Origin of the sequence: Haloarchaeobius pelagicus (genome assembly GCF_051207375.1) — an archaeon.
Lineage (GTDB): Archaea > Halobacteriota > Halobacteria > Halobacteriales > Natrialbaceae > Haloarchaeobius.
Genome location: NZ_JBPJZD010000003.1, coordinates 569,197 through 622,067, shown reverse-complemented (window position 1 = coordinate 622,067; position 52,871 = coordinate 569,197). Strand labels below are relative to the sequence as shown.

Below are 52,871 nucleotides of genomic sequence, written 5' to 3'. Positions count from 1 at the left end.
GAAGAAGGGGAAGAGCGCGAGAAGGGGAAGAAGGGGAAGAGCGCGAGAAGGGGAAGAAGGGGAAGAGCGCGAGAAGGGGAAGAAGGGGAAGAGCGCGAGAAGGGGAAGAAGGGGAAGAGGACCACTTTCACTTTCACCCTGTATGGCGAGCGTTGGTATCCGTGGAACTGGTCTCTCGACATATGCAGTCGCCGCTCGAAATCCGAGATGAAGAGACGTACTGGCTCCGAAGTCGGGACGTGAGTGACGACCCGAGAATCGGTGGCGACCAGTACTTCACAGAGCACGAGGTCCCTCGCCCAGAGGAAGTGACAGCAGACGACCTTCCACCGACTGACGACGACGCAGTCCGGGAGATCGACCGCGAGGCACTGGCAGAGACGAAGTTCATCGGGAAGTGGCAGGTTACGGGGTCCCCGGAGCGAATCGAAGAATTGTGGCCGGAACTCGTCGCCGACGCCGAGGACGGCACCATCTGGGCGGTCAAGGCAATGACCACGTTCGGGTACCAGAACCTCCCGATGTACGACGACTACATCCTGACCGTCTACACGCCCAACTACTTCGTGAGACACGACGTGACCCGGGTGCGGGAACACCTCCGAGACGAGTATGGCGTCGACCACGAACTGTACTACAAACCGGACATCTACACGGTGAAGGGCATCGTGGCCGACACTGCCGAGGAGTTCGGCCTCTCGGTCCCGGCCAGGTACATCGACTAACGGGTCGCGTTCGTGCTGGCGACACTGACGTGATAGCGGCCGTGAGATTGTATCCGCCCGTGGTTTCGATTCGACGCATTGACAGGGACACCGCCGAACTCTCGGTCCTGCTCGGCTCGGTCGTCCTGTTCACCGAGTACGTGCTTGGTCCAGCACTCGCAGGAATTCACCCCGCGTTCGGCGTCCCGATCATCTCGGAGTGGTATCTGGGACGGTTCTTCTCCGTCAACTGGAACTCGGGCCGCCTCTACCTGCTCTTCCTCCTCGAACGCGTCGTGCTGTTCGCGTGGGCATGGGTTCGACAGGACGAACTGTGGAAGAACATCGACGCGACCCACGGCATCGACAGGGACGAGCTCGAACGGGAGTCACCGTGTCTCAGCTCAGTCCAGGAACCGCTCTTTCACGTCTGGTGACGGCACCATGCACTGCTCTTTCTTCCCGAACCAGCCATACCGGTGGTCCGCCACGAAATCGTAGAGTGCATCGCGAACGAACCGCGGGACGAATCTGCCGACGGAGGCCAGCCGATACAGCCCCCCGAGGTGCTCGCCGATGCGAATCACGGCCGCCGATTTTGTGTAGTACTCGTCCCCTTCGACCAGTACGACCGTCTCCAGCTGGTCCGGTGGGAGGCCTGCGCGTTCCTGTAGCCGTGCCCCAGCGTCGGACTGGAGCGGCGCGAACCGGATGTTAGCGTCGGGGTCACGCGGGATGACGAACTGGACGACGCCGTTGCAGAGGTTGCAGACGCCGTCGAACAGGAGTACGGGCCCGTCGATTCCCTCCAGTTCTGTGGTCGCCTGCTCACTCGATTCATCGGGTTGCACCGACTCGTCGCGCATCGTCAGGGCCTCCCGGTCTCCCAGCGCTTGCTCCTGGTTGCGGTCACGTCCACGCCCGGGCTGTAGTACAGGACCGGCTCCGTGTCGGGGTGCTCGAACCCGCTCGCCGCGAACAGTGAGTCGCGGTCGACCGTCGCCTCGGCGGGGTACAGCGTCCAGGGCTCGTGGTCGACGTTCGCGTACCTGACCGACTCATCCCTGCCCTGCGTGTAGAGCCGGTATCGTTCCACGAGAAACCGCGCCAGTGGATCCTCGGTCGACTGGAACGGCTCGCCACTGGGGCCGTAGGTAGCCGTGTAGTGGGCTGGTCGGTCGCCAGGGTGGAGGCGGCGGCTGTCGAACCGGACCTTGCCGTCCTCGCCCTCCAGACTGATGCGGGCATAGAAGTACGGGAGGTGCTGGAACACCCGCGCACCGAGGACCCCGAGCACGCCCTGAGCGTCGAGGCTGAAGAAGTACACGCCGGGTTCGCCGTCGCAGGTGACGTAGGTCCGCAGATTGAGTTCGGGGAGGTCGAAGCCGAGTCGCGCGGGAAGCCCCTTCGGCCGGACGTCGACGTTCGTGAACGGGACGACGGAGAGCCAGCCATCACCGTCGAACGTGTCCACGTCGAGCGCGTCGGGGAGGTGCGCGTCGAGCACGGCCGGGTCGACCGGGTAGTTCTCGAACAGGAGGTGTCGCCAGCCCATCGCGAGGGGAACCACCATGATAGTATCTTGGTAGCGCAACGTCAAAAACAGGGAGATTACGGCGACCGGTTGGGGTGCTGTGCGTCAGACGTAGCCCAGGTCCCTGCGGCGGTCCTCGACCGCGGCGTCGACACCGGGGCCACACCGCCCACAGACGTCCCGGTCGTACCCGAGCAGGCTCGTCCTTGCGGCTCTCACGCTGTCCAGCGCGACGAGCAGGACGTTCTGGCTCACGGTCGCTCGTCGATGGTGGCCTGGATATACGCCAGATAGGGCCGAAATGCTCCGGTTCCGGCACTCTTGGACAGGAGGAGAGTTTGAGCAGCATGTATTCATATCTAGAAAGACATCTCCGGAAACCCGCCCAACTGTTGATAACGACGACACGTGTAGCCCTTCGTATGGACCTTCCCAGAGGGCTACTCGAAGGTGCTCTGGAAGGCCTTCCAGCACAACTCGCCATCCTCGACGGAGCGGGAACCATCGTCTACACCAACGAGCGCTGGCGCTCGTTCGGCGTGGCGAACGATATCGACGGGGACCCGACCTCCATCGGGAAGAACTACATCACCATCTGTGACGCCGCCGCGGACGACGACGAGTTCGCAGCCAGCACGGCAGACGGCCTCCGTTCACTCCTCGCGGGCGAACGTGAGGAGTTCTCGCTCGAATACCCCTGCCACTCGCAGAACGAGAAGCGCTGGTTCCTGCTGTATGCCCGCGCATACGAGTTCGAGGAGGACCGGTACGCACTGGTCGAACATCTCGACGTGACCGACCGCAAGCTGACCGAACTCGAACTGTCGGAGTCGAATGCGCACCTCCAGACCGTCGCAGGCGTGCTCTCGCACGACCTCCGCAACCCGATTAGCGTCGCAGTAGGCTACATCGCCGAACTCGAAGACCGACAGGGGACCCCGTCCACACTCGTCTCGGGGCTTCGCTCCTGTCTGGAACGCATGCAGCGTATCATCGACGACGCCCTCGTCCTCGCGAGGGAGGCCGACATCGACGAACTCGAGCCGGTCCACCTGGACGTCGCGGCAATGAAGGCGTGGCGCTACGTCGAGGTCGACGGCGCGACCCTCGAAGTGGCCAACTCGATGCAGTTCATGGCCGACCCGAGCCTCCTCGACAACCTGTTCGAGAACCTGTTCCGCAATAGTGTAGAACACGGAAGCCAGTCGACCGTGGCGGCGAACAGCTGCGGGTGCGAATCGAGCGAGACCATGACGATTCGCGTCGGGGCGCTACCGGACGGGACCGGGTTCTACGTCGAAGACGACGGCCCGGGCATCCCCGAAACACAGAGGGAGGAAGTGTTCGAGACGGGTTTCACCACGGGTGGATCGGACAACACCGGCCTGGGCCTGACAATCGTCTCGAACGTGGCCGACGCTCACGGCTGGACGGTCGATGTGGCAGACGCAAGCCCCGGTGCGCGATTCGAGTTCCGCGGCGTCGGCACAGCAGGGTAGCCAGCGCCGAGGCAGAGCCACTCTACGAATCCAGGCAGAACTCCCGGAGCAGACGCACCATCGTCTCCGGGTCCTCTCTCGGTGGCCAGTGAGCACACTCGTCGAGTATCGTCAGTCTGGCCTCCGGTGCCGCGTCTGCGGCGCGACGGGCCCACCCGACCGGAACGACCTCGTCGTGTTGGCCGTGGACGAACAGGGTTGGTACCGACAAATCGCCGAGTCGCGGCGTGAAGTTCGTCCGATAGCCCTGCTTCGTTATCTCGTGCTTGCGGAAATCCCGGAAGGCAACGCAGGCACTCGGTTTCTTCGCGTACTCCCACACCCGGTCGACCGCATCCTCGGAGAGTTCGTCGGGGTCGTTGGCGACACCGGCCAGGCTGGCCTTGGTGAAGCTTCGACTTCGTCGGAACAGCGCGACGGCGATCTTGTTCAGAATCGGCAGTCGCGAGAAGAGGTAGGAGAGTTTCCCGCGTGGGAGTTCGGTTCCGAGGCCGAAGCAGTCAACGAGTACCAGTCGTTTCACCGGAACCGCGGTGTCCAGCGCGAGGCCAAGGGCGACTGCGCCGCCCATCGAGAGCCCGCAGACGTGGATTTCGTCGTCATTCGTGCCAAGACCGAGTTCGTCGACGAATCCCGCCATCGTCTCGACGTGGCGCTCGATGGTGTAGTCCACGTCGGGCACGTCGCTGTCGCCGTACCCGAGCAGGTCCGGCGCGTAGACGGTGAAGTCCTCGGCGAGTGGCTCGATGACCTCGCCCCACGACACCGGGCCGGCGTCGATGATTCCGCCGTGGAGCAGGAGGAGCGGTGGGCCGTCCCCCGCGGTGACGTACTGGATGGTGTGCCCGTCGACGGAGACTGTTGGCATACTTGGTGAGTCGGTGCTCTGACGGGATAAACGTGGGTTGCAGTTCGGGTAACATGCCATCGGCATCCGGGACCGATTCGGCCTCCACTCTACGAATCGGACCACAACACTTGATTCACCCACTCCCCTACCGCCATTCATGCCCCACGTCTCACGGCTCCTCGTCCACCCTGTCAAGTCGCTCGACCCGCATCCGGTCGACGAAGTCGACATCAACAACGGCGCGTTGCGCCACGACCGCGAGTACGCCATCGTCGACGGTAATCGCGAGTTCGTCAACGGGAAACGCGAACCCGCCATCCACCGGATTCGAAGCGAGTACGACCACGAGACCCGCACCCTCAGCGTTCGCGAGCACGGCGACGATGAGTGGGCCGAGTTCCGCATGGACGCCGATCGCGGGGAACTGAACGCGTGGCTCTCCGACTTCTTCGACTACCCTGTCAGCGTCGTGCGGGACGCCAGCGGCGGGATGCCCGACGACACCACGGTCGACGGCCCGACCGTCATCGCCTGGGAGACCGTCGAGGCGGCCGCGGCCTGGTTCGACGACATCGGACCGGAGGAACTGCTGCGCCGACTCCGACCCAACGTCGTGGTCGAGGCGGGCGAGGCGTTCTGGGAGGACCGGCTGTACGCGGACCGCGATGGGGTTCGCGAGTTCACCATCGGCGACGTGTCCCTTCGGGGACACAACCCCTGTCAGCGGTGTGTCGTGCCGACGCGAGACCCCGACACCGGCGACGAGACCGAGGGTTTCCGCGAGCGGTTCGTCACGAAGCGCGAGGAGACCCTGCCCGACTGGGCGAACCGCGAGTGGTTCGACCACTACTTCCGGCTGATGGTCAACACCTCGATTCCGGAGTCAGAGTGGGGGAAGACGGTCGCGGTCGGCGACGAACTCGCACTCGGCGACGTGACCGCGGTCTGAGGCCCGGGCGTCGGTCCAGCAGCTCGACGTAGAGACGTCCTGTGACCACACGATGCGGTCCCACGAAAATCCGGTAAAAACACGTGTCGCTGCCGTCACAGAGACGGCGTTGCCACCATCCGGCCAGTCAGCGTACTGGCTCCTCCACCGTCAGGCCGGTCGGAGCCGGCGCTTCGACTGTTTCGCGTCTGCCACCAGTTGCGACATCCGTTCGACGAATTCGCGTTTCTCGCCGAGGTACGCGTCAGCCTCCTCGTACTCCGCGACCTCATCGGTTATCTCGTGCATCAGGGCTTCGGCTGCCTTCGCCGCCTCCTCCCCGTCCACGTAGGTGAGCGGCTCGAACACGTTCTTGTGGGTCCGGCCGTTCTGCTCGACCGTCATCACAAGGACCTCGTGACGCTCGGTGCCGTCGTGCTCCCAGCGGAGCACCTCGACCTGCACCTTCGCGTCCTCCGCCACCTCGTAGGTGTATCTTACTCCCATGCTGTTCGCCGTCTCCGTATGGTCGCTCTCCCATCCCCCGGGTGCGACTGCACTCCGAACGAGCATGAGTGTCATTACCACACCCATCTATATAACTTGCCGCCCGCGCTGGTAAAGCCCATTGAATAGGGGTGGGGTCCTATAGCGGGACAGATGACCGACACGAAACCCACCGACGACAGCGAGGCGGGAGACGCCATCGTTCCGGCAGCCCCGACCGAATTCGGGCTCGTCCAGGTGTTCTGGGGCGACGGCAAGGGAAAAACGACAGCCGCGATGGGGATGGGCCTCCGGGCCGCAGGTCGTGGCTTTCGCGTCCACATGCTCCAGTTCATGAAAGGTGGTGCCGACAGCATCGACGACGCGCCTGGCGAGTACCGCGCAATCGACGCGCTCCCCGGCTTCTCCTACGAGAACACCGGCCACTACGGCTGGCACGGCTTTCGCGACGGCTCCGACGAGGACGACCACGCCGCACAGGCGCGGGCCGGCCTCGACCGTGCCCAGAACATCGTCGACGCCTGCGCAGCTGCCGACCTCTCCGCGCCGATTCCGCTCGACGCCGAGCCCGAGACCGGCGTCCACATGCTCATCCTCGACGAGATCGTGTACGCGGGGAACCGTGGGCTCATCGACACCGACGCGATTCTCGACCTCCTCGATTCGGCACCCGACTCCCTCGAACTCGTCCTCACCGGTGGCCACGAGGACCCCAGCTGGCTCGTCGATGCTGCGGACCTGGTGACCAACGTCCGCAAGGTGAAACACCCCATCGAGGCCGGCCAGTCCGCCCGGAAGGGCACCGAGTACTGAGAGAAACCATTGGAAATCATGCACAGTAATTAACCCTGTATTCGCTGTAGCTACTGGTGCCCCGATTCCGGGCACTCCGGCACCCGGTGCAGACCCACCACGAAGGGGGAGGGTTCCGCCCGGGTACGACACTGAGCAGCGAGTGGACACTGGTCCCCGATGGCCGACCGAGACCGGTTGGCTCTCGCCTGCTCACTCCGTCGATTCGACCGGACCGATGTAGCGATTCTTCCAGCTGTCGCCGTCTCGCCACTGCCAGTAGTAGTACCGGTATCCCGGCTTCGTCTCCTTGATTGTGATGTACGCGCCCTGCGTCGGGACCGCATCGTAGTCGGCCGGGTCGGTCGAGATGCCGCGCTCGGCCAGGGCAGTCACGTCCGCCTCGTCGACCGATTCCGACTCCCTTCGCTCGGCTGCATCGCTGTCCTGCGCCTGTCGTTTCCACCCAGCCAGGGCTCTCGCGTAGGACGCGATCGCCTCCAGACGCTCCGGGGACTGGTTCTCCAGTGGGTCCAGAACGTACGCCGGGAGCGCGGGTACATCGGGACGGTCTGCAGGCGGTTCGGACGGGTCGTCGGCCATAGTTACCCCACGAGCCGGACGTATTTCAATCGTGGGGTAACTACTGTCGCGGATACCGGTGCGCCGTCCCAGCCCAGCAACCCAGCTCGTCAGCATCGGCTTCAGCCACCTGGCGACGACGGTGTCGTCTCGTCTCCCTGTGGAGCATCCAGGTGACCGATTCGCCGCCCTGGCGTCCGCTGTCGCATCGGCACGGTGAGTGGTGCTCGTTCAGAAAATCGTCGGTCGGCGGGAGGTCAGACCGCCGGCCCGGAGATGTCCTCTGGTTCGGGGCGCTGCGGGAGCCCCTCCGAGAGACCGATACCGCGACCGTAGATGTACCAGGTGACCACGTTCAGGTAGAACGCGAGCGCTGCGGCCAGGAAGAAGCCGAGCAGCGGGACGATTGCGACCGCGCCGAGGACGGCACCACCGACGATGTTCACCGCGACGGCGAGCAGCCACGCGATGGCGTACGTCGAGTTCGTCGCGGCCGACTTGAACTGGCCGAACTTGAACGCATCACCGATGCGGCCCGTCTCGGCGAAGTGCGCGATTCCGATGGGCAAGACGTACGCGACGGCCAGCGAGATGACGGCAGAGAGCGTCAACGTCGCGATCGAGAGCGCGGTGAAACTCTGGAAGGTAGCCGCACCCGTCTCCGGGTCGATGGTGATCGACGCGGTTCCGATGCCGACGAGTAAGAGCAGTATCGGAATCAGCGTGTACGCGAGCGCTATCGCGAACATCTTCACCCCGTCGACGGTCAGTTCCTTCCAGTCTTCCCAGACCGGCGGTTCGTCGTCCGTCTGGGCAGCCCGGACGACCCTGACGGCGAATCCGAGGACCATGAACAACGGGACGATGAGGAACCCGAGCATGGTGAGTAAGGTCCCGATGAGGACGGTGCGTGTCGGGTTTTCGGTGCGACGGATGTACGTGAGTGCCTCTGTTAACATGGTGGGCTCCGCTGGCCAGGTTGTGGCGGTGTTACCGTCACGAAACCGACGACCAACGTGTAGTATAGGTCGGCTGTGTATATCTCTCTCAACGACGAGATATTGATGTTTCAGGCCCACAGTCACCTGTTTCTGAGACACCGGTCGGGCAGCTGTACTTCAAGCTTCGCGACTCGTGTGTCACCCTCGCCAGAGCCCTGAATCCGTAATCCCACGTTCGCCTCACCCTGTCGCATGAGTCTCGAAACGGACGACATCGAACTGCACAACGCCGGTGAGGGTGCCGACCGCCCGACCCCGGACGAGCTTCTCGACGCGCTCGAATCATCTCGAACCCGGCAACCAGGTAGGGTTTCTGCCAGTAACCTACTTACAATACGAACTCGAATAGGAGGTTATGGAGGAATCAGAAGCAGGGAAACTCGAGGTCTGGTGTGCCGGCGAGGACTGGTGTCCCGTCACGACGACGGCCTCGCTCATCGGCAAGAAGTGGCATCCCGTCATCATCCACCGACTCCTGAACGACGGCCCGCTCGGGTTCAACGCCCTGAAAGAGGACGTCGACGGTATCTCGAGCAAGGTGCTCTCTGACAGCCTCGACGACCTCGAAGACAAGACGCTCGTCTCGCGCGAGGTCATCAGTGAGAAACCGTTCCGTGTCCATTACTCCCTCACGGAACGTGGTCACTCGATGGAAGCCATCATCATGGAGATGGCGGAGTGGGGGAATGAACACCTGGTCGAACCCGAGGACTGACCGGGACTCCCGCGGCAGGCGTCAGACGGGCACCACAGGCCGCACAGCCCACCCCGAGCCGCCACAGAGACTGCCACACGCTCAGAGGCCCGCCATACGCTACAGAAGCCGCCACACGCTGCAGAGGCCGCCACACGCTGTCACGGCTCATCACATCCACAGCCAGTAGTGGCCTTCTCTGGCCCCCTGTTCGGCGCTAGTCGTCGGCCCTGTTCTTGATGGCCTGGGCGAGAATCGGGTGCAGTTTCGGGTTGCCCTCCCCGTCACGAGTGATAAGCGGCTCGCCGCCGAGTCGGTCCTCAAGCGTTCCGAGGCGTTTCTCCACCGTCCGGTCTGTGTACCCCGTCTCCTCGACCAGTTCCTCGAGCGTGAGCGGCGAGCCCGCCTGCGCCAGGGCGCGGGCGATCTCGTACTCGGACTGCACGTACTCGGATGCCATCTTCGCGGCTAACTTCTGGACTTCGGCCGGAACGTCGTCGGTCATACCGCGACTCTACACACCCCCCCTTGGTAAAAGTCCCGAGCCAGTCCCGGCATGTCGATTCCTCCCAACCGGACCACTAGCACGCAGGATATCCTCACGCACGACGTATCTACGAGTATGAACGTCGTTCCAGACACGAGCGTGGTCGTCGACGGTCGAGTCTCCGACCGCGTCGAAACTGGTGCCTTCGCAGACGTCGCCGTGTTCGTTCCCGGCATCGTCGTCGACGAACTCGAATCGCAAGCAAACCGGGGGAAAGACACCGGCTGGGACGGCCTCGACGAGCTCGACCGGCTGGCCGAACTTGCCGACCAGGGCCGCATCGAGTTCCAGTACGTCGATTCGCCACCGGCCGAAAGCGGTCGTGGCAGCAGCTACAGCGGAACGAACGACGCGATCATCAGGAAGGTCGCGGCCGACTACGACGCGCTCCTGTTCACCAGCGACCGCGTCCAGGCCAGGGTCGCCGAAGCCCGGGGAATCACCGTCGAGTACGTCCAGCCGTACGTCCCGACGTTCGCGCTCCCGATCACCCAGTTCTTCGACGACCAGACGATGAGCGTCCACCTCAAGGCCGGTGTCTGCCCGATGGCGAAACGCGGCCACGTGGGCGAGATGCACTACGGCCCCATCGGCGACGACGAACTGACCGCCGAGGCGGTCCGGGAGTACGCCCACGACATCCTCGATGGCGCTCGCCGCAGCGACGACGCGTTCGTCGAGATAGACGAGCCGGGGATGCAGATCGTCCAGTTCGGGCCGTACCGCATCGCCATCGCCCGTCCGCCGTTCAGTGACGACTGGGAGATAACCGCGGTTCGCGCGCTGGTCAAGACCTCCCTCGACGAGTACGAACACGCCGAGGAGCTGGAAGCCCGGCTGCTGGAGCGCCAGCGGGGAGTCCTCGTCGCTGGCTCGCCCGGTGCGGGGAAGTCCACGCTCGCACAGGCCATCGCGACGTTCCTCGCGGAGAACGACTTCGTCGTAAAGACGATGGAGAAACCCCGCGACCTCCAGGTCGGGCCGGAAATCACGCAGTACACCGCCCTCGGCGGCAGCATGGACAAGACCGCCGACTCCCTGCTGTTGGTCCGCCCGGACTACACCGTCTTCGACGAGGTCAGGAAGACCAGTGACTTCCGGGTGTTCGCGGACATGCGCCTCGCCGGCGTCGGCATGGTCGGCGTCGTCCACGCCTCCCGGGCCATCGACGCCCTCCAGCGCCTCGTCGGCCGAATCGAGTTCGGGATGATTCCACAGATCGTCGATACCGTCGTCTACGTCGAGGACGGGCGCATCGAGACCGTCTACGACATCGAAACCGAGGTCAAACTGCCCGAAGGCATGACCTCGGCGGACCTCACCCGTCCCGTCATCACGGTCCGTGACTTCGAGACCGAAGCACTGGCGTACGAGCTCTACCTGTTCAGCCGCCAGGTCGTCACGGTCCCGATCGCCGGCGAACCCGAGCCAGAGACGGGTGTCTCTCGACTCGCCAGGCGCGAGATAGAACGCGAGATACGGTCGATGGCCCGTGGCCACGTCGTGGTCGACCTCCCGTCCGACGACCGCGCCGTCGTCTACGTCGATTCGAGCGACATCGCCGCCGTCATCGGCACCGGTGGAGACCGGATCAGGGCCGTCGAGGACCGCCTCGGCATCGACATCGACGTCCGGACCCACGAGGAGTGGCCAGGCCCGAAAGACGCCGTCGAGGCCGACGAGAGCGAGACCCAGACGGCCGTCTCGCCCGAGTTCACCCCCCATCACGTCATCCTCCCGACGCCGGTCCCCACCGGTGAGACCGCCAGCGTCTTCGTCGACGACACCTACCTGCTGACCGCGACCGCGGGTCGTGAGGGCGAGATTCGTGTTTCACGCGGGAGCGACGTTGGCGAACGCCTTGAAACCGCCATCGACGATGGTCGGCATATCAGCGTCCGGTGGTGAGAGTCGGTCGAGAGCCGGTCGAGAGTCTTCTGAGCGTCCGTCGAGAGCGGGTCAGGGCTTGTTCGACTCCCTGCGGAGAGAGAACACCGGACAGGGAGCCCGCCGCAAGACGCGCTCGGTGACCGTTGCCGTGAGGAACCGGTCCAGCCCCCGTCTGTTGTGTGTTCCCATCGTGATGAGGTCGATGTCCTTCGCTTCGGCGTACGTCGTGATACAGCGGTCTGGTTCGCCCCGCCAGACCCGGGTGACCACGTCGGCACCGGCCTGTTTGCCCCGTGCTTTCATCTCCGACACCGCCTGCTCCGATTCGGATTCGAGTGACGCGAGCAACTCCTGTGACTGGATGAGTGAACTGTCGATGACCGAGAACACGTGGACCGTGGCATCGTAGTGCGCGGCGATGTCGAAGGTGTGCTCCGCCACGCGGGCGGCCTGCGCACTGCCGTCCGTCGGGAGGAGGATGTCGTCGTACACCGGGTCGACCGGCGTCACCGTCGCCCTGGAGGTCAGGACGGGGTGGGTCGACCGACTGATGACGGATTCAGCAACACTCCCCATCACGTGTCTCGCGAGCCCTTTCCGCCCGCGCGTCCCCATCACGATAAGGTCAACGTCGTGCTCGTCAGCATACCTGAGTATCTGTCTGGCTGGCCTGCCCGCGGCGACAGCGGGGACGACATCCAGACCACGGTCCGTCGCCTGCCGCTCGATATCTTCGACAGCACGGTTGCTTCGCTGTCGAAGGACATCGGTCGCGTGACCGTCGTCGTATCCGTCATCGTCGAGTGCGAGGGCGCTTGTGTCGACGACGGATAGGGCGTGGACGGTCGCCCCGTACGTGTCAGCCAGACCCAGTCCGTGAGCGATTGCGCTTCGCGTTCCGTCAGCGCCATCAGTCCCGATGAGGATACTGTCGAACATCTCTAGGTACCATCTCCCACAGGCAACTTAACTGGAGGGTCGAACCCCACCAGCAGCACGTTCTTTCCGTCTCGCCCCCTACGTCCCTCATGGTATTCGCAGACGTGTGGCAGGAGCTTTCGAAGACCTGTGAGGGACTCGACCCGGATACCGTCCTCGTAACACCGAACTCGGAGCGGCCGTTCACGATCGAATCCGTCGATTCGACGCGCCTCGTCGTGTCGTTCCTCGACTCCGACGACCGGCAATCCCTCACCAGGGACCAGTTCTCGGTGCTCTACGACCGACTCGGTACCGAGGACGCGGCCATCGCGTTGGCCGACCTCCCGCGAGGTGTCGAACCGTACGTCGCCGTGTTGAGCCTCTCGCCCAAATACGTGTACGACGAGCAGGCCGACGCCCTCCGCGAGTCCGAGGAAGGCGAACACACCGACACACCGTTCCTGCGCCCGCGCTGGGAGGTCCGGATCCCCATCGAACGTGTCCACGACGACACCCTCTTGCTCGCAGATATGCTCGACCGGTTCGAGGACGCAGAGTTCCAGACGATTCCGGACAACGACCTCGTCGACCTCTACGTCCTCCTCTCGGACGTCCAGCACGGGGCGAACGACCTCCGAAAGGCGGTCGGAGAGACCCTGCTCGGCCACATCGGGCCAGAAGACCGGCTCCACGGACCGTTCGGGACGGTCACACGGGTGCGCCGCAAGGCACGCTCCCTCAAGAGAGAGGACAGGATCCTCTCCGAACTGGATAAACACGACGTGCCCCGGAAGTGGGTACTCGGGGTCGTTCCAGACAAGCTCGACGTCGTCGTCGCGGCAACCGATATCGAGGAGGAAGACGTCTACGATATCGAGCCGCTCGAATACGTCCAGAAGACCGTCACGGAATCCGCGAAGAAACAGACCCGGTTACAGGGTATCGAAGATAGGATCGCCGTCCTGCAGTCCGCAGAGGCAGACGCGCTTCGTGAGGAGATCGCCGAACTGGAGTCCCGGCTGGACGAACTACTCGCCGCCGGCTGACAGCGTCACGAAAACCGTGGTCACACGCCTCTTCCTCACGCGTTTGGCCGCTATTAATCACGTTCTGTCGGACACCCCGTTCGCCCAGGCACTCACGTACTCGCCGTCTCGAGTCCTCGGGGGTTACTCACGTTCGTCTTTCTGGGCTTCGAGCAATCGCGCCAGCGCTCCCTCGTTCACGCCGGCCTTCCTGACGTAGGTCGTCCGCTCGACTTCGAACACCTCGGAGGGGTCGATGTCGGCTGATTCGACCACTTCCTCGACCTTCTCGGAATCGACCCCCATGACCTCCTGTGGCGAGACGCCGGCGGTCGCAAGCGCGGTCAGCACGGTTTCTTCGTCGCGGAGTGTTCGGCGTTCTCGGGTCGAGCGGGCGACCTCGCCACACTCACTCGAGAGCGTTCCGTCCGCAGGGACCTGCGGGAGGAGGGCGTCGCGGACCTGCTTTCTGGCAGTTCCCGCAGCTCCTTCGAGTTCCGAGAAAAGCGCGTACAGGTCGACGAGGTCACGACCGCTCGCGTCATCCAGTGTCGTGAGGTCCCGACGCTCCAGGAGTTCCGCCAGTGCCCTGGCGACCGCAACGAATTCATCGTCCAGTTCCGCGGGCTCTTCGTCACGACCGTGGCCAGCTGGACCGCTATCATCACCTCGTCCACCTACCTCACGTTCCGAGCCGACTGCCTCACGTTCCGTCCCGCCTGCCTCGCCAGTCTCGGCTTCGGCCGACCTGTCCGCCTCGATGAACTCCCTCGCGCCGTCGTAGGGGAGGACCGCCCAGTCGTGGTCCCCGTCGTGAGTACTGGAGACGTGCGTCGCCACCAGTGCCGGCGCATCACTGTACGAGCACTCTTCGACCGGACACTCGACCTCCTGGGACGCATCCATGCTCGGTGGAACCCTCGCGACCCACCGACAAAGACCCGTCGACGACGGCCGGGGGACACCGGGTTTCCGGTGGAATCGCACCCGGTACCAGGAGGGCTGGGGGTTCCGTCGTGTGAAGCGGTACCGACCGGTGTACACACCGCGTTTCCGGTGGAACCGTGACTACGGCCTCGCTGGTCCGTAGACACCGTGTTTCCGGTGGAATCCCGGGTCGGCTATTGCGGAAACTGTCTCGAAAAGGAAAGACCTCCCGGCCACACCTCGTTTCCGGTGAAACGGCCACGGAAACCCCAAGGCGGCGGTTCGAATCGAGAGAGCGAGGTGAGCGCTCAGAAACGCGACCCGGACGTCTTGTCGTGTAGTCGTATCCTTCTGATTCGCCTGATGTCCCCCGCGGCCCGCACACCTCGTTTCCGGTGAAACAACCTCCCGAAAACGACCTCCCGAAAACGACCTCCCGAAAACGACCTCCCGCATGTGACCCGGATTCGGTCACTGTCGAACGGCTGCCGTGCCGTCGAAGAACATCCCGAAGGACGACCGGGAGACGAACGAAAGTTCAGCCGCAGGGACGAGTGGAAGACGAACAGATTGGCGAGTGGCTACTCTTCTTCGGTCTCGGTCAGCACCTTGCGCAGGACCTCCGGGTCCTCGAGTAGCTGGTGCTCGGTGTAGCTCCCCTCCGCACTACCCCCGCTGTGGCGGGACTGTTCGATGATGTCGAGGAACGCGTGCTCCTTCAGAAGGTCGCGAACGCGCCGGAGCGAGAGCGCAGAGGTCCCGGCCTGTCGGCAGATCTGCTCGTACATGTCGTAGATACGTGTGGTCCGGAAGCCACCCTCGTCGGGTTCGTTCAGTGAGAGCACGGTCAGCGCCTGGAGTGTGTACCGCGAGTGCGGCGTCGACCCCCGGATGAGCTCACGGAACCGGTCGGTCTCGGCGCGTTCGCGAGCCTCCGTCACATACCCCTCCTGAACGGTCTCCGCACCCTTCGACTGGGCGATTTCGCCAGCGTACCGGAGCATGTCGATGGCCTTGCGGGCGTCACCGTGTTCGCGTGCCGCGAGGGCGGCAGCCCGGGGGATGACCCCGTCGGCGAGCACGCCTTTCTTGAACGCGTCGCGACGCGCGTTCATGATCTCGCGGAGCTGGGAGGCGTCGTACGGTGGGAACACGTACTCGCGCTCGCAGAGGCTGGATTTGACGCGCTCGTCCATCCGGTCCTTGTACTTGATCTTGTTACTGATGCCGATGACGCCGATCTTGCAGTTGGTAATCTTGCCCGCCTCACCGGCGCGAGAGAGCTGCATCAGGATGTCGTCGTTGTCGAGTTTGTCGATCTCGTCGAGGATGACGAGGGAGACGTCGTAGAGCTGGTCCAGGATGACCCAGAGTCGCTTGTAGTACGTCGAGGTGCTGATTCCCTTGTCGGGGATGGTGATGTCGGTCTCGTCGGGCTCGTTCAGCGACTTCGCGATGGTCTGGACTGCCTGGGTCTCGGTCGAGTCCTGCGCGCAGTCGACGTAGGCGTACTCCGCGTTGACTCCCTCCTCACCCGCGGTCTCGGTGAGCCGGTTCGAGACGTACTTGGCACACAGCGACTTCCCGGTCCCGGTCTTCCCGAAGATGAGCACGTTACTCGGGCTCTGGCCGAAGATAGCCGGGTTGACCGCGTTGGCGAGGTTCGAGATCTCCTCGTCCCTGCCGACGATGCGACCCTCGTCCGGCAGGTGATTGATCTCGAGGAGTTCCTTGTTGGCGAATATGGCGTCCTCCCGGACGAATAGGTCATCCGCGTTCGTCATCTTGCTTGGACACCACGTTTCCGGTGAAACGACTTGGCTGTTTCCCAATGCCCGTCGCGAGATTCAGGGCAGTCGAGGGTGGGTGGTGAGCGGTGAGACACACACACCGGGTTTCCGGTGAAATGGGTCGAGAGGGTGGGGAGGGGTGCAGTGGAAACGGTGGTTGTGTGATGTTACCCGGGTGCGGCGCCGGGGTCGGTGTGCAGAGACACACACCACGTTTCCGGTGAAATCCCGTGAAAGGGTATGGGGTAGAGTTCGTTCGTCACAGAACTCGGGCCAGAGGCCGCTCGTGTCGGAGATCATCCTCGTGGTGGAGACCATCTCCTCGTTGTGGAGACCTTCTGGGTGAACGACAACAGGGAGCGGACTAACACGGGGAAGGAGAGATGAAACAGGAAGAGTGGGCCCGAATCGAGACGAGAAGACTGTTTCAAACTGCTCAACTGAACTACCCGGTTGCAGTAGATTACTCGGTTGCAGTAGAACCCCCGTTTCGATTGTCGTCGCCCTCCGACCCGGCGAGCATAGCTCACCTATCTAGTTTGCGAGTCAATCAGTGGACTTTTCGATAGCATACTATATAAATCTATCCTAGTAAAGCAACTAAAAGACGACAGTTTGAGAGCCGGCCCTAGCCCCCCAGCCCCCCTCTCAAACACTGTTTCACCGGAAACGTGGTGTGTGTGTGCCGGCTCAAACTACCCCGCCAACACACCTGTCCACTCACCACCCTCTCGGTCATTCTCCGAGTCGTCCGCCACCGGCGTCAGCATCACTGGGGTTGAACTGTGGGACGACCCAGTCGACCGTTTCGAACAGACCGCTGAACAGCTTCTCCGTGACCGATTTCACCGGAAACGAGGTGTGTGACTCCATCGCTATTCGGCCCAGTGCGTTGTGGGTTTGCTGTTGCTATCGACCGCCCTAACGAACGATCCACGCACCGTCACCTTCGGGCGGCCTCTTTCGCACCGCGTTTCACCGGAAACGTGGTGTCTGTCTCCCGTGTCTAGCAGCGGTTAGCAGGCGAGGACATCCACAACCTCATCTCCGACCCTTGCTCCGGTTCTAACTCCGACTCCAGCTCCGATTTCGAGTCCAAGTGATTCCCTAGCCTCCTCACACGATGACGACCGACGTCCTGGACCGTCGTCTCGATTCTTTCTTCTGTCTCGACCCGGCAGCATTCGCAAATTTCACCGGAAACCCGGTGTGTGCCTCGGCGACCGAGCAGTCCGCAGTTTCACCGGAAACCCGGTGTGCACCGAGACCATGTGTGTGTGACACCCAGCGTTGCAGGACAGCGTTCCAGGAACGTGACCCAACCCCCACGACTCCGGTGACTCGATCTTGCGAGATTCACCGGAAACGTGGTGTCTCTATCCACGACCATCCTGCAGCCAATCCACCGTCGAAGCGCGGGCCGTTTTCACCGGAAACGAGGTGTGCCCACACGACAGAACTCGTGGACTGCGTGTCTGGAAAGATAGTCAGTTTAGCGAGAATGCTTATTATCTCAGGTTCCAGACGATATTCCATGAGTCTCCTCGAGTTCATTCACGACCTTGGCGAGACAGACCGAACGCTGACCGTCGTGAACCGGACCGAGGTCGACCTGGTGCAGGGTATGCTCGAGGACCTCTTCGAGGGCCAACCGGTGAGCGTCACGGAGTCAACCGACGAAACGGACCTCACCTCCGATAGAGTTCTCGTGGACGGTGGGCAGGTCGATAGAGACCGTGTCGGAGAGGACGGTGAACAGGTCGAATCCGGCGATAGTGGGTTCTCCTCACTGGATTCCATCGGAAACGCGGTGTTGTTCGTGAACTCGGATACGTACATCTCCGGGTCGCGGGCCATCGACGAGGTCGAGACACCCGATGCGCTGGTCGCACTCGCCGACACCCCGTTCTCCGTGGTCGGGTACCCCGACACCCGCAAGCAGAAGTTCCTCCTCATCGAGATGTCGCGGTACATCGAGGCACGCGCCTGGCGGGCCGGTGCCGGAACCGTCCACTCCGGATTCCAGAAACTCTCGCGCATCAACGACGAGCGCGGGACCCGTGACGTGTACGACCAGCTCGCCTCGACGGGGCTCGACGTCCACATCTACGGGATTCCGAACTGGTCGCCCGCCGCCGGGTCTTCGATTCGCGCACACGGCACGGCGGGAGACGAAGAACTCCTTCGGTCGTGGTTCGTCATCTACGAACACGCGGCGGACCCATCCGAGAACGCCGCCCTCGTCTGCTACGAGACGGGGCGGAACGAGTGGGAGGGTTTCTGGACCTTCGATTCCGACCGCGTGGCCGACGTGTCCGACTACGTCGCGACGCGATTCCAGCCCGATACCCGAACCGCGGGATAGCGACCGCATCGACAGCCATCGCTGGAGTTGCGGGTGTTGTCGCTATCACTGGAGTTGGGAGTGTTGTCGCTATCACTGGAGTTGGGAGTGTTGTGGCTCTCGCTGGAGTTGGGAGTGTTGTGGCTCTCGCTGGAGTTGCGAGTGTTGTGGCTCTCGCTGGAGTTGCGAGTGTTGTGTCTCTCGCTGGAGTTGTTGGTGTGACAGCTACCACAAGCATTGCTGGTGTGTTTTATCCCCAGGGCCCGTAGGTCAACACGACTCCGAGATGAGCGACGACCATCCACTGTTCGCCGCGGTCTACGACCCCCTGACGAAGCCAGCGGAGGCGTCGTTCGCCCCGCACCGCGAATGGCTGGCGAGTGACCTCCACGGCCACGTCCTCGACGTCGGAACCGGGACCGGAGCGATGTTTCCGTACTACGCCTCGGCACAGACCGACGGGAGCACTGCCAAGACCTTCTCCGCCATCGAGCCGGATCGCCACATGCGCCGGCGGGCCGCATCACGCGCCAGGGACTGCGGGCTGAACGTGACCATCTACGATGCCGGCGCGGAATCGCTGCCCTTCGAGGACGACTCCGTCGACGTGGCCGTCGTCTCGCTGGTGCTGTGTACGGTCGGCGACCTCGATGCGAGCATCGACGAACTGGCGCGCGTACTGAAACCCGGTGGTGAGCTACGCATCCTCGAACACGTCCACGCGTCGGGCGCGAAAGGCTCGCTGCAGTCGGCCGCGACGCCGGTGTGGAAACGGGTCGCCGCGGGGTGTCACCTCGACCGAGACAGTGGTGACCGACTGCTCGCGGACGACCGGTTCGAGACCGTCGAGTTCGAGCGCCTGGACTCCTCACTCCCGCTGGTGACACCGTTCGTCCGTGGCCGGTTCGTCCGCAGACCCACCGGCGAGAAACCGCGGGGCGCACTCGACTCGCTTTCCGCTCGATTCCGGACCGCCGTCGATACCCTCTTGCCGACGGCGTGACGACTGTCGCACATGCCGCGTGCCGACCCGGCCCGGGTGCTGGCGCTCCCGCCGCGATTCGTCGCCGACGCTCCCGACGACGCCCTGCGGGACCCCTTCGAGCACTTCGACCCCGATGCGGTGTTCCTCACCGGCGAGTCGCCGGACCGGCGCGCACAGGCGGCACTGGTCGTTACTGCTGACGACCGGCCGCTGTTGATTCCGGGTGACCCCTCTCACGAGGGAGGCCCCTGCGTGGTCGGCGGTGTCGACCTCTTCGTTGCCCCCGACCACGAGACGCTTGCGACGCTTCCGGAGCGCGAGCGCGCAGGCGACATCGACCCCACGACGGAGACCTACGTCGTGAGCAACCTGCTCGACGTGTCGGTCGATACGACCACGCTCTCGGCCACCCTGGAGGGCCGCGAGGCGTACGAAGCCGCCCTTGCCGGTGTCTCTGGCTCGTACACCCACATCTCCGGGGGGCTCCCCAGTGACTACCGACGAGAGTGGGAGGGGGCGGGTTCAGGCGGAGAGGACCTGACCGTCCACGGCGCGGGGACTGCAGACGACGACGCGGTCGCCTGTCTTGACCTGTACCCCGACGGGACCGTCTCGGTCAAGACGCTCTCGACCAGCCGACTGGGGCTGCGCGCACTTTCGGGCGTCGGCGAGACCCGGGCGAAGGCGCTCCGCCGAGCCGGCTATCGAACCCGCGAGGAGGTGGCGGCGGCCGCGCCGGACGACCTCGCGGAACTCGATGGGTTCGGGCAATCGGTCGCCGGAAGCGTCGTCGACACGGCCACCGCGATGGTCGACGGTCACGTCGTGCGAACTGGCGATGCGTCGCTCCCCGACGGCGAGCCGGTGTTCATCGACGTGGAGACCGACGGCCTCGCACCCAGCGTCATCTGGCTCATCGGGGTCCTCGACCCGACCACGGGGAACTACATGAGCTTCCGCCAGCGCGACCCTGACGCCCCGGGCGAACCCATCGAGGCGTTCATGTCCTGGCTGGCCGCGAACGCCCGGGGCCGGCCGGTCGTGGCCTACAACGGCTGGAACTTCGACTTCGGGGCCATCCACGACCAGGTCGTCGAACACTGCCCGGGATACCGCGACGTCTGGACCTCGACCTACCGCTTCGACCCGTACCGGTGGGCAGTCAAAGACGGGAACGCGGTCCTCCCGGGTCTGACGAACCGGCTGGAAGACGTGGCAGCGGCGCTCGGCTGGCCCGGGGACGAAACCGGGCTGACCGGGGCGACGGTCGCCCGGCGCTACCGCGAGTGGGTGGCGGCCCCCGACGAGTCTGTACCCGAGTGGGAGTCGTTCGAAGCCTACTGCGAGGACGACGTCCGGGCACTCGCGCACATCTACGACGCGCTCGCTGACGCGAACCGACTCGCTGGAACCGGTCGCTCCGAGTCTCGTGACACTGGCACTCAAGGGTCGCTCTCGGACTGGTAGACGACGTGTGACTCACCGGCCCTACCCAGCGTGCGAGCGTTGAAGGCACAGCGCGGCCAAGACCCGACAACCACTCCCGATGAGTTCCGACACGCCACAGCGCGACCTGCCCATCACCGGCCGAACCCTGGCGGACTCCTTCCCACGATACGACGACCAGATCGTCCACGTCGCGACCCAGGATGCCCGGGAGGCCCAGCGCGTCCCTGCCGGCGAGGTGCTCCGCCCACAGCTCGCCCGGCGACTCCCCTTCGACCCGTACACCCACCAGGCTGAGGCGCTGGACCGGCTCGCCGACGGGGAGAACGTCTGCGTGGCGACCTCCACTTCCTCCGGAAAGACGTGGGTGTACGCCCTGCAGATAGCCCGGAACTACCTTGACGACCCAGATTCTACCGCTCTGCTCGTCTACCCCACCAAGGCGCTCTCTCGCGACCAGGAACAGCAGCTCTCGGACCTGTTCGACGACCTCGGGCTCGACCTGACCGTCGCGGTGTACGACGGGGACACGCCACAGGACCGGCGCAAGCACATCCGCGAGAACGCCGACGTCGTAATCACGAACTTCGCCGGCGTGAACGTCTACCTCGGTCACCACCGGCGCTGGCACGACTTCTATTCCGACTGCTCGCTCCTCGTCGTCGACGAGTCCCACACCTACACCGGTGTCCACGGGATGCACGTCGCCTGGACCATCAGACGGCTCCGGCGCGTGCTCGACCACACCGACAGTGACCCGCAACTCGTCTGCACGAGCGCGACCATCGGGAACCCGGCCGAGCACTCCGAGCGCCTCACCGGCGCACCGTTCTCGGTCGTCGCCGAGGACGGCAGCCCGCACGGCCGCCGAGACATCGTGTTCTGGAACCCGCCGCTGGACACCGATTCCTTGCCTGAAGACGCCGACCTGGAGGAGTACAAGCAGGCCCGGGCCAGTGCCGGCGACCAGGCAGCGTCGCTCACGGCCCACCTCGGCCTGCACGGCATCCAGACCCTGACGTTCACACGCTCACGGCAGGGGACCGAAATCGGCGCGAAGCAGGCCGTCAACGCGGCCCGAAAGCACCCGCTGTCGGGCTACCTCTCGGTCGAACCGTACCACGCCGGCCATGGCAAGCAGACCCGGCGCGGCACCGAGTACGAACTCAAGTCCGGCAGCCTCGACGCGGTCATCTCGACAAACGCCCTGGAACTCGGCATCGACATCGGGAGCGTCGACGCGACCGTCCTGACCGGCTACCCGGGAACCAGGCAGTCGTTCTGGCAGCAACTCGGGCGCTCCGGCCGGGGTGATTCCGACGCGCTCTCCGTACTCGTCGCCCGGGCCGACGCCATCGACCAGTACATCCTCGACGAACCGGCGTACCTGCTGGGCGACAACGTCGAGGACGCCGTGGTCGGCCTCGAGAACAACCCGGTGTACGCCCAGCACGTCCGGTGTGCCGCCCACGAGCTTCCCCTCACGACCGAGGACCGCCAGTGGTTCGACGGCGAGCGCCTCGACCGCGCCGTCGAGATGTTCAAGGACGTCGGCGAACTCGTCGGCGACCTCGACCATGGCGTCACCTACAACGGTGGACCGCGCCCGCAGATGGACATCTCGATGTACAACACCGGCGGGACGCAGTTCGACGTGCGCCGGCGCGACGGCGACATCGACATGGAGCCGATCGACAAGGAGCGGGCCTACCGCGAGTTCCACAAGGGCGCGCTCGTCCTCCACTCGGGGGTCGAGTACGAAGTCGTCGCCTTCGAGGAGGACCGTCCCAACCCATACGTCGAACTGCAGTCGGTCCACACGAACGAGTACTCCGAGACGCTCTCGGACATCGACATCCACGACCTCGAGGAAGAGCGCTCGCGCGACCTCGGTGACGGCTGGCGGGTCTGCTGGGGCACTGGACTGGTAGACGTCCACTACAGTCACTTCCGCCGCCGAGACATCGAATCCGGCGAGATCACCCAGCCACTGCGGCCGACCGGCCTCGGCCCCCTCTCGATGCGGACCCAGCTCATGTGGGTCGAACTTCCCCAGGGGATGCGCGAGGCGTGTGTCGAGCGCGTCGTCTTCGGGGACGGCGACGACGATGACGACGCTGATGCCGACCGGGAGGCACAGACCGTCGACGACCTGCCCGGCTCAGAGGTCGACCAGATATTCATGGGCGGTCTCCACGCCGCGGAGCACGGGATGATAAAACTCGCCCCGCTCGAACTCCGGATGGACAAGTCGGACCTCGGCGGGCTCTCGGTCAGCCAGCACCCCGAGACGGGGAAACCGACCTGGTTCATCTACGACGGCGTCTCCGGTGGATTGGGCTTCTCGAAGGCCATCTACGAGGTGGTCGAGACGCTCGCGACGACCACCCGGAACCGCATCGACGGCTGTGCCTGCAAGGGGACCCGCGGCTGTCCGTCCTGCGTGATGGACAGCCAGTGCGGGAGCGACAACGAACCGCTGCACACCGACGCGGCAGTCGACGTACTCTCCGAACTTCTCTCCAGACTGGGAGGCACGACCGCCTCTGGAGAGAACTAGCAAGCGCAGTCTGGGCATTCTACACTGTGTACACCGTGTGGACTGTGTAGGGTTCTCAGACGGCTACTCGCTTCCACAGCAACAGCTCTCTGGTGCGAGTTCACCGAAAAATGCCGGGGGGTGCCTTGCGACGCGTGCGCGCCGCACTTCGTCAGTTGAAGCGAGTTACCGGGTCCCTCGTGCTGTCTGTCGGCAGCGGGACCGGATGTACGACTTATGCTTCAGCCTGTGCGAGTTCGTCGAGGTACTGCGCTTCCCACTCCTGGCGCGCGTCGATCTCGCGGCGACCGCGGCGCGTCAGCGTGTAGAAGTTGGTACGACGGTCGAGTTCACCCTTCTCGACGAGGCCCTTGTCGACGAGGGTGTCGAGGTTGGGGTAGAGTCGCCCGTGGTGAATCTCTGATTCGTAGTAGTTCTCGAGCTCATCCTTGATCGCGAGCCCGTGGGGTTCGTCGAGCCCTGCGATGACGTACAACAGATCCCGCTGGAATCCAGTCAGGTCGTACATGAATGGGGAAAAGTATCGGGGGGAAATGAGTGTTTTGATTGTTGAGCCAATTTCCACAGATTGCTATTATCATAATCTCCGTTGACCGGTTTCAGGATACTCTTGTCTGTCTGGAGTTGAATAGTTCCGTGGAGAGGTAATCGCGGATGGATATATGAGAATCAGATGGAACTCGATGGCCGTGGCGGTGTCCCGACCTGCTCGTGGAGGAGCGCGCCGTGCGGGGCAGCACGGCCGGTTACACAACCGTCATGGGCGAGGGGTTTAAAAGACCTCGGTTCGGAACCGTTGGGAAATCGGATGATTCTTCGACATTCGTCGTTACAAAATCAACCACACACCGAGTTTTGTTTCGAACTCTGTAGTTCAATGAACAACCCTGTGCAATACTGTGTCTATTCGTTACCTATTTAGCTACCGTTGCAGGTTCCCACGAACTTCTTGGTCGACGATTGACGAACTACGGGCTCGGACGTACCCGTTTCGCTCTCTCTTCGTGGTCGACACTCGCCCGTCGGGACTATCGAATCGAGGAACAGCTGGGACGCCGTGGATGCGGAAATAGAGCCCGAGCAGGGGTGGTCAGACCGACCACTGCCAGGACTCCGTTGTTCACTGCAGTGATGCGACTCTGCGCGGCGACGTATCGCGCCACACGTCCTCGTTCACTGTGTCTTTGCTTCCTTGCCTTCGAACTCGGCCACGTTCTTTAGTTTGGTTTCCTCCCAGGTGTGTCGCGCCAACAGGTCGTCGACTCCCGTCCGTGTCAGCTCGTAGTAGTTCGTTCTGCGGTCCTTCTGTCCTTTCCGGACGAGATCCTCTTCGACGAGCACATCGAGGTTCGGATACAACCGGCCCTCGTTGATGCGCTTGCCGTAGTACCGCTCCAGTTCTCGCTTGATGGCCAAACCGTGCGGCCGGTCGAGACTGGCGATAACGTAGAGGAGATCTCGCTGGAATCCACTTAGATCTTGCATCCACTTCGATACTAGTCACAAGTATATTTAGCACCCTACCCAGTGTCAGACCACCGAATAACAGCATCGTACCCGTATTACCTGCGGACCACCCGGTTCCTAACGCGTGGTTACGACTGCCCTATCGAAAATAGTCCCTTGTTACCAATGCACACCCTCTCTATCGATATAGTAGAGGTGCGCGTATGGGTGTCTATAAATCACTAGCTAAAGCGACACGATTTCCTCAGTAACATATGATTTTTGGCCAACTTATTTCAGAAAATGTGACTTTCTGTGAAATAGACTTAAGACATCCGGGTTGATAACCCCAGAGTAGCTCAGTGACAAGCTGAGACAAAACACCTCGGTCCCCGAATCCCCCTGGGTGACCGGTGCAAGCACAAAATGAGCAGCAAGCGAATCTCGCGACGACGGATACTGCAAAGTATAGGCGGCGGTGTAGTTGCCGCCGAAGGTATTGGTACAGCGATCGCCGCAGAGGCGAATACAACACGGAAACGCCGTGTTGTAGGAACTAAATCTCTATTCGGAATCGAAGTGGCGAAGAAGAAGGCGGATTCGGTCGAGAAGGAGCTCGATTTTGCCGACAAGGGCAACGTCCTCGTCGGAAACTTCTCGGACGAAGCGGTCAAGAGCCTCCAGCGGAACAACGACATCAGATACGTCGAGGAGGACATCGCCGTCCACGCGCTGGCACAGACCAAGCCGTGGGGCATCGACCGTGTCGACGCCGACGTCGTCCACAACAACGGCCAGACCGGTGAGGGTGCGCACATCGCCATCCTCGACACCGGTATCGACGCCGACCACCCCGACCTCGAGGCGAACCTCGGGAAGGGTTACGCTGTCGAGAACTGTTCCGGCACCGACTGTGTCGAGGACTGGGACGACGACCACAGCCACGGCACGCACTGTGCCGGCATCGCGAACGCGGTGAACAACAGCGAGGGTGTCGTGGGCGTCTCGACCAACGCGACCCTGCACGCGGTGAAGGTTCTGTCCGGCTCCGGTTCGGGCTCCGCCAGTGGTGTCGCAGAGGGCATCAAGTGGGCAGCCGACCAGGGCTACGGCGTCATCTCGATGAGTCTGGGTGCCTCCTCTGGCTCCTCGACCATCCGCGACGCACTCCAGTACGCCCAGGACCGTGACGTCATCATCATCTCCGCCGCCGGGAACGAAGGCCCGTGTACGGACTGTGTGCACTACCCCGGTGCCTACCCCGAGTCGATGGCAATCGGCTCGACGGCCTCCGACGACTCCATGTCGAGTTTCTCCTCGACGGGTCCCGAGGTCGAGATGTGTGCGCCCGGCAGCGACATCCTGTCGTGTGTCAAGGGCGGCGGCTACCAGAAGTACTCCGGCACGTCGATGGCGACCCCCCACGTCTCCGGTGCCGCGGGTCTCCTCCGTGCCCAGGGTCTCAGCGCGTCCGAGACGCGCAAGCGCCTGACCGACACCGCAGAGGACCTCGGCTTCGCCGACAACGAGCAGGGTGCAGGCCTGCTCGACGTCGAGGCCGCAGTCGGCGACGGTGGCGGTGGCAGCCCGCCGGACGAACCCGCGACCTTCGCGGTCGAGACCGGCTCCGTCACGGACCTCGGCACGACCGAGGCGACCCTGAACGGCGAGCTGACCGGCCTCGGCGGCGCGGACTCCGCCACGGTCGGATTCAAGTACTGGCAGAAGGGCGACCGCAGCGCCACCGAGCAGACCGTCGAGGTCGGCTCGCAAAGCGCCGCTGGCACCTTCAACGCGACCGTTACTGGGCTGACGAAGGGAGTCACCTACCAGTTCCTCGCGTACGCGGTGAACCCCAGCAACGAGGAAGTAACCGGCTCCGCCCGCGAGTTCAGCACGACCGCCGGTCTCAGCGTCACCACCGCGCCCGTCTCTGACATCGGGAACAACACGGCGACGCTCACCGGAAACCTGCAGAGCCTCGGGAACCACGACGAGGCCGACGTCGGCTTCCACTGGTGGGCAGAGGGCATGAAGGACGCGACGCTCGAGCGCCGCGAGGTCGGCGAGAAGACCTCGACGGGCGAGTTCTCGCTCTCCATCAGCGACCTGCGCGCCGACACCACGTACGTCGTCCAGGCGTACGGGAACCCCGACTGGAGCACGGACGAGAACTTCGGCTCCGAAGTCCGCTTCACGACCGGTACCTCGCCGTCGCTCGGCGTCAAGACCGGCTCCGCGAGCAACGTCTCGGACTCCGGTGCGACCCTCTCGGGCGAGGTCACGAGCCTCGGTGAGAGCGGTTCCGCCGACGTCGGCGTGAACTACTGGGTCGCTGGCGACCGCTCGGGTACCGAGCAGTCCGCCTCCGCAGGCAGCCAGTCCTCGACCGGGAGCTTCTCGGTCGACGTGAGCGGCCTCGACGCCGCGACCGGCTACGAGTTCGAGGCCTACGCCGACGACGGCACGTCCTCGGTCACCGGCGCGGCAGCGTCCTTCACCACGGGTGACGCACCCGAGGAGCCCGACGCACCGTTCGCAGTCTCGATCAACGACACGCCCGACTGGTCGACCTCCTACGCGGCCAAGCTCAGCGGTGAGGTCACCCGCATCGACAGCGGTGTCGACGAGGTCTACACCGAGTTCCAGTTCTGGGCCAAGGGTAACAAGGCTGGGACCTTCGAGGTCGACGACTCCGACACCCGCCGGTCCCCTGGCGAGGTCGACGAGATGATCTGGGGGCTCGAGGCCAGCACGACCTACGTGTCGGTCATCCGCGCCTTCGACAACAACGGCAACGAGGTCTTCAGCAACCGGATGGAGTTCACGACGTCGGCGTAACGACCGACTGAATCCGTCTCTTCTCTCTTTTTGTGCTGTTTGAGCGCGTTACGCCGTTATTGCTGTAACGAGCGGGTTATTCGAGTACGTCGAGCACAGGTTCGGGTTAAATCAGTCCCGCGCATAGTTCAGTGTGAGGGGTAGTCCCACGGGGTTGTTGGGGGGCGTCCCTCAGACCGAGTACGGTGAGACGTTGATGGTATCAGGAAGCGATTCGCCGGGGGTTCGCCAACGCGCCTACCACCGGCTATCGCCTTCGCGTGTTCTCGTGTGGGCCGCGTTCTGGCTCGCAATCTTGTTGCCCTTTGTGCTAGTCTTCATCATCGTCGTCGGTATCGCCTCGACGACGAGTTTCGTCCTGTTCTGTGGCATGCTCTCTGCGAACGTCGTTGCACTCTTGCTCGGCCACAGACACGGGCTTCAGTAAGCAGTACCCGCTCTCCTTTCGAGCGAGTTACTGCTCCGGTTATACTTCCGCGACGACTAGTACCACCGAGGAGAATCTATGACTTCCAAGCGCACAGCATGGGTGGAGTTACGCAACAGGAAACTGCCGATTGCACAGTCTGTCGCCGCCGGCATGGTCGGCGGGTTCGTGATGGGCCTGTTGATGCAGTATTCGACCGGAACGATGACGACCATCGCCGGGCTCGTCGGAATGGACTCGCTCGCGGCCGCGTGGGCCGTCCATCTGGTGATAAGCGTCGTGTTCGGGGTAATCTTCGGCCTCCTGCTGACGTTCACGTCCGCGGGGCGCTTCCTCGTCTCGACGCTTGCGATGGGCCTGCTCGGGATGACCTACGGCATCCTGCTCTGGTTCCTGGCGGCCGGCTTCGCGATGCCCGTCTGGCTCTCCGCGATGAACATGGTCACCGACCCCGCAGTCCCGAGCCTGGACGTGACCGGGCTCACCATCCACGTCCTCTACGGGCTCGTCATGGCCGGGACGTACATGCTGGTCTACACGATGAACCGCGAGGAGGAGTCCTCGAAGCTCATCGGTGACGTCTGAGCTGTTTCTGCTGGCTGTCTCGTTCTCGATTGCGTCGCGCCACCCAGCGACGTATGCGTCCATGTTGATTCAGCTGATTCTACGAGGCCCGTTTCCGACCACGATAGTGGTGATGCGATTACCCCACCGCCACGAATCGCGACCGCAGTGTCCCTGAAGCAAGCTATCGATACCGTCGGGAGGACGTCGTGTCGACCAACCCGGACTGCGACAGCAACGCGACAGGGGGTGCTGTGAGCGATAGCAACGCGACAGGGGGTGCTGTGATACGGAGACCGCGTTCGCTGGGAGACCGCGTTCGCTGGGAGACCGCGTTCGCTGTCGACGACGATGATAGTGCAGTTCTCTACGCAGGGTCGATGACCGCCTGAGTCGGACGGTTCGGACCGAACGTCGACGGTCGAGTGCAGCCACCGTCGGTTCCCCCCCGAGTGCCTCGACCGGGACGAACCCCTATTTCGCGACCGGGACATCCCGCGACGTGACGGACCGGGAGCTGCCGTGTCGGGAACCTGGTGTCGATAGCCAACCCGGTGTCACAGACCTCGCTATCGAGAATGTCGCCAACGGTTGTCCGGGCACCGACCAGAACGGTGACCTGTGACGCACGCTCGACGACGAACCGCGCCAGCCTGGGTCTCGGGAGACAGTCACCGGCGTCGATGGTGCGACGGAGGCGAACATCACGGAGACTGCCTCGCTCCGTGTGGCTACCCGGTTCCGCACCGAGGAGTACCGGACACGAGGCTGTCGTGGCACTATTCGCTCCGACCTGCCAGCAGGCGACACTGGTGTCGTTCGACCCACCTCTACCCGGACGGTGACAGCTTCGGCTCGGCGGTCGGAATATAGGACGACACGGCAACCGTCGGTGTCCCATTCGCCGATGACGGCGACGCAGCCGACAGCGTCGTGCCAGCGGCTCTGAAGCTACCGAACGCTATCTCGAAAAAACAGATACGACAGCCCCGCGCTCAGAGCCCGAACGTCATCGCGACGAGCACCTGCACACCCGTCACGAGCCCGAACGCGACCACGGCGGTCAACAGGAGCAAGGCGGGCGTGGTGGTCGTCACCTCGGCCTCCTCGAAGCTCGACGCGACGACGATGCCGATGCCGAGCTGGACGAGCAGGTACGGCCACGCGGTCCCGAGGGCGGTCGGCAGGAGCGCCTCGGTGAGCGCGACGACGATCTGTCCGACGAAGTTCGGGGTGAACCCGATAGCGTCGACGCCGAACAGCCTGCTCCAGTCGAGGGCGACGACCGTCGCGACCCCGTTGAGCAGGAACGCCCAGAACACGACGAGCCCCATCGCACCGATGCCGGTCACCACGTCGGGCATGCCCCGCGCCAGTCCCGCCCAGACGGCCGCCGCGAGGACGGTCGTCACGACGAGGACGAACACCATCCCGAACAGCGAGCCGAGCGAGAGGTTCCCCGCGTCGGTCCCGAGGGCGAGGGCGGTCAGGAGTATGAGGGTGACCGCCAGGGCCACCGCGCCGACGCTAGCCGCGAACTGGTTGAAGCTCGGGACGTACCCGTGACGCTCGAGGAACACCCCCACCGCGATGGCCACCACCGCCAGGAGCACCGTCGAGAGGTAGATGACCGACGTGACCAGCCCGAGGTTGAACGGGAACGGGAGCAGGTCGAGCGGGCCGTTCGGGAGCCGACTCGCCCCCTGGCCCAGTGCCAGCAACGCACCGGTCAGTGCCATGAAGGGGACGACGGCGTAGAAGAACGCCTGCGTCTCGCGAGCGTCGAGTGTCTCCAGCAGGAGCAGTGCCCCCACGACGATGAACCCGAGGACCACCGCGAGCAGTGCCGCCCCCAGAATCGTCAGGTCGGGCCCCGCGGCGAAGCCGCCGGCTGGCGCGACGCACTGGCCGGTCGGGACTTTCACCGCCCCGTCGACGAGTGCGACGCACTCCGAGTTCGAGCCGCGGGCGACGATGGGGCCGACCACGTTCGGCCACAGGAACCCCATCACCGCTGGTCTGGTCGTCTGATAGACGGCCGTCGCCGAGAGTGCTGTCACTCCCAGGAGGGCCGCCGCGATCCATGCCGCAAACGGGTCGATTCGCTGTCGTAGCTGTTGCATAGTGTCACCTGGCTGGTTTGAAAAGAGCTGAAGGAACGGATGAGGTGGTCACCCCGACGGATCGTCGGGTGTGGCCGGCGTGACTGTCGTCATCGAGTCGGCGAGCTTTCGCTGCCACCCCTGGAGTTCTGTCACCGCACGGCGCGTCTCATCGAGTTTCGCGTCCACGTTCCGGATGTCGCCGTCCACACGGTCGACGCCCTCGGACACGGTCACTATCGCCTCGCGCATCGAGCGTTCGAGCCGGTCGACGCGGTCGTCCATATCGGCGACGTTCGTCGCGAGCTGTGCGTCCGCAACGGACCCTGCGAGTTCCGTCTCGAGCACGTCCGCGTACGTCTCCAGCGCGAGGATGCGGTCGTTCAACCGTTTTATCTGCGCGTTGACCGCTGTGTCGACGCCGACACCGAGGTGCGATTCGAGCACCTCCCTCGTCCCGTCGTCGACGCGTCCCGCGGTCAACTCTGCTGCGAGCGTCTCGGCGACGCTCTGGGAGACGGTCGTCGCGACAGCACCGCGAGTCGACGCCGTCACCGGACCGTCGCTGGCCGCACCGACGGGGTCGGTGGGGGCGTGGTCACGGTCGGCCTCGTCCTCCGCGAGTTGCTGCCACGTGTCGTCACCGTCAGGGACGGAGTCCTCGTCCGGGCCGTCCGGCTCGTCGTCCTCGTCCGCACCGACCTGCCGTCGCTGGCTCGGTTCCGGCGCAGCCTCGTCCTCGAAGGCGAAGCTGATACCGTCGTGTTCGTTCTCATCGCTCTGCTCGGAGTCCGACGACCCGTCCATGTCAGCGGCACTGGTCGCCGTTTCGTCCGAAGCCGGCGCGTCCGCAGGCGGTCGCGTCGCTGTCTCGTCTCGGTCTCCCGAGGCGGCACTCGCGTCGCCGATGAGCCCGCGGTGGAGCCGCTCGATGAAACCGAACGACTCCGGTTCACGCTCCTCAGAGGAGCCGGGCTTCGAAGTCACCTTCACTCTCCCATTCGAGTTTGACGCCGACACCACGGAACTCGAGTTCGAGGTTGTCCCCGTCGTAGTCGAGCTTGAACAGCCCCTTCACGTCGAGTTCGCGCTTGTCCGGGTCCCATTCGAGGTGGGTGTACACGCCGCGGTACTCGATCTCGCCGTGGTCGTCCTCGAACTCGTAGCCGGCACCGTCGGACTCGAACTCGACGTCGTCGTAGTCGACTTCCAGGTCCATGTAGTCGGTCCGGCTCTCGATGGTGAGTTCGACGCCGTCACCGGCGTCGTCGACTTCGAGGTCGACGTAGTAGTCCGGCGTCACGACCGTGAACTCGAGGTCCCGGTCGTTGTTCGAGGTCTCGAACTCGAGGCCGTCCCAGGTGAAATCGATGTCACCGTTGTCATCGCGCTCGTAGTCGAGCAGGTCGCCCGAGACGTAGCCGCCGGGGCCACCGTGGCCGGGCGAGCCGCCGTCTCCTGGGTCACCGACGCCGCCGGAGCCCCCGTCACCGCCGGGGTCACCGACGCCGCCGGAGCTGCCATCGCCGCCGGGGCCACCGCTACCGCCGTCGACGCCGCCGGAGCCCCCGTCACCGCCGGGGCCGCCGCCACCGCCGTCGACGCCGCCGGAGCCCCCATCGCCGCCGGGGCCGCCGCCACCGCCGTCGACGCCGCCGGAGCCCCCATCGCCGCCGGGGCCACCGCCGCCGCCAACACCGCCGGAACCGCCGCCCGATCCGGGCGGGGTCACGTCGGGATTCGTCCCGGGGTCGCCGGTCGCGGCTGGCTTGTTGTTCGAGATGAGCAAGCCACCAGTCGCGAGCGCGAGCGCACCGAGAGAAGCTCCTGCTAGCTTCAGGTAATCACGCTTCGTAAGTTGGTCAAGTTCCTCCATACTCTACCATCCGAAAATAGGCCAGTGCCGGCAATAAACAATCAACTACCTAGAAGGTAATAACCAGCGCCCCCGGTTCGGTCCCTACGCACACGAAGGGGTCTGAGCTTGCAGTGAGGTGGTTACGGTGTGGGCGAACCCTCAGACGACCGAGGACACCATGAGTGTCAAGTAATCACTAAAGACTCGCGCGCACGGGGGTCGCTTTTTAGCTAATCAGCACTAGACCTCTAGTGTATGGAGGAGACGACAAAAAAATCAGAACTCTGGTATCGGAGCGACGACTGGTGCTCCATAACCGCAGCCAGTAACGTCCTCGGCAAGAAGTGGGTGCCAGCGATCGTGCACCGACTGCTGAAGAACGAAGCACTGGGGTTCTCGGCCTTGCGCGAGGAGATATACGGTGTCTCCAGCAAGGTGCTCTCGGAGAACCTGAGCGAGATGGAACGGCTCGGGCTCGTCGAGCGCCGAATCATCAGCGACCGCCCGTTCCGGGTGGAGTACTCGCTGACAGAGCGGGGGAAGGACCTCGAAGCAGTCATCGACAGCATGGCCAAGTGGGGAGACAAACACCTCGTCCCGGAGATGCTCCCCGAAGAACAGCAGGACTTGACGGAGTTCTGATCGTCGAACACACGCGGGTTTCTTTCTTTTCGACTTTCACAGCCAGTCTGGTCGGGAGTTCCGACGACAGCGACAGCGTCGCCTGACACACGACACAGCCCACGGCCTACAGTCGGTACTCACTGCCGGACACTGGTCTCCGAAAAAGTGGTCGCACGCCCGTTACGAGGGTTGACTCGACTCGTCGGTCTCGATGCTATACCGAGCTCTCCCGGGCGGCCGTGATGACGGGCTGGAGTGCCTCCCCTCGCTCGGTGAGCGAGTACTCGACCCGGAACGGCTTCTCACAGACGACCGCGCGTGAGATGAGCTCTTTCTCTTCGAGGTCGCTCAGACTCTCGGACAGCACCTTGCTCGAGATCCCCCCGATCTGTCGCTGTAGTGCACTGAACCCCTGGGGCCCCCCTTCCAGCAACTCGTCGAGGATGACGAGGTGCCACTTCCGCCCGAGGAGCGTCGCGACCGCTGTTAGCGGGTTCGCGTTCTCGAAGGACTCTCTTGCAGCTGCCTCCGCGGCAGCACGATCTCGAATCGAATTGTAATCGCCAAATGACCTGTTCATGCCGATCTCTCGTTACCATATAACCCCTGAATCCCTATGAATTAGGAACCCACACCTCTCGGTACGGTCGTGACAATACTCCTGATAACCTGAGAAATCCCGGCGGTGTTACCTAGAAGGGTCGGTAGTGGAAACCGATAGTTTGGATTGAGGCATCACGCAGTCGAGGGAAACCGATGTGACACGGGTTTTCACGGTGCAGACGAGCCGAAGCTATCAGCGAAACAGGTAATCGGTCGGTGTGGCGGTCACGACCCGGTCGTTCCGGGACGACTACGGTCGTGACGCGTGGAATCCACCTATTCCTGCTCGAAAAGTGAGAGGAGTACCTTCTGGAGGGCGATGCGGACGTGCTGGTGGAACGTCGAGGACGCGATATCGAGTCGCGCCGCGACCTCCTCCGCAGTGCTCCGGCGCGGCCAGTCGAAGTACCCCTCGACGTAGGCCGTCTGCAGGGTCGCGTGCTGGCGGTCGGTGAGGTCGCCCAGGAGCATGTCCCGGCACTCGTTCGTCGTCCGGACCGGCCGGTCGCGTTCGAGGACGGAGACAACGTCGGTCTCGGGGAACTCGCCGACGAGGAGTTCGACCACGTCACGAACGTCGTCCTGGGTCGGTGCCTCCACGGTCAGCGTCGTCCGGCCGTCGGCGACCTGTTGCTCGCGGACCCGGACGCCGTACTCGACGAGTGACTGGACGAGCGACCCGCTCGACAGCTCGACCGCGATGAGCGATTCGTCCACCCGCTCGCTGATGACCTCGACGTCCTCGACGCCGGGATATCGCCACAGCGCCGAGACGGCGGTAGATGCGGGCACGTCCTCGACGAGGTAGTAGTACCGCCTGTCGTTGGTGTTGTTGGCGACGATGCCGGCCAGGGTCAACCGACAGTCGATCTCCTTCGAGAGCGCGACCAGTGTCGCCGTCTGGTCGGAGCTCTCGAACTCGACCTCGATGATCGAGTCACTGAGCAGGAGTTCACGGTCGGTCGTCGCGCGGATGGCGAAGGCGACGAGTTCGCCGAGGACCGAGAAGGCCCGCGTCTCGAACTCGCCGAATGCGTCGGGATGGCTCGCGATGACGACCAGGCCGCCGTAGTTCCGACCGGCGTAGGTGAGCGGGACCGCGATGGCCGCCTCGAATCCGCGGTCGAACGCGGCGCGCCGAACTGGCTCGTGCAGGGCGAGTTCACCGTCGACCGCCCGGACGACCTGTGGCTCGCCGGTCTCGATTGCCTTGTCTATGGCACCTCGCTCGGCCTCGGTCGGCGTGATCTGTGCGATCTCGTCAAGGACGCCCTCGTCGAGCCCGGCGGCCGCGCGCGGGACGATTCGTCCCCGGCCCAGACTGTAGTGGCCGATCCACGCGAAGTGGTACAGCTCCGAGGAGGCGATGTTCTCACAGACGGTCTGTTCGATCTCACCTCGGCTTCGGGAGTTGACGGTCGCGTCCGTTATCTCCTGGACGAGCGAGCTGATACCGAGTAGAATCTCCTGCCGGTCGTGCTGGCGGACCATCACGTCCTGTTTCTCGGTGAGGTTGGCCTGCATCTCCTTGAGCCGTCGGTCACGTTTCGTTCGCGTCAACGCGACGGTCAGGTTCGCGCCGAGTAACTCCGCGAGGTCGACCTCCTCCCGTTCGAACCCGTGGCGTGCGGTGGTTCCGATGCTCAGAACGCCGTGGTCACCGAGTGGAACGTACAGGGCCTCCGACAGAGGATAGCGGCCGTACTGGTCGCCTTCGTCGACGACCGTGATGACGGTCTCTGCGGTCCGGAACGCCCGGCCGGCCGGGGTCGTCGACACGTCGTACACGGGGCGCGGCCCGAGGACCTCCATCACCGTGTCCGGGGCTTCGGCGAGCACGAGTCCGTCCGCCTCCTGGTCGTACAGGCGAACCGCGTTCAGTGGGAGTCCGATGACCCGGGTGACGGCGTCGCACCCGATGGTCGCGATCTCCTCCTCGTCGTGGGCCGTCATCAGTTCGTGGGTGACGACGTTGAGTTCGCGGAGCTGCTGGGAGTGATGTTTCTGTTCGGAGATGTCGTGGACGACGCAGACGAGCCCCCGGCCATCGACCTTGCTCAGCGAGAGGGACTGCGGAAAGGTCTTCCCGTCGGTCCGCACGCCGGTCGCTTCGCCGCGCCAGGTTCCCTCGCGTTCGACGGCGGGCAGGACCTGCCAGGCGATGCGACGCCACTCCTCCTCGGAGTAGCACCCGGACCATGCTTCGCCGACGAGGGTCGACGCGGTCGTCCCGTGCAGCGCGGCGAATTCGTCGTTCGCGTACGTGATGCAGTGGTCGTCGTCGAGGACCGCGATTCCCTCCAGGGCTGCGTCCATGGCGGCGATTCGTCGGGCCCGTTCGGTCTCGTGCTGGCGGTTGTCGGTGACGTCCCGAAGGAACACCCCGACATGGCCGTCGTAGTCGTCCAGCGCGACGCTCTCCATCGCCACGGTCCGTTCTTCGCCATCGGCCGGTCGGTAGAGGACGGTCTCGTCCCGGCTCGCGTCCTCGGCGACGAGTTGCGCGAGCGTCGTCTGGCCCTGTCCGGTTTCGAACACCTGGCTTGCGGCCTCACCGACGAGGTCCTCCCGGGAGCAGCCGAACAACGTCGCGGCGCACTCGTTGGCCTCGACGATCCGGTTCGCCCGCGTGTCGACCACGACGATTCCGTCGCGACTCTGCTCGAATAGCTCGCGATACAGGTCGTCGTCCCCTGTTGGCGTCCCCCCACGGCGCGCTGCGTCTGGCGGGCTGCCGGTTGGAGAAATGGCGTCGATGTCGGTCGTGGGGGTCGTCGCCTCGACATCGACGTGGGGCTGGTCACGGTCGTCCTCGCTCTCGGCAAGTTCCTCCTGCGCGAGGGTGGCGCTGGTGGTGGTGGGCTTGAACCACTCGAAATCACGGACGAGCTCTACGTACGACACCTGTTCGTCGGTTTCGACGCGGTGAACGGTGACCGGTAGGGGGATCTCTTCTCCGTTCTTTCGGCGGTGACGAACCAGTCGGACCGTGTCGTCGTCGGCCAGGTCCGCGAGTAACGCGAGGACCTCGTCCTCGTCCCGTTCCGTGAACAGGTTCGTCGACGACTGTCCGACCAGCGGCTCGCGTGTGTAGCCGAGGGTGTCCGCGACCGATGGTGTCGCCCCGACGATGGTGCCGGATTCGTCTACTTCGACGATACCGAACCCGGCTTCGGTGAGCGCCTGCCAGGCCGTGGCACTTCCGGACCTGTCGGTATCGCGAACAGTCTCCTCTCTCGGGCGGTCGCTGTTGATTTCCTCTTCCAACCCCCTTCCCCCCCTTCCCGTAACAATAGTCTCCTCAGATACTTAAGTGTAGTATTCTGAGTTATCAACGTGTTTTTATATTCTATACAGAACGGACAGGGACAAAAAAATGCGCAGAAATGAGCGAAACAGACCGGGCCGGGGCGTCGCGCCTACAGCCGCCGAGCCTCGAAGTCACCGTCGCTGTGGTAGCCGAGGCCCTCCCATTCGATCTGGACCTCGATGCCGCGGTACTCCAGCTCTCGGGTGGACTGGTCCTTCGCGCTCCACTCAAGGCGTGCGCCGGCGATCTTGAGGTCGAGTTCCAGCGACTCTGGGTCCCACTCGAAGTCGACGAGTCGGCCGCGGTACTCGACCTCGTGCCCGTCGTCCTCGAACTTGGTCCCGAGGTCCGAGGCCGCCTCGAACTCCACGTCGTACAGATGGTCGACCTCGAAGTCGATGTAGTCACCGTCCGCGACGGCGGTCAACTCGACGCTCTCGCCGCCGTCTTTGGTCTCGAACTCGATGTAGATGCCGTAGTCGTTGACCTCGAACTCCACGTCGAGGTCGCCGTTGTGGGTCTCGAACATGAGCCCGCCCCACTCGAACTCGACGTCACCGTTGTCGTCACGCTCGTAATCGAGGAGATAGCCGCTCCCGGCTGGACCGAGATACGGGTCTGCCGCCTCGTCCGCGCCGACGGCGGGGTCCGCCGGTGCCGCCGCAGGGCCGGGGCTTGCCGCCGGTGTCTCGGGAGCCGAACTCCCACCCGGGCTCGCGGCCGGTGCCTGTCCACCCGGGTTCGCGGCCGGGGACACCTCGCGCGTGTTCTCGACGTTCGACTGTAGCGCACCGTCTGCTGCGAGTTTCCCGCCGACGCCCATCGAGAGTGCTGCGAGCGCTGTGCCCGCGTACTTGAGATACTGCCGCTTCGAAGTAGCTGCCATTGAATTGCCTCCACTGTATACCAGGCGGGTATGGGCTATAAGGTATCAAATTACTGTCTGGTGTGGACGTAAGGTTGGGTCATATCGTTACCACCCCGGTACGACTGCGATTACCAAGAGTGTTCACGAAACAAAGGAGTGGAGGCCGGTCTGTAGGCGTTAGACGCGTCTGGCTTCGAATTTACCTTCACCGCTCCGCCCGTCGTACTCGCCGAACGCCGGGTTGTTGTGGGTACTGGCGTCCCACTCGAGCAGGATGTTTCGGCCACGGTAGTCGAACTCGTCACCGTCCCAGTCGAGGTAGACCGCACCGCGGATCTCCAGCTGGTGGTTGTCGGGTTCCCACTCGAACTTGAGTCGGGAGGCGAAGAACTCGATGTCACCGTCGTCCTCGAACTTCCGACCGTCGGCGACCGCGGTGAAGTCCACGTCGTGGTTGCCGCGAACCTCGAACTCGATGACGTCACCGTCGATGTCCATCTCCAGGTCGAGATGGTCGCCGCCGTCTTTCGTCTCGAAGTCGATGTAGATGCCGGGTTCGGCCGCCGAGAACTCGATGTCGCGGTCGTTGTTCTCGGTCTCGAACTCGACGCCGTCCCAGAAGAACTCGATGTCGCCGTTGTCTTCGCGCTCGTAGTCGAGGTACGGGCCAGCCGCGGCACCGACCAGCGGTTGGCTCGCTGGCTGCGGGTCGGCCGCGGGGGCCGCGTCACCACCCGTGTTGGTCGACGCCGCCGGCGTGACCGTCGACTCGGGTGCGTCAGCCGCCAGTGTGTTGCTCGCGAGTTTCCCACCCAGTGTGAACGTCGCCGCCGCCAGCGAGGCCCCGGCGTATTTCAGATACTGTCGCTTGGATATGTCTGCCATAGTCCTCCTGCCAGTAGAGAAGCGTGGTTTCTACATTAAGCATCAAATAACTGAGTACTCGTCTCGTTACAGGGGTGAGAGGACGACCCGGTGGTGAAGATACCGAAACGGTACGTCGCCCCGGACACCCGGGCCGCTACACCGCGCGGGCCTCGAACGTCCCGGTTCGCTCGGGCGTCGTTGCTTCCCAGTCGATCCTGACGGTTCGCCCCCGGTACTCGAACTCGTCGCCGTCCCAGTCCAGGTGGACGGCACCACGGACCTCCAGTTCGTGTCTCCGTGGGTCCCACTCGACCCGGAGGAGCGGACCGACGTACTCGATTCGCCCCCGGTCGTGCTCGAAGGAGTGGGGGCCACCGATGGTCGTCACCTCGACCTCGTCGTCCTGGTACACGTCGAGGTCGATACCGTCTCCGGCGACGAGGATGGTCAGCTCGAGGTCGTCCCCGCTCACCGTGCTCTCGAAGTCGATGTAGAGGTCGCCGTCGTCGACGAGGAATTCGACGTCACGGTCGCCGTCCGAGCTCTCGAACTCGACGCCACCCCACCAGAACTCCACGTCACCGTCATCCGCGCGGTCGAATTCCAGAGCTGTGCCGGGTTGTACTCCGCCGGTGACCAGCGGCGTCCCGGACCCGGTATCCTCTTGCGGTCCCGCGAGTACCCCCGGACCACTCTCTTTCTCGCCTCTCCACACCGGGTTCGCCGGAGCCCTCTCCGCCGGGTCCGCCGACCGGGTCCTTGCTCCCTCGGAAGCCCCGCTCCTCGCACTGTCGGAAGCGAGCTTCCCGCCGACGACGACCGTGAGTGCGGTGAGCCCGACGCCGGTGTACTTCAGGTACTCCCGTCTGGAGATGCCTCCCATGGCGTAGTCTCTCCCCCGTAACGAGGGAGGCAGCGGCGATAAAATATCAAATAACTGGGTGGTGAGTGCGTTTCGTCCCGGATACGACTCGGGGGTCGAGGTGCGCTCGAGTCCCGAGATGGGTACGCGACGGCCTCCGGCAGACTCCCCGTGTTGTCCCGTCGTTCGCCCCGTTCACCGCGAGCACGCTCAAAAGGATGGGGCCGTTACTCCGGTACTGGAGCTGACCGTTCACGGGGCTGAGGCAGGGTTCGTCGGGGGAGAGTACCGGTAACAGGAGGTTACTCGCTCACCGTGAGGAGAGTTCGGCTCACTCACGTGGCCGTGGGTCGGACACCGCTGGAATGTGGTCGGCCCGATGCGACGTCCCGGCTGTGGTCGTCACTCTGGAGGTAACCGTCGAAAAAATCCGTGTCTGCTGTGTCAGCAGTCGATATGGCTTGATGGGGTGTGGGGTCGGGAATCCGAGTTAGAGGCGGCGTGCCTCGAACTCGTCGTCGCCGTTGTGCCACTCCCACTCCATGAGGACGTCCTCGCCGGCGTACTCGAGTTCGGTGGTGTCGAAGTCGATGGCGATGCGGCCGTCGGCGTACTCGAAGTCCAGCCCGTTGTCCATCTCGAGCTCGAGCTTGATCGCGCCCTTGATCTCGAGTTCTTCACTGTCCTCGTCGAATTCGAAGTCGAGGTAGCGCCCGCGGTACTCGATGTCGCGGCGGTCGTCCTCGAACTGGTGACCCTGGCCGTCGGATTCGAACTCGACGTCACCGTCGTCGTACTCGAACGAGATGTACTCGTTGCGGAACGCGATGTCCAGCTCGACGTGGTGGCCGTTGTCGTCCATCTCGAGGTCGACGTAGACCTCACTGTCCTCGACGGTCAGCTCGAGGAAGTCGCTGTCGAGGTCGGTCTCGAAGTCGACGCCGACGTCGTCGAGGTCGATGTCACCGTCGTCACTCTCGAAGGAGAGGTACGCCCAGTCGAACTCGATGTTGCCGTCGTCGTCGCGCTCGTAGTCGAGGATGTCTCCGTAGCTAGCCGGCCCGAGAATCGGTTCGGGTGCGGCGTCGGTTCCGGGCTTCGCAGCGGGTGCGACCTCGGTGGTCTCCTTCACGCTCGACTGGAGCGTGCCGTCTGCGGCGAGCTTCCCACCCACGCCGAGGGAGAGTGCTGCCAGAGATGCGCCCGCGTACTTCAGATACTGTCGCTTGGAAAGGTCTGCCATTTCAGTGCCTCGTTCTAACGAAAGTCAGCTTCGGGTATTAAGCATCAAATAACTGTAAGGTCGTCACGTAACCTCGAGGAGATTCCTCGCAGGAATGGAACGCAGCTGGCGAATCGGGCCACGTCGCCGGCCGTACCGGCGTTCTCTGGCTGTCTCGCGTGTGGGACGAGCGTGTTCGTCGTCACACCCGACTACTGGACGGTCACGATGTGCCTGGGAGACGTCTCGTGGGTCGTCCAGGTAGTTTGTGTGGCCGGGGCCTAGAGACGGCGTGCTTCGAACTCGTCTTCCGAGTGCTTCTGGCCGTAGCCGTGGTTGCCACCGCGCCATTCCCACTCGAAGATGACGTCCTCGCCCGCGTACTCGAGTTCGGTCTCGTCGAGGTCGACGGCGATGCGGCCGTCGGCGTACTCGAAGTCCAGCCCGTTCTCCATCTCGAGTTCGAGCTTGATGGCGCCCTTGATCTCGAGTTCGAGGCTGTCCTCTTCGAACTCGAAGTCGAGGTAGCGCCCGCGGTACTCGACGTCGCGGCGGTCGTCCTCGAACTGGTAGCCGCTCCCGTCGGATTCGAACTCGACGTCGCCGTAGTCGAACTCGAAGGAGATGTACTCGTCACGGAACGCGATGTCCAGTTCCACCATCTCACCGAAGTCGCTCACTTCGAGGTCGACGTAGACCTCGCTGTCCTCGACGGTGAACTCGGCGTCCCCATCGTCGAGGTGGGTCTCGAGGTCGACACCGACGTCGTCGAGGTCGATGTCACCGTCCTCGGTCTCGAACGAGAGGTAGACCCAGTCGAACTCGATGTTGCCGTAGTCGTCGCGCTCGTAGTCGAGGACGTCACCGACGCCGGCCGGCCCGAGAATCGGTTCGGGTGCGGCGTCGGTGCCGGGCTTCGCGGCAGGGGCGACTTCTGTCGTCTCCTTCACGCTCGACTGGAGTGTGCCATCTGCGGCGAGTTTCCCACCGACACCCAGCGAGAGGGCGGCGAGGGACGCGCCTGCGTACTTCAGATACTGTCGTTTGTTGATGTCTGCCATTTCAGTGCCTCGAGCATACAGACGGCTGTATCAAATATTAATCATAAAATTACTGTCTGGCCCTTACGTCACGGTTCGGGAACCACCCCGAATCCGTCATGTCAGGCACGGTGGCTGGCCAGTTGCTGGCGCAGCTCCCGGAGAACTGGACCCACTCTCGTCGGTGGTCGTCTCGAGGTGATGCAGTCGCTCGCGGGCTACATCAGAAAAATATCGTCGGTGACGGCTGTCACCACTCGCTGTCGGCCCATCCGATCGGACGAGCCCCGGTGCGAGGGAGTTAGATCCGGCGTGCTTCGAACTCGTCTTCCGAGCTCCGCCGGCCGTAGCCGTGGTTGCCGCCGCGCCATTCCCACTCCATCAGGACGTCTTCGCCGGCGTACTCCAGCTCGGTCTCGTCGAGGTCGACGGCGATGCGGCCGTCTGCGTACTCGAAGTCAAGGCCGTTCGAGACTTCCAGCTCGAGGTTGATTGCCCCCTTGATCTCGAGTTCGCCACTGTCCTCGTCGAACTCGAATCGGAGGAAGCGCCCGCGGTACTCGACGTCGCGGCGGTCGTCCTCGAACTGGTAGCCGCCACCGTCGGACTCGAACTCGATGTCGCCGTAGTCGTACTCGAAGGAGACGTACTCGTCGCGGAACGCGATGTCCAGCTCGAGCATGTCGCCGTCGTCGTGCATCTCGAGGTCGACGTAGACCTCGCTGTCCTCGACGGTGAACTCGAGGTGTTCCTTGCCGAGCTCCGTCTCGAGGTCGACACCGATGTCGTCGAGTTCGATGTCACCGTCCTCGGTCTCGAACGAGAGGTAGACCCAGTCGAACTCGATGTTGCCGTCGTCGTCGCGCTCGTAGTCGAGGATATCACCGACGCCGGCCGGGCCGAAGATCGGCTCGGGCGCGGCATCGGTGCCGGGCTTTGCGGCAGGAGCGACTTCCGTCGTCTCCTTCACGCTCGACTGGAGCGTACCGTCTGCGGCGAGCTTGCCACCGACGCCCAGCGAGAGGGCGGCGGCGGACGCGCCTGCGTACTTCAGATACTGCCGTTTGGAAAGGTCTGCCATTTCAGTGCCTCGTATTATCGAAAGCTGGCTTCAGACATTAAGTATCAAATTACTAAAACGTTGTCTCGTTACCCTCGGAAGTTCCCCGTGCGTAGTCTATCCACGTTGCATGCCCGGCTCGTGGTTCTCGTGCCGAGCCCGGTCACCGGGCGACAGCTCGGCGACCCGGGTGGGTGACTCACTCCGTAGTCGGGTCTGGGTGTCGCGGGTCGCGAAGAACAGTGCAGTTGCGCCGGTAAGGACCAGCCACCAGCCCCGCCTCGACCGCTGTCGCTCTGCGATTCAGCGTGAGAAAATATCTACGTCCGAAGGGTCGGTCTTTGCCTGTCTGTGTCGGTATGGGGTAGTCGCTACCCCTGGAAACGTGTTCAGATACGACGCGCTTCGAACTCGTCGTCCGTGCCGTAGTCGACGTACTCCCACTCGAACATGACGTCCTCGCCCGCGTACTCCACGTCGAGGGACCCGACGTCGATGTCGACGGCGATGCGACCGTCGAGGTAGTCGACGTCGAGTTCGCCGTCTTCGTTCCACTCGATGTCGGCCCGGATCGCGCCCGTAATCTCGAGTTCCCAGTTATCACTGTCGGTCTCCTTGAACTCGAACTTGATGTTGCGGCCCATGTACTCGATGTCCCGGCTGTCGTCTTCGGCCTCGAACTGGTAGCCGGAGCCGTCGGACTCGAACTCGACTTTCGGCCCGTCAGCGTCGAACTCGAACTGCACCCACTCGTCGCGGAACGCGAAATCCAGCTCGACGGAGTCGATACCGCGGTCCTCGAGGATCTCGAGGTCGAAGTACAGTTCGGTGTCCTCGACGCGCATATCGAGAGCCTCCAGGTCGTCACCGCCGTCGATGAGTGCCTCGATGTCGACGCCGAGGTCCTCTATCTCGAACGAGCCGTCGCTCTCGGTTTCGAACGAGAGCAGGCCCCAGTCGAACTCGATGGCCCCGTCGTCTTTGCGCTCGTAGTCGAGGATGTCACCAATGCCTGCGCTGCGGAGAATCGGCGTCGCTTCCGGGTTCGCACCGGCTGCGACGCGCGAGGTCTCACCGACCGCGGGGGCGAACGAGCCGTCCGCGGCGAGCTTGCCACCGACGCCCAGCGAGAGGGCGGCGAGGGACGCGCCTGCGTACTTCAGATACTGCCGTTTGGAAAGGTCTGCCATTTCAGTGCCTCGAGTGGAGACTAGCCACCTTCTGGTATGAAGTATCAAATAACTGGTTGGTCGTTCCGTAACCGGTCGGATACGGGGTCCGGGACCGGTGGCTCACACCCTGACACAGAATCGACCGCGAAAACCCAGGACCTCGAGTCGGACGCTCGTGTAAGGTACTACCACTCAGAAGCGACGCGCTTCGAACTCGTCGTCGCGACCGTCGCGCCACTCCCACTCGAACGCGACGCCCTCGCCGCTGTACTCGAGTTCGGTCGTGTCGAAGTCGATGAAGATGCGGCCATCAGCGTACTCGAAGTCCAGCCCGTTGTCTATCTCGAGTTCGAGCTTGATGGCACCCTTGATCTCGAGTTCACCCTTCTCCTCGTCGTACTCGAAGTCGAGGTAGCGGCCCTTGTACTCGATATCGCGCTTGTCCTCCTCGTACTGGTAGCCGGTCCCACTCGATTTGAAGTCGGTGTCGCCCGCGTCGAACTCGAAGTCGATGTACTCCTCGCGGAACGCGATCTCTATCTCGCAGTAGTCGTCCTCGCGGTCGAACTCCAGGTCGACGAACACCTCGCTGTCCTCGACGGTCAACTCGATGAAACTGCTGTCGAGGTCGGTCTCGAAGTCGACGCCGACGTCGTCGAGGTCGATGTCACCGTCGTCGGTCTCGAAGGACACGAACTCCCAGTCGAACTCGATGTTCCCGTAGTCGTCGCGCTCGTAGTCGAGTATCTCGCCGACACCCCTGGGGCCGATGATCGGTTCGGGTACCGCCTCGGTGTCTGGTTTCGCCGCGGGCGTTACCTCGTTGGTCTCTTCGACGTTCGCGGTCGGTTGCTCGACGCTCGGCTGGAACGCGCTCCCTGCTGCGAGTGTCCCGCCGACACCGAGCGAGACCACGCCGAGGGACGCACCAGCGTACTTCAGATACTGCCGCTTGGAAAGGGCTGCCATATCGATTCCTCAGAGCAACAGAAGAACCGGAAGGTAATGAACTATCAAATTACCGGACAGTACGGTCGTTCCGCGGACGGAGGTACGCGGACGAAGGTCGATTACTCGGGGGTACAGCCTCCCCGGTCCCACGTCATGGAACCGGAACCGGGCGCGTCAGTAATACAGAGTTCCCGCGTCGCTCGGCGGTTGGAATCGCGCTCGAAGAAAGGGGTCGAAAGAGTGTCAGAGCAGCAGTCTGTGCTGCGGGTGTTCTAGCAGAACGTGTTGCAGGCTCCACCAGGTCCGATGCGGCGTGCCTCGAACTCGTCTTCGGAGTGGCTGCTGCCGTAGCCGTGGTTGCCACCGCGCCATTCCCACTCCATGAGCACGTCTTCGCCGGCGTACTCGAGCTCCGTGGTGTCGAAGTCGATGGCGATGCGGCCGTCGGCGTACTCGAAGTCCAGCCCGTTGTCGGTCTCGAGTTCGAGCTTGATCGCGCCCTTGATCTCGAGTTCCTGGCTGTCCTCGTCGTACTCGAAGTCGAGGTAGCGCCCGCGGTACTCGATGTCGCGGCGGTCGTCCTCGAACTGGTAGCCACCGCCGTCGGACTCGAACTCGACCTCACCGTAGTCGAACTCGAACGAGATGTACTCGTCGCGGAACGCGATGTCCAGTTCGAGCTGGTCGCCGTTGTCGTTCATCTCGAGGTCGACGTACACTTCGCTGTCCTCGACGGTCAGCTCGAGGTGCTCGCTGTAGATGTCGGTCTCGAAGTCGACGCCAACGTCGTCCAGGTCGACGTCACCGTCGTCGGTCTCGAACGAGAGGTACGCCCAGTCGAACTCGATGTTCCCGTAGTCGTCGCGCTCGTAGTCGAGGATGTCACCGTAGCCAGCCGGGCCCAGGATGGGCTCAGGGGCGGCTTCGGTTCCGGGCTTCGCCGCAGGGGCGACCTCTGTTGTCTCCTTCACACTCGACTGGAGTGTGCCGTCAGCTGCGAGTTTCCCACCCACGCCGAGGGAGAGAGCAGCAAGAGATGCGCCTGCGTACTTCAGATATTGTCGCTTGGAAAGGTCTGCCATTTTTCCTCCACTCTATACCCAAGGCAGTTTCCGACATATAGTGAATAATTACTGTCAGTAAATCACGTTTCCCGGACGTGACTCGGTTTCCTCCAGTCCGCTGTCTATCGATTACACTGCCTACCCAGTACACGGACGGACTCGCAGAGAAAAGAAAACGTTCGACCCGGTCAGGCCTGCTGTGGGACGTCCGCCGCACCGGTCGGCGTGACCTTCCACGTCGTGCCCGAGGAGTACCCCCACTTCTCGATGTCGAGCCCGACGTCGCGGTTACTCCGCAGAATCTGTGCCAGGTTCGCACCGACCTCCTTCGCCGACAGACCGACTGCTTCACCGATGAGCCGCGACTTGAAGTAGGTCTGGTAGCCCGCCTGCGTCGACAGGTAGGTCAGTATTCGCTGTTGCTTCTCGTTCAACCCCGTGATCGCGATGCTGTTCGTATCGTGCATGTTGTTTCCCCCACGGCGGCGGTTTCTCCACGTTCCGACGCCGTTGCTAGAGAGATATTCGCGTCCGGAGGACATAACGTTCGTCTTACCTATGTGCCACTGAGGCGGTGGTAACCGAGCAGAAGCTGCCTGTACCACCGCATTCGCTGGTCGCCTGGAGAACGTGCAAGATTCGGAGTGAATCGCGGTGGTGTCACCCGTTCGACCGGTGGGGCGAGTGGGACGTCCCCGGAACTCCCGGGGACGGTTGCCTCGTACGAACGGTACGACCGTCACGCATTTGACGACTGACTGAACTGGCTACGACGGCGTACCGGGCACCGAGACGACAGGCGATTTGCGACCGGGGGACCTCGGACGGCGTTTCCGTCCGTGCGATGTCCCCGTGTGGTAGTTGGCGACGCCCGTGTTTAAAAGCGCGCGAACCAGTGGGTCAATCGATTACAGGCGTGTTAATCGCTCTATTGGAACCTCTGCCTGTCTGAGGGCTGCAGAATATCTGAAAACAGACACCTCGCGGTGGTGAGGTGACTACGCCGACGTAAGGCGAACGCCATATAGCTGAAACACGTAGGATAGACTGAATACGCGTGGCCGTGCGCGGCGCACCTGTCGACCGACTACAGGTCGCTCCAGCACGCTGGCCACGGACCCGAGGAAACTCACGATGTCAGGAAGCTATCTGTTCTCGTTCGGGGGCGTACCGCGGTCGATGGGACCGGGAGGCACCGCTCTCCTCGACGCCAGCGGGCTGGGGAGCCACGTCCTCGTGGGGTCGTTCGACCCCGTCCTGTTGCACCCGTTCCACACGCTCGCGCTGGTGCTTGCGGTGGCACGAATCTTCGTCCTCATGCGAGCGAAGGGGCTGTACGCGACCGAGGAGCTCGTTATCGGGTTCTTCCCGTGGGTGGCCGTCTCGGCGGCGCTCTCGGTCTTCGGTCAGGTTGTCGTCCTGCCCGAACAGGTCCTCCCGTTCCTCTCCACGCCGCTGGTCTACCTGACGGCGTTCGTCCTCGGCGGCCACCTCTGGTTGTACCTCGCGAACCCGGAGCAGCGCTCGCCCAGAGAACAGGCCGAGTCGGTCGCCATCACGGGCATCCTGTGCCTGGCACCGATCACCGGGGCGACAATCGCCCTGAGTGGCCGCGAGGTCCACCCGCTCTGGTCGCTCGTGGCCGTGCTGGTCGCGGTGTCGATCTCGGTCATCATCTGGGCCTACGTGGACCAGTTCCACCCCGGCGTCACCGGCAACGCCGGTCTGCTCGGTTTCGCGGTGGTGTTCGGTCACCTGCTCGACGCGAGCACGACGGTCATCGGTATCGACATCTTCGGCCTCGCCGAGCAGACGCCGCTCTCCTGGGAGATCATGAAGTTCGCCGCCACGTTGCCCACGGCCGACGTGCTCGGGATGGCCTGGCTGTTCCTGGTCGTGAAGGTCGTCATCGCGCTCGGCATCGTTTACGTCTTCAGCCACGCCATCACCGACGCGAGACATCGGAGTATCGTCCTCGGGATGGCCGCCACCGCCGGCTTCGGGCCTGCACTCCACAACCTGTTCCTGTACGCGATTCTCTGAGCCGGCCGTCCGACCGTTCTTCCCTGGGTGCTCTCGACTCTCCGATAGCGTACCCCCACTCGATTCCTTGGATACCCTGCCGTGCGAGGACGCCGGCCCCTCCCAATCGCTGCCGTGCGAGTCCGCAAGCGGTCCCAGCTCCCAATACGGTTCCAGCGGCCCCAGCAGTTCCAATACGGTCCCAGCGGACCCAGCGGTGCCAATACGGTCCCAGCGGTTCCAATACGGTCCCAGCGGTTCCAAACCTTCGTCCTCGCTGCTCGTCGATGGTCAGTGCTCAGAGCCTTCACCGGGTAGGCCCGCCACATCGCCCTCGTGAGCCTCCGCGACCCTCGGAGGATGGCAGGCTGGTCCTTTCCACTGCTGCATCGCCCCGACGCGCACACGAACGCTCCTGGGGGATGGGACAGGACCGCACTGGTCCGTGGCTGTTCCGCCGAGTGCAGTTCCCGGGGATGAGGACCATCACCAGAGCGTTCGTCGGGGGAACGTACGGAGACTCCCGTCCTGCTGGACGAGGCGGGGGTGGGTGCTGATTGCTCGCCACGAACAGGGCTGCGAACGACAGTCGATGGCTCGACCAGGGTCACGGAGAGACGGGACTGGCCACTGCCTGGAACAGACGGACCGAGAAAGAGCTGGGGAAGGGGGCGAGGGTGGTTACTGGGTGAAGCCGCTATACTCCGGGGTCGCGTTCAGGAGCTCTTTGTACCGGGTTCTGATGGTCACGGTGCTCATGTTCGCGACCTCCGAGACGTCTCGCTGGGTGATGTCCTCCGAGGTCACCACCGACGCGGCGTAGACGGCTGCTGCAGCCAGCGTCACCGGGCTCTTGCCGCTGTCGAGGCCCTTCTGCTGGGCGTTGTCGAGCAGCTGGTACGCGATACGTTCGCCCTCCGAGGAGAGGCCGAGCTTGGACGCGTACCGGCGCACGTAGTCCTTCGGGTCGGCGAGCTGGACGACGAGGTTCAGCTCCCGGACGAGCGTCCGGTACGCCCGGCGGAAGTCGCTATCCTCGATGCGGCTGACCTCGATGACCTCGTCGATGGTTCGCGGGATGCCGACCTGTCTGGCGGCGATGTAGAGCGACGCCGTCGCGATGGACTCGATGCTCCGGCCCGGGAGCAGGTCCTCCTTGAGCGCGCGGCGGTAGATGACCGACGCGGTCTCGCGAACGTCCGTGGGGAGCCCGAGCGCGCTCGCCATCCGGTCGATCTCACCGAGTGCCTGCCGGAGGTTGCGCTTCTTCGAGTTCTCCATGGTGAAGCGCTGATTCCACACGCGGAGCCGTTCCATCTGCCGGCGCTGGTTGTGGCTCAGTGGGGCACCGCTGCTGTCTGCGTTCTTCCAGTCGATGGTCGTCGACAATCCCTTGTCGTGCCAGAGAACAGAGACGGGCGCACCGACGCGGCTGCGCTGGTCGGCCTCGTCAGAGGAGAACGCCTGCCACTCCGGGCCGCGGTCGATCTCGTCTTCCGCGACCACGAGACCGCAGTCTATACAAACCGTCTCACCATGCGTATCGTCGTTCAGGAGCGACCCACCACATTCCGGACACTGGAGTGGTGCGTTCTCGCGACCCGACGGGACGTCGCTTCCGATGCTGTCCTTTCGTGTCATAGTATATCTGCTCTAATCGGGATGGTCGACGCTCCGGACTGGAACGTCGCTGCCCCCTCGCGCGGTCGATGCTCGTTCGAACCACCGGCCGACCATACCTGTCGCTACTGCAACGTCGATGGGCGACCGGGCGGACGTTTGAACGGCCTCTCCGCCCTTGCGACCCTTTAGCGACAGAGCATCTTAACGTTCTTCTAACGTGTTCGGAAGTACCCCACCTCGACATCGTCACCTGGGCGAAGCGGGATAACTCCGGTGCGGTGGGGTATGTTTCAACGTGGTAAGGGAGATGGAGGTGTCTGACTAACATTGTTGTAAGCTAGCAGTTAACATGCTACGTGCCGTATACAGTAATACGCGCGAAGCGACACGCGCACGGCGACACACAGGGGGGAACATGAGATACTCAAAGAAGGAGAGAGAAGACGCACCGAAGCTCGAGGCGAACGCGGGATTGCCAGCGACGATTCCCCCGTACGCTGCATTGCTCCTGACGCAGGGAGAGGTCATCATCTACGACACGACGAACCACAAGGCGTGGATTCAGTCGACGTGTGCGGTCGGACTGGAAGACGCCATCTGAGAACCAACGGGACCGGTCGCAGTGATTTTCGGCCAGTTGCTAGATATCCGTGATCCGAGCGTAGGTCTCGTCCAGGGCCGAGGCGTCCTCGGGGAGTAACGCGACCACGAGGTAGTCGGTGTAGGATTCGAAGTACTCGACCAGCGCCGCGATCCGGTCGGAGTCTATCGCCTCGATGGAATCGAGCAACACGAAGGGAACGGTCTCGTGGACCTCGTGGACGAGGTAGCCTGCGAGAGCGAACACGAGTCCGATGACCTCTCGTTCGGATTCGCTCAGGTGCTCGACACTGTCCTCGTACACCTCGCCGTCGGCGGTTTCCCGGACCACGTGAAGCTCGAAGGCGGTCTTTTCCACGTTCCGTCTGCCCGCTCGTTCCGTCCGCTCCACCCGTTCTATCCAGACGCGTTCGAGGTTCTCGTACCCGAGGAGTTCCAGCACCGTCTCCATATGCTCGTTGAACGCCGAGACGGCACGGGATTCGAGCCGGTCGATGCGGGTCCGGAGGTCGGTAAGCTCGGCCGTGACCTCCTCGCGCGTCGATTCGAGGTCCTCCCGTTCGCCGAGCTCGCGGTCTATCTCCTCGATGCGGTCGGCCACCTCCTGTTGGTCGTCCACGAGGCGGTCGACCTCGAACTGGAGCCGGTTCGCCTCCCGGTGCTGTTCGAGGATGTCCTCGTACTCCTCGGCTTCGAGGGCCTCGACCTCCCGTTCGAGGTCCTCGATGCGGTCGTGGAGAGCGGTCTCCCGGGCCTCGAGGTCCTCGATGCGTTCCTCGTGCTCGCCCTGCTCTGCCTGACGCTGTGCCCGCTCTCGCGCCCGTTGCTCGCGCTGTTCTCGCTGTGCATCCAGTTCGTCGAGCGTCGACTGGAGTTCTGCTCGCTCCCGGTCCAGTTCCTGTCGCTCTTCGAGTTTGTCCTTGCAGAGCGATTCGAGCTGCTCGACGGTCTCCGAGATGGCGCTCCTCTCCGCCTCGTTTCCACACGTCCAGCAGACGACGGACTCGTCCGGTACCAGGGCGTCTGTCAGCGTCCCGCCGTCGGTACCGTCGTACTCGTCCAGCGCCGCGACGACGTCGTCGTTCTGGCCGTCGAGCATCTCTCGGTTGAATTCGACGATGCCCTGCAGCCGGTTTATCGTGCTGTTGACGGACTGTATCCGGTCGTGCAACGAGTCGATGCGACGTTCGATGTCGGCAGGGTCCTCGTCGAGACCCGCCGTCTCGTCGCGTTCTTCGGCCTCCAGTTCGACCAGCCGGTCGGTCACCGACGCGAGGCTCTCGCGCTCCGTTTCGAGGTGGAAGCGGACGTCTTCGAGCTTCCCTCGCGCGTCCCTCAGTTCGCTGAGGCTGGCTTCGAGTTGGTCCGTCTCGGCCCCCGCCTCCGCGAGGCTGGCGTCCATCTCCTCGATGGTCTCCTCGGTCGCACGGAGGGCCTCGCGCTTCTCGTCGATTTCGGCGTCGAGTTCCTCCTGGCGCTGTCGGAGCTGTGCTCGTTCTTCCTGCAGGTCCTGGGTCGCCGCGAGCCGTTCGTCCAGCTGTCGTTTTCGGGCCTCCAGACGCTGGATCTCGGCCTTGATCTCGGTGGTGTCGACCGGTCGCATGATGAGTTCTCGGAGGTCGTCTCCGAGCGCGACCGCGCGCCGGGCCTCGTTCGACTCCAGCAAGAAGGCATAGAGGTCCGCGAGGGTCGGGTCGCCGAGATACGGCTCGCCACCGGTCCAGACTCCCTCTCCCTCCCGCCTGAGCTCTCGTGTGTACGTCTCGTCTCCGATGGTGAGGTCGACCCGCCCGGCCGATGCATCTGCCTTGAGTGATGCCCGCTCGCTCCCGAGTGCGGCCATCAGCGCCTGCAGGAACGAGGTCCGGTTCGTCGCGTTTCGCCCCGAGAGTACCGTCACCCCGGGTGAGAACTCGACATCGGTCTCGTCGATACCACCGACGTTCTCGGCGTGGACGGTGACCGTGGTTGTATCGTCTCGTTCACTCATTTTTAGAGGTTTCACGGGCCTCCAATATATCTCTGGTGTCGGCGCTCTCCAACAGAAATGTGGGGTGGTATCACACACCTTGGCGTTACAGAGTTACGTCTGTAACGAAATGTTCAGTCGTCTTCACCGACACAGGGGCAGCCACCGTGCTCGAGCAGCTCGCCGAAGTCCGACGACCGGCCACAGTTGGTGCAGAGGACGGTCACGTCGACCAGTATCTCGAACTCCG

The 52,871-nt window shown here is 63.7% G+C and carries 51 protein-coding genes (1 of these 51 running past the window's edge); 19 read left to right on the top strand and 32 right to left on the bottom strand.

The window, feature by feature from the left end:
* The 3 genes from ACSC1S_RS20905 to ACSC1S_RS20895 all read left to right on the top strand — a co-directional run.
* Positions 1-243, top strand: a 243-nt coding sequence (locus tag ACSC1S_RS20905; protein ID WP_435366009.1) for a hypothetical protein, incomplete at its 5' end; no start/stop codon positions are given.
* A complete protein-coding gene (locus ACSC1S_RS20900) occupies positions 183-725 on the top strand; it encodes a putative phosphothreonine lyase domain-containing protein (RefSeq protein ID WP_435366008.1) in 543 nt (180 codons plus the stop codon). The genes ACSC1S_RS20905 and ACSC1S_RS20900, both read left to right, overlap by 61 nt.
* 59 nt (positions 726-784) lie before the next feature.
* On the top strand, positions 785-1,141 hold the full coding sequence (locus tag ACSC1S_RS20895; RefSeq protein ID WP_435366007.1) for a hypothetical protein: 357 nt from the start codon (positions 785-787) through the stop codon (positions 1,139-1,141).
* On the opposite strand, the gene ACSC1S_RS20890 is transcribed toward ACSC1S_RS20895, so the two are convergent.
* The 3 genes from ACSC1S_RS20890 to ACSC1S_RS20880 all read right to left on the bottom strand — a co-directional run bounded on the left by ACSC1S_RS20890 (position 1,109) and on the right by ACSC1S_RS20880 (position 2,493).
* The gene (locus ACSC1S_RS20890; RefSeq protein WP_435366006.1) at positions 1,109-1,570 is read right to left on the bottom strand and encodes a thiol-disulfide oxidoreductase DCC family protein; all 462 of its coding nucleotides are present in this window, start codon (positions 1,568-1,570) and stop codon (positions 1,109-1,111) included. The two genes, ACSC1S_RS20895 and ACSC1S_RS20890, sit on opposite strands and share 33 nt — an antisense overlap.
* A gap of 2 nt (positions 1,571-1,572) precedes the next feature.
* The gene (locus ACSC1S_RS20885) at positions 1,573-2,277 is read right to left on the bottom strand and encodes a YqjF family protein (RefSeq protein ID WP_435366005.1); all 705 of its coding nucleotides are present in this window, start codon (positions 2,275-2,277) and stop codon (positions 1,573-1,575) included.
* 66 nt (positions 2,278-2,343) lie between these two features.
* A complete protein-coding gene (locus ACSC1S_RS20880; protein ID WP_435366004.1) occupies positions 2,344-2,493 on the bottom strand; it encodes a hypothetical protein in 150 nt (49 codons plus the stop codon).
* A gap of 167 nt (positions 2,494-2,660) precedes the next feature.
* Between ACSC1S_RS20880 and ACSC1S_RS20875 the strand changes: the two genes are divergently transcribed.
* Complete coding sequence (locus ACSC1S_RS20875; RefSeq protein WP_435366003.1) at positions 2,661-3,737, top strand: PAS domain-containing sensor histidine kinase; 1,077 nt, start codon at positions 2,661-2,663, stop codon at positions 3,735-3,737.
* A 22-nt stretch (positions 3,738-3,759) separates the two neighbouring features.
* On the opposite strand, the gene ACSC1S_RS20870 is transcribed toward ACSC1S_RS20875, so the two are convergent.
* Positions 3,760-4,605 (bottom strand): alpha/beta fold hydrolase, encoded by an 846-nt coding sequence (locus ACSC1S_RS20870; protein WP_435366002.1) that lies wholly within the window; start codon positions 4,603-4,605, stop codon positions 3,760-3,762.
* Positions 4,606-4,744: 139 nt separating this feature from the next.
* Here ACSC1S_RS20870 and ACSC1S_RS20865 point away from each other — a divergent pair, with 139 nt between their 5' ends.
* Positions 4,745-5,536, top strand: a complete 792-nt coding sequence (locus tag ACSC1S_RS20865; RefSeq protein WP_435366001.1) for an MOSC domain-containing protein — start codon at positions 4,745-4,747, stop codon at positions 5,534-5,536.
* 150 nt (positions 5,537-5,686) lie between these two features.
* On the opposite strand, the gene ACSC1S_RS20860 is transcribed toward ACSC1S_RS20865, so the two are convergent.
* Positions 5,687-6,097: a hypothetical protein gene (locus tag ACSC1S_RS20860; RefSeq protein ID WP_435366000.1), complete on the bottom strand. Its 411-nt coding sequence runs from the start codon at positions 6,095-6,097 to the stop codon at positions 5,687-5,689.
* A 78-nt stretch (positions 6,098-6,175) separates the two neighbouring features.
* Here ACSC1S_RS20860 and ACSC1S_RS20855 point away from each other — a divergent pair, with 78 nt between their 5' ends.
* Positions 6,176-6,835: a cob(I)yrinic acid a,c-diamide adenosyltransferase gene (locus tag ACSC1S_RS20855; protein WP_435365999.1), complete on the top strand. Its 660-nt coding sequence runs from the start codon at positions 6,176-6,178 to the stop codon at positions 6,833-6,835.
* 192 nt (positions 6,836-7,027) lie between these two features.
* On the opposite strand, the gene ACSC1S_RS20850 is transcribed toward ACSC1S_RS20855, so the two are convergent.
* Both ACSC1S_RS20850 and ACSC1S_RS20845 read right to left on the bottom strand, forming a co-directional pair.
* On the bottom strand, positions 7,028-7,417 hold the full coding sequence (locus ACSC1S_RS20850) for a hypothetical protein (protein WP_435365998.1): 390 nt from the start codon (positions 7,415-7,417) through the stop codon (positions 7,028-7,030).
* 236 nt (positions 7,418-7,653) lie between these two features.
* Complete coding sequence (locus tag ACSC1S_RS20845; protein ID WP_435365997.1) at positions 7,654-8,355, bottom strand: DUF4013 domain-containing protein; 702 nt, start codon at positions 8,353-8,355, stop codon at positions 7,654-7,656.
* A 397-nt stretch (positions 8,356-8,752) separates the two neighbouring features.
* Here ACSC1S_RS20845 and ACSC1S_RS20840 point away from each other — a divergent pair, with 397 nt between their 5' ends.
* The gene (locus tag ACSC1S_RS20840) at positions 8,753-9,112 is read left to right on the top strand and encodes a winged helix-turn-helix transcriptional regulator (protein ID WP_435365996.1); all 360 of its coding nucleotides are present in this window, start codon (positions 8,753-8,755) and stop codon (positions 9,110-9,112) included.
* 196 nt (positions 9,113-9,308) lie between these two features.
* Here the strand turns inward: ACSC1S_RS20840 and ACSC1S_RS20835 are convergent, their stop codons facing one another.
* Positions 9,309-9,596: a hypothetical protein gene (locus ACSC1S_RS20835; RefSeq protein ID WP_435365995.1), complete on the bottom strand. Its 288-nt coding sequence runs from the start codon at positions 9,594-9,596 to the stop codon at positions 9,309-9,311.
* A 117-nt stretch (positions 9,597-9,713) separates the two neighbouring features.
* Here ACSC1S_RS20835 and ACSC1S_RS20830 point away from each other — a divergent pair, with 117 nt between their 5' ends.
* Positions 9,714-11,546: a PINc/VapC family ATPase gene (locus ACSC1S_RS20830; RefSeq protein WP_435365994.1), complete on the top strand. Its 1,833-nt coding sequence runs from the start codon at positions 9,714-9,716 to the stop codon at positions 11,544-11,546.
* A 51-nt stretch (positions 11,547-11,597) separates the two neighbouring features.
* On the opposite strand, the gene ACSC1S_RS20825 is transcribed toward ACSC1S_RS20830, so the two are convergent.
* Positions 11,598-12,467 (bottom strand): universal stress protein, encoded by an 870-nt coding sequence (locus ACSC1S_RS20825; protein ID WP_435365993.1) that lies wholly within the window; start codon positions 12,465-12,467, stop codon positions 11,598-11,600.
* Between the two features lie 89 nt (positions 12,468-12,556).
* Here ACSC1S_RS20825 and ACSC1S_RS20820 point away from each other — a divergent pair, with 89 nt between their 5' ends.
* Entirely contained in the window at positions 12,557-13,495 is a 939-nt protein-coding gene (locus ACSC1S_RS20820) for a DUF7983 family protein (RefSeq protein ID WP_435365992.1), read from the top strand.
* 123 nt (positions 13,496-13,618) lie between these two features.
* Here the strand turns inward: ACSC1S_RS20820 and ACSC1S_RS20815 are convergent, their stop codons facing one another.
* The 3 genes from ACSC1S_RS20815 to ACSC1S_RS20805 form a co-directional block, all read right to left on the bottom strand.
* Complete coding sequence (locus ACSC1S_RS20815) at positions 13,619-14,380, bottom strand: DUF7983 family protein (RefSeq protein ID WP_435365991.1); 762 nt, start codon at positions 14,378-14,380, stop codon at positions 13,619-13,621.
* 602 nt (positions 14,381-14,982) lie between these two features.
* Entirely contained in the window at positions 14,983-16,185 is a 1,203-nt protein-coding gene (locus tag ACSC1S_RS20810; protein WP_435320522.1) for a Cdc6/Cdc18 family protein, read from the bottom strand.
* Positions 16,186-16,926: 741 nt separating this feature from the next.
* Entirely contained in the window at positions 16,927-17,064 is a 138-nt protein-coding gene (locus ACSC1S_RS20805) for a hypothetical protein (RefSeq protein ID WP_435365990.1), read from the bottom strand.
* Between the two features lie 661 nt (positions 17,065-17,725).
* On the opposite strand from ACSC1S_RS20805, the gene ACSC1S_RS20800 reads away from it, so the two are divergent.
* From ACSC1S_RS20800 to ACSC1S_RS20785, 4 genes are all read left to right on the top strand, one after another.
* A complete protein-coding gene (locus tag ACSC1S_RS20800) occupies positions 17,726-18,556 on the top strand; it encodes a DICT sensory domain-containing protein (protein ID WP_435365989.1) in 831 nt (276 codons plus the stop codon).
* A 265-nt stretch (positions 18,557-18,821) separates the two neighbouring features.
* Positions 18,822-19,538 carry a class I SAM-dependent methyltransferase gene (locus tag ACSC1S_RS20795; protein WP_435365988.1) on the top strand — a complete coding sequence of 239 codons (717 nt, stop codon included), beginning with the start codon at positions 18,822-18,824 and terminating at the stop codon, positions 19,536-19,538.
* 12 nt (positions 19,539-19,550) lie between these two features.
* Complete coding sequence (locus ACSC1S_RS20790) at positions 19,551-20,987, top strand: ribonuclease H-like domain-containing protein (protein WP_435365987.1); 1,437 nt, start codon at positions 19,551-19,553, stop codon at positions 20,985-20,987.
* A 79-nt stretch (positions 20,988-21,066) separates the two neighbouring features.
* A complete protein-coding gene (locus tag ACSC1S_RS20785; RefSeq protein ID WP_435365986.1) occupies positions 21,067-23,526 on the top strand; it encodes a DEAD/DEAH box helicase in 2,460 nt (819 codons plus the stop codon).
* Positions 23,527-23,740: 214 nt separating this feature from the next.
* Here ACSC1S_RS20785 and ACSC1S_RS20780 read toward each other — a convergent pair whose 3' ends face one another.
* Positions 23,741-24,034, bottom strand: a complete 294-nt coding sequence (locus ACSC1S_RS20780) for a PadR family transcriptional regulator (RefSeq protein WP_261653044.1) — start codon at positions 24,032-24,034, stop codon at positions 23,741-23,743.
* A gap of 665 nt (positions 24,035-24,699) precedes the next feature.
* Positions 24,700-25,011: a PadR family transcriptional regulator gene (locus tag ACSC1S_RS20775; RefSeq protein WP_261653043.1), complete on the bottom strand. Its 312-nt coding sequence runs from the start codon at positions 25,009-25,011 to the stop codon at positions 24,700-24,702.
* Between the two features lie 540 nt (positions 25,012-25,551).
* On the opposite strand from ACSC1S_RS20775, the gene ACSC1S_RS20770 reads away from it, so the two are divergent.
* From ACSC1S_RS20770 to ACSC1S_RS20765, 3 genes are all read left to right on the top strand, one after another.
* Complete coding sequence (locus ACSC1S_RS20770) at positions 25,552-27,813, top strand: S8 family peptidase (RefSeq protein ID WP_435365985.1); 2,262 nt, start codon at positions 25,552-25,554, stop codon at positions 27,811-27,813.
* A 196-nt stretch (positions 27,814-28,009) separates the two neighbouring features.
* Entirely contained in the window at positions 28,010-28,240 is a 231-nt protein-coding gene (locus tag ACSC1S_RS21845; RefSeq protein ID WP_492766636.1) for a DUF8028 family protein, read from the top strand.
* A 78-nt stretch (positions 28,241-28,318) separates the two neighbouring features.
* Positions 28,319-28,825, top strand: a complete 507-nt coding sequence (locus tag ACSC1S_RS20765; protein ID WP_435365984.1) for a hypothetical protein — start codon at positions 28,319-28,321, stop codon at positions 28,823-28,825.
* 974 nt (positions 28,826-29,799) lie between these two features.
* Here the strand turns inward: ACSC1S_RS20765 and ACSC1S_RS20760 are convergent.
* The 3 genes from ACSC1S_RS20760 to ACSC1S_RS20750 are packed head-to-tail and all read right to left on the bottom strand — an operon-like array spanning position 29,800 to position 32,782.
* A complete protein-coding gene (locus ACSC1S_RS20760; RefSeq protein WP_435365983.1) occupies positions 29,800-30,927 on the bottom strand; it encodes a hypothetical protein in 1,128 nt (375 codons plus the stop codon).
* Positions 30,928-30,975: 48 nt separating this feature from the next.
* A complete protein-coding gene (locus tag ACSC1S_RS20755; protein WP_435365982.1) occupies positions 30,976-31,893 on the bottom strand; it encodes a hypothetical protein in 918 nt (305 codons plus the stop codon).
* Positions 31,868-32,782, bottom strand: coding sequence for a hypothetical protein (locus ACSC1S_RS20750; protein WP_435365981.1), 915 nt, complete (start codon positions 32,780-32,782; stop codon positions 31,868-31,870). Before ACSC1S_RS20750 ends, ACSC1S_RS20755 begins: the two co-directional genes overlap by 26 nt.
* 237 nt (positions 32,783-33,019) lie before the next feature.
* Here ACSC1S_RS20750 and ACSC1S_RS20745 point away from each other — a divergent pair, with 237 nt between their 5' ends.
* Positions 33,020-33,406, top strand: a complete 387-nt coding sequence (locus ACSC1S_RS20745; protein ID WP_261653037.1) for a winged helix-turn-helix transcriptional regulator — start codon at positions 33,020-33,022, stop codon at positions 33,404-33,406.
* A 196-nt stretch (positions 33,407-33,602) separates the two neighbouring features.
* Here the strand turns inward: ACSC1S_RS20745 and ACSC1S_RS20740 are convergent, their stop codons facing one another.
* From ACSC1S_RS20740 to ACSC1S_RS20685, 12 genes are all read right to left on the bottom strand, one after another.
* On the bottom strand, positions 33,603-33,968 hold the full coding sequence (locus ACSC1S_RS20740; protein WP_261653036.1) for a winged helix-turn-helix transcriptional regulator: 366 nt from the start codon (positions 33,966-33,968) through the stop codon (positions 33,603-33,605).
* A 299-nt stretch (positions 33,969-34,267) separates the two neighbouring features.
* Positions 34,268-37,258, bottom strand: coding sequence for a PAS domain S-box protein (locus ACSC1S_RS20735; RefSeq protein WP_435365980.1), 2,991 nt, complete (start codon positions 37,256-37,258; stop codon positions 34,268-34,270).
* Positions 37,259-37,410: 152 nt separating this feature from the next.
* Positions 37,411-38,187, bottom strand: coding sequence for a hypothetical protein (locus tag ACSC1S_RS20730; protein ID WP_435365979.1), 777 nt, complete (start codon positions 38,185-38,187; stop codon positions 37,411-37,413).
* Between the two features lie 159 nt (positions 38,188-38,346).
* Positions 38,347-39,054 (bottom strand): hypothetical protein, encoded by a 708-nt coding sequence (locus tag ACSC1S_RS20725; protein ID WP_435365978.1) that lies wholly within the window; start codon positions 39,052-39,054, stop codon positions 38,347-38,349.
* Positions 39,055-39,190: 136 nt separating this feature from the next.
* Positions 39,191-39,919 (bottom strand): hypothetical protein, encoded by a 729-nt coding sequence (locus ACSC1S_RS20720; RefSeq protein WP_435365977.1) that lies wholly within the window; start codon positions 39,917-39,919, stop codon positions 39,191-39,193.
* Positions 39,920-40,388: 469 nt separating this feature from the next.
* The gene (locus tag ACSC1S_RS20715; RefSeq protein ID WP_435365976.1) at positions 40,389-41,141 is read right to left on the bottom strand and encodes a hypothetical protein; all 753 of its coding nucleotides are present in this window, start codon (positions 41,139-41,141) and stop codon (positions 40,389-40,391) included.
* A gap of 260 nt (positions 41,142-41,401) precedes the next feature.
* Complete coding sequence (locus tag ACSC1S_RS20710; protein WP_435365975.1) at positions 41,402-42,181, bottom strand: hypothetical protein; 780 nt, start codon at positions 42,179-42,181, stop codon at positions 41,402-41,404.
* A 280-nt stretch (positions 42,182-42,461) separates the two neighbouring features.
* Positions 42,462-43,241 (bottom strand): hypothetical protein, encoded by a 780-nt coding sequence (locus ACSC1S_RS20705; protein ID WP_435365974.1) that lies wholly within the window; start codon positions 43,239-43,241, stop codon positions 42,462-42,464.
* Between the two features lie 368 nt (positions 43,242-43,609).
* The gene (locus ACSC1S_RS20700; protein WP_435365973.1) at positions 43,610-44,410 is read right to left on the bottom strand and encodes a hypothetical protein; all 801 of its coding nucleotides are present in this window, start codon (positions 44,408-44,410) and stop codon (positions 43,610-43,612) included.
* Positions 44,411-44,584: 174 nt separating this feature from the next.
* Entirely contained in the window at positions 44,585-45,361 is a 777-nt protein-coding gene (locus ACSC1S_RS20695; RefSeq protein ID WP_435365972.1) for a hypothetical protein, read from the bottom strand.
* A gap of 254 nt (positions 45,362-45,615) precedes the next feature.
* Positions 45,616-46,425, bottom strand: a complete 810-nt coding sequence (locus ACSC1S_RS20690; RefSeq protein WP_435365971.1) for a hypothetical protein — start codon at positions 46,423-46,425, stop codon at positions 45,616-45,618.
* Positions 46,426-46,595: 170 nt separating this feature from the next.
* Positions 46,596-46,874: a DUF7123 family protein gene (locus tag ACSC1S_RS20685; protein WP_435320502.1), complete on the bottom strand. Its 279-nt coding sequence runs from the start codon at positions 46,872-46,874 to the stop codon at positions 46,596-46,598.
* Between the two features lie 667 nt (positions 46,875-47,541).
* On the opposite strand from ACSC1S_RS20685, the gene ACSC1S_RS20680 reads away from it, so the two are divergent.
* The gene (locus ACSC1S_RS20680) at positions 47,542-48,450 is read left to right on the top strand and encodes a DUF63 family protein (RefSeq protein WP_261653024.1); all 909 of its coding nucleotides are present in this window, start codon (positions 47,542-47,544) and stop codon (positions 48,448-48,450) included.
* A gap of 660 nt (positions 48,451-49,110) precedes the next feature.
* Here the strand turns inward: ACSC1S_RS20680 and ACSC1S_RS20675 are convergent.
* Positions 49,111-50,070, bottom strand: a complete 960-nt coding sequence (locus ACSC1S_RS20675) for a transcription initiation factor IIB (RefSeq protein ID WP_435320500.1) — start codon at positions 50,068-50,070, stop codon at positions 49,111-49,113.
* Between the two features lie 397 nt (positions 50,071-50,467).
* On the opposite strand from ACSC1S_RS20675, the gene ACSC1S_RS20670 reads away from it, so the two are divergent.
* Positions 50,468-50,653, top strand: a complete 186-nt coding sequence (locus tag ACSC1S_RS20670) for a DUF7331 family protein (RefSeq protein ID WP_435320499.1) — start codon at positions 50,468-50,470, stop codon at positions 50,651-50,653.
* Between the two features lie 39 nt (positions 50,654-50,692).
* On the opposite strand, the gene ACSC1S_RS20665 is transcribed toward ACSC1S_RS20670, so the two are convergent.
* Together ACSC1S_RS20665 and rdfA are read right to left on the bottom strand one after the other, a co-directional pair.
* A complete protein-coding gene (locus ACSC1S_RS20665; protein WP_435365970.1) occupies positions 50,693-52,642 on the bottom strand; it encodes an archaea-specific SMC-related protein in 1,950 nt (649 codons plus the stop codon).
* Between the two features lie 113 nt (positions 52,643-52,755).
* A protein-coding gene (gene rdfA, locus ACSC1S_RS20660; RefSeq protein WP_435365969.1) for a rod-determining factor RdfA crosses the window boundary here: on the bottom strand, positions 52,756-52,871 show its final stretch. The gene runs 514 nt beyond the window's last position; only the last 116 of its 630 coding nucleotides appear in the window; its start codon lies beyond the right edge, outside the window; the stop codon is at positions 52,756-52,758.

Coding starts and splice junctions, on each gene's coding strand:
- ACSC1S_RS20680 (WP_261653024.1), top strand. CDS start 47,542: ATGTCAGGAAGCTATCTGTTCTCGTTCGGGGGCGTACCGCGGTCGATG.
- ACSC1S_RS20740 (WP_261653036.1), bottom strand. CDS start 33,968: ATGAACAGGTCATTTGGCGATTACAATTCGATTCGAGATCGTGCTGCC.
- ACSC1S_RS20725 (WP_435365978.1), bottom strand. CDS start 39,054: ATGGCAGACATATCCAAGCGACAGTATCTGAAATACGCCGGGGCCTCG.
- ACSC1S_RS20900 (WP_435366008.1), top strand. CDS start 183: ATGCAGTCGCCGCTCGAAATCCGAGATGAAGAGACGTACTGGCTCCGA.
- ACSC1S_RS20675 (WP_435320500.1), bottom strand. CDS start 50,070: ATGACACGAAAGGACAGCATCGGAAGCGACGTCCCGTCGGGTCGCGAG.
- ACSC1S_RS20670 (WP_435320499.1), top strand. CDS start 50,468: ATGAGATACTCAAAGAAGGAGAGAGAAGACGCACCGAAGCTCGAGGCG.
- ACSC1S_RS20800 (WP_435365989.1), top strand. CDS start 17,726: ATGAGTCTCCTCGAGTTCATTCACGACCTTGGCGAGACAGACCGAACG.
- ACSC1S_RS21845 (WP_492766636.1), top strand. CDS start 28,010: ATGGTATCAGGAAGCGATTCGCCGGGGGTTCGCCAACGCGCCTACCAC.
- ACSC1S_RS20710 (WP_435365975.1), bottom strand. CDS start 42,181: ATGGCAGACATCAACAAACGACAGTATCTGAAGTACGCAGGCGCGTCC.
- ACSC1S_RS20810 (WP_435320522.1), bottom strand. CDS start 16,185: ATGACGAACGCGGATGACCTATTCGTCCGGGAGGACGCCATATTCGCC.
- ACSC1S_RS20700 (WP_435365973.1), bottom strand. CDS start 44,410: ATGGCAGACCTTTCCAAACGGCAGTATCTGAAGTACGCAGGCGCGTCC.
- ACSC1S_RS20870 (WP_435366002.1), bottom strand. CDS start 4,605: ATGCCAACAGTCTCCGTCGACGGGCACACCATCCAGTACGTCACCGCG.
- ACSC1S_RS20885 (WP_435366005.1), bottom strand. CDS start 2,277: ATGGTGGTTCCCCTCGCGATGGGCTGGCGACACCTCCTGTTCGAGAAC.
- ACSC1S_RS20745 (WP_261653037.1), top strand. CDS start 33,020: ATGGAGGAGACGACAAAAAAATCAGAACTCTGGTATCGGAGCGACGAC.
- ACSC1S_RS20760 (WP_435365983.1), bottom strand. CDS start 30,927: ATGCAACAGCTACGACAGCGAATCGACCCGTTTGCGGCATGGATCGCG.
- ACSC1S_RS20665 (WP_435365970.1), bottom strand. CDS start 52,642: ATGAGTGAACGAGACGATACAACCACGGTCACCGTCCACGCCGAGAAC.
- ACSC1S_RS20780 (WP_261653044.1), bottom strand. CDS start 24,034: ATGTACGACCTGACTGGATTCCAGCGGGATCTGTTGTACGTCATCGCA.
- ACSC1S_RS20695 (WP_435365972.1), bottom strand. CDS start 45,361: ATGGCAGCCCTTTCCAAGCGGCAGTATCTGAAGTACGCTGGTGCGTCC.
- ACSC1S_RS20865 (WP_435366001.1), top strand. CDS start 4,745: ATGCCCCACGTCTCACGGCTCCTCGTCCACCCTGTCAAGTCGCTCGAC.
- ACSC1S_RS20845 (WP_435365997.1), bottom strand. CDS start 8,355: ATGTTAACAGAGGCACTCACGTACATCCGTCGCACCGAAAACCCGACA.
- ACSC1S_RS20705 (WP_435365974.1), bottom strand. CDS start 43,241: ATGGCAGACCTTTCCAAACGGCAGTATCTGAAGTACGCAGGCGCGTCC.
- ACSC1S_RS20720 (WP_435365977.1), bottom strand. CDS start 39,919: ATGGGAGGCATCTCCAGACGGGAGTACCTGAAGTACACCGGCGTCGGG.
- ACSC1S_RS20775 (WP_261653043.1), bottom strand. CDS start 25,011: ATGCAAGATCTAAGTGGATTCCAGCGAGATCTCCTCTACGTTATCGCC.
- ACSC1S_RS20850 (WP_435365998.1), bottom strand. CDS start 7,417: ATGGCCGACGACCCGTCCGAACCGCCTGCAGACCGTCCCGATGTACCC.
- ACSC1S_RS20765 (WP_435365984.1), top strand. CDS start 28,319: ATGACTTCCAAGCGCACAGCATGGGTGGAGTTACGCAACAGGAAACTG.
- ACSC1S_RS20840 (WP_435365996.1), top strand. CDS start 8,753: ATGGAGGAATCAGAAGCAGGGAAACTCGAGGTCTGGTGTGCCGGCGAG.
- ACSC1S_RS20855 (WP_435365999.1), top strand. CDS start 6,176: ATGACCGACACGAAACCCACCGACGACAGCGAGGCGGGAGACGCCATC.
- ACSC1S_RS20875 (WP_435366003.1), top strand. CDS start 2,661: ATGGACCTTCCCAGAGGGCTACTCGAAGGTGCTCTGGAAGGCCTTCCA.
- ACSC1S_RS20685 (WP_435320502.1), bottom strand. CDS start 46,874: ATGCACGATACGAACAGCATCGCGATCACGGGGTTGAACGAGAAGCAA.
- ACSC1S_RS20795 (WP_435365988.1), top strand. CDS start 18,822: ATGAGCGACGACCATCCACTGTTCGCCGCGGTCTACGACCCCCTGACG.
- ACSC1S_RS20815 (WP_435365991.1), bottom strand. CDS start 14,380: ATGGATGCGTCCCAGGAGGTCGAGTGTCCGGTCGAAGAGTGCTCGTAC.
- ACSC1S_RS20820 (WP_435365992.1), top strand. CDS start 12,557: ATGGTATTCGCAGACGTGTGGCAGGAGCTTTCGAAGACCTGTGAGGGA.
- ACSC1S_RS20785 (WP_435365986.1), top strand. CDS start 21,067: ATGAGTTCCGACACGCCACAGCGCGACCTGCCCATCACCGGCCGAACC.
- ACSC1S_RS20730 (WP_435365979.1), bottom strand. CDS start 38,187: ATGGCAGCTACTTCGAAGCGGCAGTATCTCAAGTACGCGGGCACAGCG.
- ACSC1S_RS20860 (WP_435366000.1), bottom strand. CDS start 6,097: ATGACACTCATGCTCGTTCGGAGTGCAGTCGCACCCGGGGGATGGGAG.
- ACSC1S_RS20835 (WP_435365995.1), bottom strand. CDS start 9,596: ATGACCGACGACGTTCCGGCCGAAGTCCAGAAGTTAGCCGCGAAGATG.
- ACSC1S_RS20825 (WP_435365993.1), bottom strand. CDS start 12,467: ATGTTCGACAGTATCCTCATCGGGACTGATGGCGCTGACGGAACGCGA.
- ACSC1S_RS20790 (WP_435365987.1), top strand. CDS start 19,551: ATGCCGCGTGCCGACCCGGCCCGGGTGCTGGCGCTCCCGCCGCGATTC.
- ACSC1S_RS20890 (WP_435366006.1), bottom strand. CDS start 1,570: ATGCGCGACGAGTCGGTGCAACCCGATGAATCGAGTGAGCAGGCGACC.
- ACSC1S_RS20715 (WP_435365976.1), bottom strand. CDS start 41,141: ATGGCAGACCTTTCCAAGCGACAGTATCTGAAGTACGCGGGCGCATCT.
- ACSC1S_RS20750 (WP_435365981.1), bottom strand. CDS start 32,782: ATGGAGGAACTTGACCAACTTACGAAGCGTGATTACCTGAAGCTAGCA.
- ACSC1S_RS20830 (WP_435365994.1), top strand. CDS start 9,714: ATGAACGTCGTTCCAGACACGAGCGTGGTCGTCGACGGTCGAGTCTCC.
- ACSC1S_RS20805 (WP_435365990.1), bottom strand. CDS start 17,064: ATGGAGTCACACACCTCGTTTCCGGTGAAATCGGTCACGGAGAAGCTG.
- ACSC1S_RS20690 (WP_435365971.1), bottom strand. CDS start 46,425: ATGGCAGACCTTTCCAAGCGACAATATCTGAAGTACGCAGGCGCATCT.